49 protein-coding genes are annotated in these 51,564 nt (G+C 42.5%); 13 read left to right on the top strand and 36 right to left on the bottom strand.

The genetic code is table 11. The features are described from left to right. Nucleotides 1-729: 729 nt before the first annotated feature. The 18 genes from rplQ to CWB60_RS08285 form a co-directional block, all read right to left on the bottom strand. Nucleotides 730-1,131: a 50S ribosomal protein L17 gene (rplQ, locus tag CWB60_RS08370; protein WP_004589197.1), complete on the bottom strand. Its 402-nt coding sequence runs from the start codon at nucleotides 1,129-1,131 to the stop codon at nucleotides 730-732. Nucleotides 1,132-1,170: 39 nt separating this feature from the next. Further along, entirely contained in the window at nucleotides 1,171-2,157 is a 987-nt protein-coding gene (locus CWB60_RS08365) for a DNA-directed RNA polymerase subunit alpha (protein WP_004589198.1), read from the bottom strand. Between the two features lie 24 nt (nucleotides 2,158-2,181). Next, nucleotides 2,182-2,802 carry a 30S ribosomal protein S4 gene (gene rpsD / locus CWB60_RS08360; protein ID WP_004589199.1) on the bottom strand — a complete coding sequence of 207 codons (621 nt, stop codon included), beginning with the start codon at nucleotides 2,800-2,802 and terminating at the stop codon, nucleotides 2,182-2,184. Nucleotides 2,803-2,823: 21 nt separating this feature from the next. Further along, nucleotides 2,824-3,210, bottom strand: a complete 387-nt coding sequence (gene rpsK, locus CWB60_RS08355) for a 30S ribosomal protein S11 (protein ID WP_002959471.1) — start codon at nucleotides 3,208-3,210, stop codon at nucleotides 2,824-2,826. A gap of 12 nt (nucleotides 3,211-3,222) precedes the next feature. Beyond that, a complete protein-coding gene (gene rpsM, locus CWB60_RS08350) occupies nucleotides 3,223-3,579 on the bottom strand; it encodes a 30S ribosomal protein S13 (RefSeq protein WP_004589200.1) in 357 nt (118 codons plus the stop codon). A gap of 125 nt (nucleotides 3,580-3,704) precedes the next feature. After that, the gene (gene rpmJ / locus CWB60_RS08345; RefSeq protein WP_002959476.1) at nucleotides 3,705-3,818 is read right to left on the bottom strand and encodes a 50S ribosomal protein L36; all 114 of its coding nucleotides are present in this window, start codon (nucleotides 3,816-3,818) and stop codon (nucleotides 3,705-3,707) included. A 22-nt stretch (nucleotides 3,819-3,840) separates the two neighbouring features. Continuing rightward, nucleotides 3,841-5,169 (bottom strand): preprotein translocase subunit SecY, encoded by a 1,329-nt coding sequence (gene secY / locus CWB60_RS08340; RefSeq protein ID WP_004589201.1) that lies wholly within the window; start codon nucleotides 5,167-5,169, stop codon nucleotides 3,841-3,843. Nucleotides 5,170-5,179: 10 nt separating this feature from the next. Continuing rightward, nucleotides 5,180-5,614, bottom strand: a complete 435-nt coding sequence (gene rplO / locus CWB60_RS08335; RefSeq protein ID WP_004589202.1) for a 50S ribosomal protein L15 — start codon at nucleotides 5,612-5,614, stop codon at nucleotides 5,180-5,182. A 4-nt stretch (nucleotides 5,615-5,618) separates the two neighbouring features. Continuing rightward, a complete protein-coding gene (gene rpmD / locus CWB60_RS08330; protein ID WP_004589203.1) occupies nucleotides 5,619-5,801 on the bottom strand; it encodes a 50S ribosomal protein L30 in 183 nt (60 codons plus the stop codon). Between the two features lie 2 nt (nucleotides 5,802-5,803). Further along, nucleotides 5,804-6,310: a 30S ribosomal protein S5 gene (gene rpsE / locus CWB60_RS08325; RefSeq protein WP_004589204.1), complete on the bottom strand. Its 507-nt coding sequence runs from the start codon at nucleotides 6,308-6,310 to the stop codon at nucleotides 5,804-5,806. Nucleotides 6,311-6,319: 9 nt separating this feature from the next. Beyond that, entirely contained in the window at nucleotides 6,320-6,670 is a 351-nt protein-coding gene (gene rplR, locus CWB60_RS08320) for a 50S ribosomal protein L18 (protein WP_004589205.1), read from the bottom strand. Nucleotides 6,671-6,679: 9 nt separating this feature from the next. Then, nucleotides 6,680-7,213, bottom strand: coding sequence for a 50S ribosomal protein L6 (rplF, locus tag CWB60_RS08315; protein ID WP_004589206.1), 534 nt, complete (start codon nucleotides 7,211-7,213; stop codon nucleotides 6,680-6,682). Nucleotides 7,214-7,226: 13 nt separating this feature from the next. Further along, nucleotides 7,227-7,619: a 30S ribosomal protein S8 gene (gene rpsH / locus CWB60_RS08310; protein ID WP_004589207.1), complete on the bottom strand. Its 393-nt coding sequence runs from the start codon at nucleotides 7,617-7,619 to the stop codon at nucleotides 7,227-7,229. Between the two features lie 21 nt (nucleotides 7,620-7,640). Beyond that, nucleotides 7,641-7,946 carry a 30S ribosomal protein S14 gene (rpsN, locus tag CWB60_RS08305; protein WP_004589208.1) on the bottom strand — a complete coding sequence of 102 codons (306 nt, stop codon included), beginning with the start codon at nucleotides 7,944-7,946 and terminating at the stop codon, nucleotides 7,641-7,643. A 10-nt stretch (nucleotides 7,947-7,956) separates the two neighbouring features. Further along, nucleotides 7,957-8,496, bottom strand: a complete 540-nt coding sequence (gene rplE / locus CWB60_RS08300) for a 50S ribosomal protein L5 (protein WP_004589209.1) — start codon at nucleotides 8,494-8,496, stop codon at nucleotides 7,957-7,959. A 16-nt stretch (nucleotides 8,497-8,512) separates the two neighbouring features. After that, on the bottom strand, nucleotides 8,513-8,827 hold the full coding sequence (rplX, locus tag CWB60_RS08295; RefSeq protein ID WP_004589210.1) for a 50S ribosomal protein L24: 315 nt from the start codon (nucleotides 8,825-8,827) through the stop codon (nucleotides 8,513-8,515). Nucleotides 8,828-8,837: 10 nt separating this feature from the next. After that, nucleotides 8,838-9,206, bottom strand: a complete 369-nt coding sequence (gene rplN / locus CWB60_RS08290) for a 50S ribosomal protein L14 (protein ID WP_004589211.1) — start codon at nucleotides 9,204-9,206, stop codon at nucleotides 8,838-8,840. Between the two features lie 276 nt (nucleotides 9,207-9,482). After that, a complete protein-coding gene (locus tag CWB60_RS08285; protein ID WP_138578619.1) occupies nucleotides 9,483-11,453 on the bottom strand; it encodes an AsmA family protein in 1,971 nt (656 codons plus the stop codon). Nucleotides 11,454-11,764: 311 nt separating this feature from the next. Between CWB60_RS08285 and CWB60_RS08280 the strand changes: the two genes are divergently transcribed. Both CWB60_RS08280 and CWB60_RS08275 read left to right on the top strand, forming a co-directional pair. Beyond that, nucleotides 11,765-12,928 carry a hypothetical protein gene (locus CWB60_RS08280; RefSeq protein ID WP_024033871.1) on the top strand — a complete coding sequence of 388 codons (1,164 nt, stop codon included), beginning with the start codon at nucleotides 11,765-11,767 and terminating at the stop codon, nucleotides 12,926-12,928. Nucleotides 12,929-13,205: 277 nt separating this feature from the next. Continuing rightward, nucleotides 13,206-13,892 (top strand): TorF family putative porin, encoded by a 687-nt coding sequence (locus CWB60_RS08275; protein WP_004589216.1) that lies wholly within the window; start codon nucleotides 13,206-13,208, stop codon nucleotides 13,890-13,892. A 293-nt stretch (nucleotides 13,893-14,185) separates the two neighbouring features. Here CWB60_RS08275 and CWB60_RS08270 read toward each other — a convergent pair whose 3' ends face one another. Both CWB60_RS08270 and CWB60_RS08265 read right to left on the bottom strand, forming a co-directional pair. Then, complete coding sequence (locus CWB60_RS08270; RefSeq protein ID WP_138578621.1) at nucleotides 14,186-17,764, bottom strand: ABC transporter permease/M1 family aminopeptidase; 3,579 nt, start codon at nucleotides 17,762-17,764, stop codon at nucleotides 14,186-14,188. Nucleotides 17,765-17,773: 9 nt separating this feature from the next. Continuing rightward, nucleotides 17,774-18,655: an ABC transporter ATP-binding protein gene (locus tag CWB60_RS08265; RefSeq protein ID WP_029773142.1), complete on the bottom strand. Its 882-nt coding sequence runs from the start codon at nucleotides 18,653-18,655 to the stop codon at nucleotides 17,774-17,776. Nucleotides 18,656-18,840: 185 nt separating this feature from the next. Here CWB60_RS08265 and CWB60_RS08260 point away from each other — a divergent pair, with 185 nt between their 5' ends. Then, the gene (locus CWB60_RS08260; protein ID WP_029773143.1) at nucleotides 18,841-19,518 is read left to right on the top strand and encodes a nitroreductase family protein; all 678 of its coding nucleotides are present in this window, start codon (nucleotides 18,841-18,843) and stop codon (nucleotides 19,516-19,518) included. Between the two features lie 6 nt (nucleotides 19,519-19,524). Here the strand turns inward: CWB60_RS08260 and CWB60_RS08255 are convergent, their stop codons facing one another. Continuing rightward, nucleotides 19,525-19,833 (bottom strand): ArsR/SmtB family transcription factor, encoded by a 309-nt coding sequence (locus CWB60_RS08255; protein ID WP_024033876.1) that lies wholly within the window; start codon nucleotides 19,831-19,833, stop codon nucleotides 19,525-19,527. A gap of 99 nt (nucleotides 19,834-19,932) precedes the next feature. On the opposite strand from CWB60_RS08255, the gene CWB60_RS08250 reads away from it, so the two are divergent. The 3 genes from CWB60_RS08250 (at nucleotide 19,933) to CWB60_RS08240 (ending at nucleotide 22,310) form a co-directional block, all read left to right on the top strand. Next, complete coding sequence (locus CWB60_RS08250) at nucleotides 19,933-20,121, top strand: YgaP family membrane protein (protein WP_138578623.1); 189 nt, start codon at nucleotides 19,933-19,935, stop codon at nucleotides 20,119-20,121. Next, on the top strand, nucleotides 20,121-20,465 hold the full coding sequence (locus CWB60_RS08245; RefSeq protein WP_004589222.1) for a rhodanese-like domain-containing protein: 345 nt from the start codon (nucleotides 20,121-20,123) through the stop codon (nucleotides 20,463-20,465). Before CWB60_RS08250 ends, CWB60_RS08245 begins: the two co-directional genes overlap by 1 nt. A 66-nt stretch (nucleotides 20,466-20,531) precedes the next feature. Continuing rightward, nucleotides 20,532-22,310, top strand: a complete 1,779-nt coding sequence (locus CWB60_RS08240; RefSeq protein ID WP_004589223.1) for an alkaline phosphatase D family protein — start codon at nucleotides 20,532-20,534, stop codon at nucleotides 22,308-22,310. Here the strand turns inward: CWB60_RS08240 and CWB60_RS08235 are convergent. Next, nucleotides 22,307-22,846 carry a PH domain-containing protein gene (locus CWB60_RS08235; RefSeq protein WP_138578625.1) on the bottom strand — a complete coding sequence of 180 codons (540 nt, stop codon included), beginning with the start codon at nucleotides 22,844-22,846 and terminating at the stop codon, nucleotides 22,307-22,309. The two genes, CWB60_RS08240 and CWB60_RS08235, sit on opposite strands and share 4 nt — an antisense overlap. A 248-nt stretch (nucleotides 22,847-23,094) precedes the next feature. Here CWB60_RS08235 and CWB60_RS08230 point away from each other — a divergent pair, with 248 nt between their 5' ends. The 3 genes from CWB60_RS08230 to CWB60_RS08220 all read left to right on the top strand — a co-directional run bounded on the left by CWB60_RS08230 (nucleotide 23,095) and on the right by CWB60_RS08220 (nucleotide 26,307). Continuing rightward, the gene (locus tag CWB60_RS08230; RefSeq protein ID WP_171036136.1) at nucleotides 23,095-24,012 is read left to right on the top strand and encodes a homocysteine S-methyltransferase family protein; all 918 of its coding nucleotides are present in this window, start codon (nucleotides 23,095-23,097) and stop codon (nucleotides 24,010-24,012) included. A gap of 32 nt (nucleotides 24,013-24,044) precedes the next feature. Further along, the gene (locus CWB60_RS08225; RefSeq protein WP_029773146.1) at nucleotides 24,045-25,370 is read left to right on the top strand and encodes a basic amino acid/polyamine antiporter; all 1,326 of its coding nucleotides are present in this window, start codon (nucleotides 24,045-24,047) and stop codon (nucleotides 25,368-25,370) included. A gap of 187 nt (nucleotides 25,371-25,557) precedes the next feature. Then, nucleotides 25,558-26,307 (top strand): MipA/OmpV family protein, encoded by a 750-nt coding sequence (locus CWB60_RS08220; protein ID WP_138578627.1) that lies wholly within the window; start codon nucleotides 25,558-25,560, stop codon nucleotides 26,305-26,307. Between the two features lie 86 nt (nucleotides 26,308-26,393). On the opposite strand, the gene CWB60_RS08215 is transcribed toward CWB60_RS08220, so the two are convergent. The 5 genes from CWB60_RS08215 to CWB60_RS08195 form a co-directional block, all read right to left on the bottom strand. After that, nucleotides 26,394-30,698 (bottom strand): alpha-1,6-glucosidase domain-containing protein, encoded by a 4,305-nt coding sequence (locus CWB60_RS08215; protein ID WP_138578629.1) that lies wholly within the window; start codon nucleotides 30,696-30,698, stop codon nucleotides 26,394-26,396. A 22-nt stretch (nucleotides 30,699-30,720) separates the two neighbouring features. Further along, nucleotides 30,721-33,594, bottom strand: coding sequence for a TonB-dependent receptor (locus tag CWB60_RS08210; RefSeq protein WP_138578631.1), 2,874 nt, complete (start codon nucleotides 33,592-33,594; stop codon nucleotides 30,721-30,723). Nucleotides 33,595-33,761: 167 nt separating this feature from the next. Next, nucleotides 33,762-34,379, bottom strand: a complete 618-nt coding sequence (locus tag CWB60_RS08205; protein ID WP_138578633.1) for a LysE family translocator — start codon at nucleotides 34,377-34,379, stop codon at nucleotides 33,762-33,764. Then, nucleotides 34,380-34,562 carry a hypothetical protein gene (locus CWB60_RS08200; protein WP_008168146.1) on the bottom strand — a complete coding sequence of 61 codons (183 nt, stop codon included), beginning with the start codon at nucleotides 34,560-34,562 and terminating at the stop codon, nucleotides 34,380-34,382. Between the two features lie 180 nt (nucleotides 34,563-34,742). Next, nucleotides 34,743-35,141 carry a DUF3224 domain-containing protein gene (locus CWB60_RS08195; RefSeq protein ID WP_029773150.1) on the bottom strand — a complete coding sequence of 133 codons (399 nt, stop codon included), beginning with the start codon at nucleotides 35,139-35,141 and terminating at the stop codon, nucleotides 34,743-34,745. Nucleotides 35,142-35,232: 91 nt separating this feature from the next. On the opposite strand from CWB60_RS08195, the gene CWB60_RS08190 reads away from it, so the two are divergent. After that, nucleotides 35,233-37,011, top strand: a complete 1,779-nt coding sequence (locus CWB60_RS08190; protein WP_138578635.1) for an ABC transporter transmembrane domain-containing protein — start codon at nucleotides 35,233-35,235, stop codon at nucleotides 37,009-37,011. Here the strand turns inward: CWB60_RS08190 and CWB60_RS08185 are convergent. Continuing rightward, nucleotides 37,008-37,640 carry a YiaD family glycine zipper/OmpA-like lipoprotein gene (locus CWB60_RS08185; protein WP_004587548.1) on the bottom strand — a complete coding sequence of 211 codons (633 nt, stop codon included), beginning with the start codon at nucleotides 37,638-37,640 and terminating at the stop codon, nucleotides 37,008-37,010. The two genes, CWB60_RS08190 and CWB60_RS08185, sit on opposite strands and share 4 nt — an antisense overlap. Nucleotides 37,641-37,855: 215 nt before the next feature. Between CWB60_RS08185 and chrA the strand changes: the two genes are divergently transcribed. Next, a complete protein-coding gene (chrA, locus tag CWB60_RS08180) occupies nucleotides 37,856-39,010 on the top strand; it encodes a chromate efflux transporter (protein ID WP_138578637.1) in 1,155 nt (384 codons plus the stop codon). On the opposite strand, the gene CWB60_RS08175 is transcribed toward chrA, so the two are convergent. From CWB60_RS08175 to speA, 4 genes are all read right to left on the bottom strand, one after another. Beyond that, nucleotides 38,970-40,226 carry a mechanosensitive ion channel family protein gene (locus CWB60_RS08175; protein WP_029773670.1) on the bottom strand — a complete coding sequence of 419 codons (1,257 nt, stop codon included), beginning with the start codon at nucleotides 40,224-40,226 and terminating at the stop codon, nucleotides 38,970-38,972. The genes chrA and CWB60_RS08175 overlap by 41 nt on opposite strands. Next, the gene (yihG, locus tag CWB60_RS08170) at nucleotides 40,223-41,143 is read right to left on the bottom strand and encodes a 1-acylglycerol-3-phosphate O-acyltransferase, YihG family (RefSeq protein ID WP_138578639.1); all 921 of its coding nucleotides are present in this window, start codon (nucleotides 41,141-41,143) and stop codon (nucleotides 40,223-40,225) included. Before yihG (CWB60_RS08170) ends, CWB60_RS08175 begins: the two co-directional genes overlap by 4 nt. A 28-nt stretch (nucleotides 41,144-41,171) precedes the next feature. Beyond that, a complete protein-coding gene (gene yihG, locus CWB60_RS08165) occupies nucleotides 41,172-42,050 on the bottom strand; it encodes a 1-acylglycerol-3-phosphate O-acyltransferase, YihG family (protein ID WP_054983342.1) in 879 nt (292 codons plus the stop codon). 64 nt (nucleotides 42,051-42,114) lie between these two features. Then, nucleotides 42,115-43,995, bottom strand: a complete 1,881-nt coding sequence (gene speA, locus CWB60_RS08160) for a biosynthetic arginine decarboxylase (protein WP_138578641.1) — start codon at nucleotides 43,993-43,995, stop codon at nucleotides 42,115-42,117. 197 nt (nucleotides 43,996-44,192) lie between these two features. Between speA and speE the strand changes: the two genes are divergently transcribed. Continuing rightward, complete coding sequence (gene speE, locus CWB60_RS08155) at nucleotides 44,193-45,056, top strand: polyamine aminopropyltransferase (protein WP_024033887.1); 864 nt, start codon at nucleotides 44,193-44,195, stop codon at nucleotides 45,054-45,056. A gap of 54 nt (nucleotides 45,057-45,110) precedes the next feature. On the opposite strand, the gene CWB60_RS08150 is transcribed toward speE, so the two are convergent. Together CWB60_RS08150 and CWB60_RS08145 are read right to left on the bottom strand one after the other, a co-directional pair. Continuing rightward, nucleotides 45,111-46,337, bottom strand: a complete 1,227-nt coding sequence (locus CWB60_RS08150) for a hypothetical protein (RefSeq protein ID WP_138578643.1) — start codon at nucleotides 46,335-46,337, stop codon at nucleotides 45,111-45,113. Continuing rightward, nucleotides 46,327-46,950 (bottom strand): cupredoxin domain-containing protein, encoded by a 624-nt coding sequence (locus tag CWB60_RS08145; RefSeq protein WP_138578645.1) that lies wholly within the window; start codon nucleotides 46,948-46,950, stop codon nucleotides 46,327-46,329. The genes CWB60_RS08150 and CWB60_RS08145 overlap by 11 nt, the downstream gene beginning before the upstream one ends. 159 nt (nucleotides 46,951-47,109) lie before the next feature. Between CWB60_RS08145 and CWB60_RS08140 the strand changes: the two genes are divergently transcribed. Then, entirely contained in the window at nucleotides 47,110-49,152 is a 2,043-nt protein-coding gene (locus CWB60_RS08140; RefSeq protein WP_138578647.1) for a glycoside hydrolase family 97 protein, read from the top strand. Nucleotides 49,153-49,197: 45 nt separating this feature from the next. Here CWB60_RS08140 and envZ read toward each other — a convergent pair whose 3' ends face one another. Next, the gene (envZ, locus tag CWB60_RS08135) at nucleotides 49,198-50,514 is read right to left on the bottom strand and encodes a two-component system sensor histidine kinase EnvZ (RefSeq protein WP_024033891.1); all 1,317 of its coding nucleotides are present in this window, start codon (nucleotides 50,512-50,514) and stop codon (nucleotides 49,198-49,200) included. Nucleotides 50,515-50,519: 5 nt separating this feature from the next. Further along, a complete protein-coding gene (gene ompR / locus CWB60_RS08130) occupies nucleotides 50,520-51,239 on the bottom strand; it encodes an osmolarity response regulator transcription factor OmpR (protein WP_004587537.1) in 720 nt (239 codons plus the stop codon). Between the last annotated feature and the right edge of the window lie 325 nt (nucleotides 51,240-51,564).

Here is a 51,564-nt window from a genome sequence, read left to right as displayed (position 1 = left end):
GATACTCTAACTTTGGTTGCCTCACTACCTACGTAGCTTGGCTGTTAGAACTCAATCTGTACGAGTGCCCACACAGATGATTGCTTTATATTGTTAAAGAACGTTGCGATTAAAGCGTTAAACTTTATCTCGCTAGGGCTGCGCATCTTACGCTTTCCTATTTTTTTGTCAACACTTAATTTTGTTAAACTTGAAAGTTTCAAAACTAAGTTTTACTCGACTCACTGAGTGGTTTGCTTGCCTCGCTAAGCGTTGCCTGCTCTGCCGTCTCAGTGGGGTCGCATTATAGGGAGATCCGAAAACAGATCAACCCTTTTTTGAAGAAAACTTGAAATAAATGACTATTCGCTGAGTATTTGAGCTAAACGCTCAAAAACCCTACTAAAAGTAGCCTTAAGCCCACTAAATTAGCGAGTTAAAATTAAATATCTCTGTTTGATTGGCTAATTTGCTTTACCACTATCCAAATTACACTGTACATCTACAGTCTGGGCTATGTTTTACAAACCTTATACACTCGACTTATAGGGTTACCGCTTAATTAAGCTTTTTGAGAATGCAGGCTTTATAACTACATTGGTTTAACTAAGTCGGTTTAACAGAATGAAGGTAATAGGTAATAGGTAATAGGTAATAGGTAATTATCAAGTAACTATTTGGAGGGATATCAAATTTTAGGCATTAAAAAGCCGAGCATTAAGCTCGGCTTTTTGGTGTCTCTTTAAAGACTTACTCTGCAGACTGCGCGTCTTCTTGAACTTCTTCGTTAGTCGCTGGGCGACCTACTAGTTCAATATAAGCCATTGGTGCATTATCACCAGCACGGAAGCCACACTTAAGAATACGAGTGTAACCACCTGGACGGTCTGTATTACGAGGACCGATTTCGCTGAACAATTTACCAACTACTTCATTATCACGCGTGCGAGCAAACGCTAAACGGCGATTTGCTACACTGTCAGTCTTAGCCAGTGTGATTAAAGGTTCAATTACACGGCGTAACTCTTTCGCTTTAGGCAAAGTAGTTTTGATGATTTCATGTTTCACCAAAGAACCTGCCATATTGCTGAACATCGCTTTACGATGGCTACTGTTACGGTTTAATTGACGACCACTCTTACGATGGCGCATGACCCTATCCTTCTAACTAAACTAATATAGTGATTTAGATTATTCAGCTAGGCTTGCAGGCGGCCAATTTTCTAGGCGCATGCCTAGAGAAAGACCACGTGAAGCTAGCACGTCTTTTATTTCAGTTAGAGACTTCTTGCCTAGGTTAGGCGTTTTAAGAAGCTCAACTTCAGTGCGCTGAACTAAATCACCGATATATTGAATTTGCTCGGCTTTCAAACAGTTTGCTGAACGTACTGTTAGTTCAAGATCATCAACTGGACGAAGTAGAATAGGATCGAATTCTGGCTTCTCTTCTTTCTCTTCTGGCTCAGTTACATCACGTAAATCTACGAATGCATCTAATTGCTCAGCTAAGATAGTAGACGCACGGCGGATCGCTTCTTCAGGATCTAAGGTGCCGTTTGTTTCCATATCAATGATTAACTTGTCTAAGTCTGTACGTTGCTCAACACGGGCTGATTCAACCGAGTACGCAATACGTTCAACTGGGCTGAATGATGCATCAAGCAGCAATCGACCAATTGGACGCTCATCGTCATCAGAGGATAAACGACTAGATGCCGGCACATAACCACGACCACGCTCAACACGAATACGCATGCTGATCTCGCTGCTATCTGTCGTTAAATGACAAATAACGTGATCTGGATTAGCAATTGTTACATCGCCATCGTGCTGAATATCAGCCGCAGTCACAGGGCCTACACCAGATTTAGTCAGGGTCAGAAAAACTTCATCTTTGCCTTCTAACGTTACTGCTAGACCTTTTAGGTTTAGTAGTATTTCAATGATGTCTTCTTGTACGCCTTCTTTCGCGCTGTACTCATGCAATACACCGTCGATTTCAACTTCAGTTACTGCACATCCAGGCATAGATGATAACAGTATACGGCGTAAGGCATTACCCAGAGTATGGCCAAAGCCACGCTCTAGTGGTTCTAAAACTACTTTAGAACGCGTTGGGTTGATAGCGTCGATATCGACTAACCTTGGTTTTAGAAATTCTGTAACAGAACCCTGCATTTTATCCTCTCTTAACTCTTAACTTTACTTAGAGTAAAGTTCGACGATTAGTTGTTCATTAATGTCCGCAGACAGATCTGAACGCTCAGGTAGGCGCTTGAAGCTACCTTCCAATTTCTTACCGTCAACTTCAACCCAAGTCGGCTTTTCACGTTGCTCAGCCAACTCTAGAGCAGCGATGATACGTGCTTGTGTTTTAGACTTCTCACGGATTACTACAGTATCTTCTGGAGCAATTACGTATGAAGGAATGTTCACAACACGACCATTAACTAAAATCGCTTTGTGGCTTACTAACTGACGTGCTTCAGCGCGTGTGCTAGCAAAACCCATGCGATATACAACATTGTCTAAACGTTGCTCTAAAAGCTGTAACAAGTTTTCACCTGTATTACCTTTAAGGCGAGCAGCTTCTTTGTAGTAATTACGGAATTGCTTTTCTAATACACCGTAGATACGACGTACTTTTTGCTTTTCACGTAATTGTAAACCGTAATCAGATAAGCGACCTTTACGAGCGCCGTGCTGACCAGGTGCAGTCTCAAGTTTACACTTAGAGTCGATAGCTCTTACGCCGCTCTTAAGGAACAGGTCAGTACCTTCACGACGACTCAGCTTGAGCTTAGGGCCCAAATATCTTGCCATGTTATTTCTCCTAACCTATTGTTAAACGCGACGTTTCTTCGGTGGACGACAACCATTGTGTGGTATTGGCGTCACGTCAGTAATGTTGGTGATACGGTAACCAGCAGCATTCAAAGCACGTACAGCAGATTCACGACCTGGACCTGGACCTTTAATGAAAACTTCTAGATTTTTTAAACCGTATTCTTGAGCAGCAGTACCTGCACGCTCTGCAGCAACCTGAGCAGCAAATGGTGTAGATTTACGTGAACCACGGAAACCTGAACCACCGGCAGTAGCCCATGATAGTGCATTACCTTGACGGTCGGTAATTGTTACAATAGTGTTGTTGAAAGACGCATGAACATGAGCCATACCATCAGCAACTTGCTTTTTAACCTTTTTACGACGAATTGGTGTCTTAGCCATAATACTATCCCCTTATCGCTTAATAGGCTTACGAGGACCCTTACGGGTACGCGCGTTAGTCTTTGTTCTTTGACCACGTAGTGGTAAAGAGCGACGGTGACGTAGGCCACGGAAACAACCAAGGTCCATAAGGCGCTTGATATTTAGAGTAACTTCACGACGAAGGTCACCTTCTACAGTGTACTTGCCAACTGCATCACGCAGTACGTCAAGAGTTTCGTCTGAAAGTTCACCGATTTTTGTGGTCTCGGCGATACCAGTCGCTTCTAAGATAGCCTTAGAGCGAGTCTTACCTATGCCATAAATAGCTGTTAAACCAATAACTGCATGTTTATGATCAGGGACGTTAATGCCAGCGATACGGGCCACTAACACATCTCCTATATTTGAATTTGGTAATCAAAAGTTTGAAAAGCCCGTAAGGATACTCAAACGAAGACCAAATCACAACTAAAAACACAGGCCGAGAAATCTCAGCCTGCACGACTGTTTACTTAGCCTTGCCTTTGCTTATGCTTAGGCTCACTGCAAATTACGCGTACTACACCAGCACGTTTAATAACTTTACAGTTACGGCATATTTTCTTAACGGAAGCACGTACTTTCATTGCTCAACTCCGTAAACTGACCTTATCGGCCGTAGCCTTTAAGGTTCGCTTTTTTCAGCACAGAATCATACTGATGTGACATCAGGTGAGTCTGTACTTGTGCCATAAAGTCCATGATTACTACAACGATAATCAAAATTGATGTACCGCCGAAATAGAATGGCGTTTGCCATGCCATAGTCATGAATTCGGGCACCAGACAGATAAAGGTTATATACAAAGCACCTGCCAATGTCAGGCGTGTCATCACTTTATCAATGTATTTAGATGTCTGCTCACCTGGACGAATACCTGGGATAAATGCGCCAGATTTCTTCAGGTTGTCTGCTGTCTCACGCGGGTTAAAAACCAACGCTGTGTAGAAAAAGCAGAAGAAGATGATAGCTGCTGCTAGCACCATCGCATACAAAGGCTGACCTGGAGTCAACGTTGTTGCAATAGCTTGTAGCACATCAGCGACCGGACCTTCACCCTGGCCGAACCAGCTTGCAATTGTACCAGGGAACAGAATTATACTGCTAGCGAAGATTGGTGGAATAACACCCGCCATGTTTACTTTTAGTGGTAAATGCGTGCTTTGAGCAGCAAATACTTGACGACCTTGTTGGCGTTTAGCGTAGTTAACAACGATACGACGTTGTCCACGTTCGAAAAACACTACAAGATAAGTAACAGCGAATACTATAACCGCAACCATCAACAGTACAAAAACATTCAAATCACCTTGGCGCGCCATTTCGGCTGTCGAACCAATAGCAGACGGCAGGTTAGCTACAATACCAACAAATATTAGAACTGAGATACCGTTACCGATACCGCGTTCTGTTATTTGTTCGCCCAACCACATTAGGAACATAGTACCAGTTACTAAACTCACCACTGCGGTGAAATAGAAACCGAGACCCGGGTTAACAACTAACCCTTCCATCATGCCCGGTAAGCTAGTTGCAATACCGATTGATTGGATAGTAGCAAGCACAAGCGTGCCGTAGCGTGTGTACTGGCTAATTTTTTTACGCCCTTGCTCACCTTCTTTCTTAAGCTCTATAAACGGAGGATACATATGCGTTAATAGTTGCGTAATAATCGAAGCCGAGATATACGGCATAATACCCAGTGCTAACACTGAAGCTCGCTCAAGCGCACCACCGCTAAACATGTTGAACATCTCAACAATGGTGCCCTTTTGTTGCTCGAAGAAATCGGCAAGTACAGCGGCGTCAATCCCAGGGATTGGCACAAATGAACCTAGACGGTAAATAATGATAGCACCTAAAACAAATAGTAATCGACGCTTCAATTCCGAAAGTCCACTTTGTGCACTTTGTGTATCTTGACCTGGTTTAGCCATTAGTACTTCCTTAGTCTTCTACCTTGCCTCCGGCAGCTTCAATAGCTTCGCGAGCACCTTTAGAAGCCTTAAGGCCTTTAACGGTAACAGCGCGTGAAACTTCGCCAGATTTAACAACTTTAACGAACAGAACGTTCTTTTTAACTAGACCAGCTGCTTGTAACGCGTTTAGGTCTACCACATCGCCTTCAACTTTAGCGATTTCAAAAAGGTTTACTTCTGCAGATACTAACGATTTGCGTGAAGTGAAACCAAATTTAGGTAGACGACGTTGCATAGGCATTTGACCGCCTTCAAAACCAACGCGTACTTTACCGCCAGAACGTGATTTTTGACCTTTGTGACCACGGCCACCAGTCTTACCAAGACCAGAACCGATACCACGACCAACACGTTTTGGAGCAGTTTTAGAACCTGCAGCAGGTGAAAGTGTATTCAAATGCATGAAATTAACCCTCTACCTTAACCATGTAAGAAACTCGGTTGATCATACCACGTACACATGCTGTGTCTTCTAACTCAACAGTGTGGTTGATACGACGTAAACCAAGACCGCGTAATGTAGCTTTATGCTTCGGTAAACGACCGATAGAGCTCTTTACTTGTGTTACTTTTACAGTTTTATTTGCCATGGTTACCCCAGAATTTCGTCTACGCGCAGACCACGTTTAGCAGCGATTGACTCAGGAGAGTTCATGTTCTCTAGAGCTTGAATCGTTGCACGTACTACGTTGATCGGGTTGGTAGAACCGTAACATTTAGAAAGTACGTTCTGCACACCAGTAACTTCTAGTACTGCACGCATAGCACCACCTGCGATGATACCAGTACCTTCAGATGCTGGTTTCATGAACACTTGTGAGCCAGCATGACGTCCTTTAACAGGATGCTGTAATGTGTTGCCATTTAGGTCTACATTGATCATGTTGCGACGTGCTTTTTCCATTGCTTTTTGAATAGCAGCTGGAACTTCACGAGCTTTACCATAACCAAAACCTACTTTACCTGCGCCATCACCAACTACAGTTAGTGCAGTGAAGCTAAAGATACGACCACCTTTAACTACTTTAGACACACGGTTTACCGCGATTAGCTTTTCAGCTAAATCAGGCTGTTGTTGCTTTGCTTCTACGTTAGCCATTGTCTACTCCTAGAATTGCAAACCGGCTTCACGCGCAGCATCAGCTAGCGCCTTCACACGGCCGTGATATTTAAAGCCACTGCGATCAAAAGCAATCTTTTCGATGCCTTTGTCAGCCGCACGTTCTGCAACCGCTTTACCAACTGCTTGTGCAGCTGAAACGTTGCCTGTGCCTTTAACTGTTTCGCTAATAGCTTTCTCAACAGTAGAAGCAGCAGCCAGTACAGTACCCTCAGCATTAACTACTTGAGCGTAAATGTGACGTGGCGTGCGGTGGATAACAAGACGCGTTGTGCCTTGTTCAATATAATTTCTACGAGTGCGTTTAGCACGACGTAGACGAGCTGTTTTTTTATCCATCGTCTTACCTTACTTCTTCTTAGCCTCTTTACGGCGTACATTCTCATCTGAATAACGAACACCTTTACCTTTATAAGGCTCAGGTTTACGGTATGCACGAATGTTAGCAGCTGTTTGACCAACTAACTGCTTATCTACGCCCTTAACTAGAACTTCTGTTTGGCTTGGAGTTTCAATCGTAATTCCCTCAGGAACTTCGAAATTAACTGGGTGCGAGAAACCAAGTGTTAAGTCTAAAACTTTACCCTTAGCTGCAGCACGGTAACCAACACCTACTAACTGAAGTTTCTTCTCGTAACCTTCATGCGTACCAACAACCATGTTGTTGATTAGAGCGCGAGCAGTACCTGCTTGAGCCCATGCATTAGCTACGCCTTCACGAGGTAAAGTTGTAATAACGTTGTCGTTAACTTGTACTTCAACAGCGTTGTTGATAGTACGAGTAAGTTCACCGTTTTTGCCTTTAACTGTGATGTCCTGGCCTTTTAATGTAACTTCTACACCGGCAGGAACATTGATTGGTGCCTTTGCTATGCGAGACATAGTTCCCCTCCGATTAAGCTACAAAGCCAATGATTTCACCACCAACACCAGCACTACGTGCTGCGCGGTCTGTCATTAGGCCTTTAGAAGTTGATACGATAGCGATACCAAGACCACCCATTACCTTCGGTAATTCGTCACGTTTCTTATAGATACGTAGACCAGGGCGGCTAACACGCTGGATATTTTCAATTACAGCTTTGCCTTCGAAGTATTTCAACTCGATAGAAAGCTCAGGTTTCGCTTCGCTGTTTACAGCGAAATCTGCGATGTAACCTTCGTCTTTTAATACTTTAGCTACTGCTACTTTCAGCTTTGAAGTTGGCATCGTTACAGATACTTTCTTCGCTGATTGACCGTTACGGATACGTGTAAACAAATCCGCGATAGGATCTTGCAAGCTCATAGTCTTACTCCCGTGATACTATTACCAGCTAGCCTTTTTAAGGCCAGGAATTTCACCGCGCATAGCTGCTTCGCGAACTTTAATACGGCTCATGCCGAATTTGCGAAGGAAACCATGTGGGCGGCCCGTAATGTTACAACGATTACGTTGACGTGCAGGGCTAGAATCACGTGGTAAAGCTTGAAGCTTAAGTACCGCGTCCCAACGATCATCTTCAGATGCGTTAACATCGCTGATGATAGCTTTTAGTGCTGCACGCTTTTCAGCGTACTGAGCAACTAGTTTAGTGCGCTTTGCTTCGCGCGCTTTCATAGAATTCTTTGCCATAACCCTACCCTTATTTCTTGAATGGGAAGTTAAACGCTTCTAACAACGCACGGCCTTCCTCATCAGATTTCGCAGAAGTTGTGATTGTGATATCCATACCGCGTACACGGTCTACTTTATCGTAATCAATTTCTGGGAAGATGATTTGTTCACGTACGCCCATGCTGTAGTTACCACGTCCATCAAAAGACTTAGCACTCACACCACGGAAGTCACGGATACGTGGGATAGCGATTGATACCAAACGCTCAAAAAAGTCCCACATACGCTCGCCGCGTAAGGTTACTTTACAGCCTATTGGGTAGCCTTCACGCACTTTGAAGCCAGCAACAGATTTGCGTGCTTTAGTGATTAAAGGTTTCTGACCAGCGATAGCTTCTAGATCCGCAACAGCGTTATCTAAAATCTTCTTGTCAGCTAGGGCTTCGCCCACGCCCATATTTAATGTGATCTTTTCGATCTGAGGGACTTGCATGACAGAGCTGAAACCAAACTTCTCTTGAAGCTCAGCAACTACTTTGTCTTTATATACTTCATGCAGTTTCGCCATCATTCTACTCCAACTATTAGATAGTTTTACCAGTAGATTTAAAGATACGTAATTTCTTACCATCTTCAATCTTGAAACCTACACGATCTGCTTTACTCGTTTCCGAGTTGTAGATCGCAACGTTTGATACGTCGATAGACGCTTCTTTCTCAACAATGCCGCCAGCTTGGTTCAATTGTGGAACCGGCTTTTGGTGTTTCTTGATTAAGTTAATGCCTTCGACAAATACTCGACCAGACTCGGTAACAACTGAAAGCACTTTGCCGCGCTTACCTTTGTCTTTACCTGCTAGTACGATTACTTCGTCATCACGACGGATTTTTGCTGCCATGATAGACTCCTTACAGTACTTCTGGGGCTAGTGAAACAATTTTCATGAACTTATCATTACGAAGTTCACGAGTCACAGGGCCGAAGATACGAGTACCAATTGGCTGCAAGTTATCATTTAAGATAACAGCCGCATTGCTATCGAAACGGATCAGAGAACCGTCCGGACGACGAACGCCTTTTTTGGTACGCACAACTACCGCGTTTTTAACATCACCTTTCTTCACTTTACCGCGAGGAATAGCTTCTTTCACAGAAACTTTAATGATATCGCCAACTGCCGCATAGCGACGGTGTGAACCACCAAGGACTTTTATACACTGCACTTTGCGAGCGCCGCTGTTATCAGCAACTTCCAGCTGAGTTTGCATTTGGATCATGTTAATGACCTCCGGTGTAGTAATTACAACTTGCCTTAAATTTGTTTAAAATCAAGGCACTTCGATTAAATCCCACTCAAAAAACAACAGAGTTGTCTCTTAAGGGCGGGCAATTGTACCAGCATTGGCTAGTGAGTGGTAGGTTATTTTTTAATTAATTTAAGGGAAGGACAGATTAAAACTGAGTAAAAACCGCTATGTAGCTATTTTACAAGTGGTTATAAAACAATCAAGGCGCAAATAGCGCCTTAATTATTTATTAGTGGGGTTTAATAGTTAGCCAAATAAACCTTTTAGTTTATCTTTAACTTTGTCCTTGGCTTTTTCTTTTGCTTTCTCTTTGGCGTCATCCAGCTTTTGCTTTGCTTCATCTTTAAGCGCGTTGCTTACATCTAGCTTAAAGCCAACGTCATGAAATGGGCCTTCTATACGCAGTGGGATTTTAAAGCCTGTACTATCATCTGTAGTGCCTTGCCCTTCAATCGAATCAACAATGCCGGTCACTAAGCGATAATCAACATTGGTTTTAGGCAAATCTACATCGCCCTCACCTGTAATACGAATAAGTGGGCTCATCAGCGATAGGTCGTTATTACGGCCCACGCCATTAGTAAAGTTAAAGCTACCTGTGAGCGCAGAAAAATCTGTTTGCTCTGATTCTTCAAAGCCTGTATCTAACCCTTCACTCACAGCTCCAAGGTTACCCGTAATAAGCTCTTTGCCTTTGCGAACCATTTCAGCCACGTTTGCGCCTTTAACAGCACCATCGGCAAATTCAAAGCCAACCTTACCATTTAATGCATTAATAAAGGTTTTTTGACTTTGCCCAGTTGTGGTTAAATTCCAATTTAATGACCCTTTACCCATGAGCTTATCAAAGCCAGCTGCATCAGTGAGTAACGGTTGTGCGTCTATGTCGGCTAAATCAAAATTTGTGCTTATTTTATACGGCGTTTGCTGCGCATTTATGTTGATAACTCCTTTACCAGTGCCCTCATATGCTTTAAAGCTATCTAAGCTTAATTTAGCAACGCTGTTGTTTAAATCGACTGTAAATTGATTAGCACCTAGCTCAATATCGTTAGCTTTTAAACCGCTTGAGCGAATAACTACATTAGCATTAAGTGCATTTAATGCGCTTAAATCAATTTTAGTATCGTCCCAAACAATCGGCTGCGCGGCTTTAGGTTCTTCGCTTTGCGGCGCTTGCTGCTTAGCGACTGCCTCCGGTAAGTAGGGATTCAAATCAAGCATACCTAGGTCTATATCAGCATTAACCGCTAGTTTATTGCCTAAGTTTACTTCACTTTTTCCTTTAATCTCTAATTCATCTAGGGTAGCAATCAGCTCTTCTAAGTTAAACGTATCATCTATAAGATGCATTTTACCGTTTACACTAAACGCATTAAATGCATTTTCTTTAGCGTTTAAGTCTACCCCTTGCCAAGTTGCTAGCTCCTTAACAGAGTCGCCACTTAGCGCTAACTCGCCTTTTATATCTTTACCTTGGCGAGCAATACTGCCGTTAAAAGTAAGATCGACCAAGCGAGAGTCTACGCTTTGAGTAACCTCAAACGTCGCCCCTTCAATTGCCTTTGCCGGCGTATCAAGTTTTACATCAAGCTCAAAGCGCTCTTGCATATATGTAATGCCGCCTTTGATCTCTAGTGTTTTACGTAGTGAAGGAAGTAAAATAGCCAATTCCAAGTCACTAATTTGTTGTTTAGCGCCTGTTTGCCCATCTAGGTAAGTAAACGTACCACCGTAAATAGCCACTTCACCTAACTCTATATCAAAGTTCTCTGGTAGTTTAACAGCCTCACCTGATTGAGTTTGCTCTTGCGGCTGCTCTGCTACAGCATCAAACAACTGCCAGTTAGCTTTACCGTTTTTATCAGTTTCTAATAAAATATTGGGCTCGTTAATAACAAACTTATCAAGTTTGAATTCGCCGCCAAATAACGATAACCATGGTATATGCACAGCTAATTGCTCCATACTTGCCATGTCGTCGCGCGAGCCTGTCTGCATGTTTGCAAAGTTTACATCGTTAAGCTCTAACTTTAATGCAGGAAATACACTAAGCGTTTTATCACCTTTAATAGTAAGTGTGCGCCCTGTTGTTTTTTCAACCTGTTCAGATACTTTATTAAAAATAGTATCGGTTGGGATTAAAAACGGAGCGGCAATAATTAACGCAATACAAAGTAAGAGTATTACACCAACAATTTTGAGTAAGGTCTTCATGATCATCCTTTCAAACGTGCAAATAATGTTCTTATCATAGCGAGTGTTAGCTTTAAAATCATTGTCGTTGTGACAAAAAAGCACTTTATTGTAATTTATTTAATTTGAAATGAATTTATGCTTAAAAGTAAACGTTGCGAAATTGGTGACTAAAAGTAAAGCTCATCAAGTTTAAATCTAACCAAGTATTAAACCCTACAACATTGCATCCCTTGAATTGTTAGGTATGATGCACGGCCCTGTTGCTATTGGCGTATTTGCGCTAAAATAAAGCAGCTAAAAAATGTATCTACTCGGAGACTCTACAAGGCATGAAAAAACTGCTAATTTCACCGTCAAAAATGGCGCTAGGCGAACAAGAAAGTCAAATTTACCAAAACATCTTGAAGCAAGCTTCAGAACTAAGCCTAAACCTAATGGCCGTGAAAGTAGAAAACCACCCAGAGGATTTTTTAGGCTGGTGTTACGAGCTACTAAGTGCAAGTAAAGACCGTATAAATTACGATTTACTAGAGCCACAACAACTGCCAGTTTTAAAAAAGCTGCACGACCAGCTAACCTCAGCAATTAGCTTTTTACAGCTTAAAACACTACGTGTAGCACCTTGGCCTGTTATTAGTATGTTTGTAGAGCAACATAAAAAACTTATTGCACTGGACGAACAGCTTCGCCTTACCACGTATTTGCACAGCATTCGTGAGCAAGCACTAAAAGATATGATCCCAGAGGATTTACTGGCATTTAGTGGTAAACACACTGCCACGCTCGACCCAAGCACCTATAACTTTGATGTTGAATGGTTCGCATCAACAAAAAGTGCAAAGGGTTTTCATCAAATGCTAGCCGACTTGCCTGGCGCGTTTGACGATGCACTTGCTAACATCCCGCTTGAAGGTGATGTGAGCGAAGCTGATTACCAACAGTTTGTTGTTGCTTATTTACTTGCCTTTAACGGTAGCGATGAAAAGCCAACCCTTGCTCCTGCTACACGTTTATTAGCAATGCGCCGCCCCGATGTGTTTACGCCGATTAGTAATAGCCGTCTTGATGCATTATGCGCAGCTTTAGGTATTACAAAATTAAACAATCGCGACTTTGAGCGCTACTGGCAAGATATAGTACAAAGCATTCATGCTATGTCGTGGTTTAAAATGGCTAATGGCAGCAATGAACTAGAAGAGCAACTAGTTAGTATAAAAGCGTTATTACCGTGCTTTTTTTACTATGCAGATGCCAGCACGGCCGACAACTCAAATTATATTAAGTTATTAAATAAACCTAAACGCAGCACAACAAGTGCCGGAAAACCACAGCGTAGAGGTAAAGAGTCAGCCGAAATACTTGTAGACCGTGCACTTGCAGCCGATGACATTCCCGAGCATATTCGTAGCAAACGCGACTCTATTATTAGCGAAGTACAAAAAGGCCGCGGAGTAAACGAAACAATTAGTCTTATGCGCACTATATTTGGCTAAATTTACCTAACCTAGCTGTATTTTTCTGGTGCAGTTAGGTTAACTTATGCACCAGCAGTGTGCGTTTTTTTATTAACCTCCTCAATCATTCCCTCTTCTAAAACTTCTCAACATATTGTTTTATAAAAGTAAAAAACCAGTTTTATAGAAATTATTTTAAGCTGGCACATACAGTGCAATTGCATTCCCAGTTAAACAATAAAACACCGCCAGTCAAAGGGTTGCCAATAAGAGAATAAAAACCTAGGCGATAAAAATCATATAACGGGAAATGGACATGCTAAAACTAAAAAAAACCATCGCAATTAGCGCAATAGCTTTATTAGGTGCTACATCTTTAACATCAACAGCCGTACATGCAGAAGTAACAGCAAACGCAGCGGCTACGTCTAACTACTTATGGCGTGGTCAAGAGCAAACTGGGGGCGATGCTGCTATTTCTGGCGGTATTGATTACGCTGACGAGTCAGGCTTTTATGTAGGTACTTGGGCATCAAATGCTTCATGGGCCGATGAAATGACTTACGAGCTTGATGTTTACGCGGGTTTTGGTGGCGATATTAACGACACATTTAGCTACGATGTAGGTTACATTTATTACGCTTACCCAGATGCAGCTTCTGAGGCAGATGCTGATTTCTCTGAAATTTACGGTAGCATCAGCGCAGAAGGTTTCACCTTTGGCGCTGCAATCCTTGCCACTTCAGCGGCAGATGGCGATGGCACCGACTTTGGCGATTCATTATACCTAAATGCCGATTACAGCTTTGCTGTTGGCAGCAATGGTACTGAGGTTGCGCTGCACTTAGGTCACTACTCTGGTGACTTTATAGGTGATGATAATATTATTGATTACGGTATCTCTGTATCAAAAGATGGTTTTACTTTTGGCGTATCTGACACCGACATGGATGAGTCAGATGTTAAAGTTTACGTAGGCTACGCTGTAGACTTTACGCTTTAAAACAAAATGTGTTACTTGCTGCAACACTAAGGGCCTTTTGGCCCTTTTCTCGTTTAGGGCACCTAAATACTCACAGCGCCTTTTAAATTTTAGCGACTAAAGCACCTTACTATAAAACACACTTCGGTTAATCGCCGAGCTCCTCGCTGCTATTACCTCTTTTTACCAATATGCTAATTCGCTTTATTAAGCTTTAATCCGCATTGCTATTAGCAATTCGCTAAAACAAAAAAGGCCGCATTAAAGGCGGCCTTTCAGTTAATTACTAATCGTTAATCGTTAATCGTTAATCGTTAAAACTTAGCTAGGTTGTTTTTACTGTCTTTATCTACAAGCTTAATGTACGGGTCTACCCCCGCGTACAATGGCTTTTCTTTTACTTTTAGCTCAATAGTATTAGTACCAGAGACTATTTGATGCTTTTGCGAGTAAATCACAAAGTCTTCAGCGAGAAGGTTTTCAGGATCATCGCTAAATAATGCAATATCAATTAGCTCATCGAGTGGCTGCTCGGTTTCTTCACCTTGTCCATCGGCATGCTGCTTAATTGCTTCAACGCTCAGTGTTACTGTGTATAAACCTTCGCTATCAACATCATCTGTAACCGACACTGCTTTCATTTCAAGCTCATAAAGCGTTATGTATTTAAACTGATCATCAATAAAACGTTGTTCAGCTTGTGTTGTATCTCGCTTTAAATAACTAAGTAAATCAAGTGTGGTTGGGTATGGCGTTGCCTGGTATTTAAACTCATTCAAAAATGCTTTAAGTGCGGCATTTAAGCGCTCTTCACCTAATCGGTCATACAAAGCCATCATCGTAACTGAGCCTTTATTGTAATGAAGATATTGTTGCGACTGTGTTTTATATAGTGGCATTTCTTCAAAGGCTTCGCCTGTGCGGCCCATTAAGTATTTATCTAACTCGTACTTTAAGAATTTACGAAGCTTCTCGGCGCCAAAGCGTTTTTTTAGCACCATAAGCGCACTGTATTGGGAGAGCGATTCAGAAATAACGGCGCTGCCTTCTACATTAGCCCCGGATACTTGATGCCCCCACCATTGGTGTGCAACTTCATGTGCGGTTACATAGTAAGGTAGGTCAACTTTACTCTCATCTCTTAAGTCTGTAATAAAGCCAATACTTTCTGAGTAAGGTACCGTATTGGCAAAACTTTGCGCAAATGAGCGATACTTAGGAAACTCAATAATACGTAACTGCTTATGCTGATATGGCCCAAAGGCTTGCGTGTAGTAATCTATTGAGTCTTGTACCGACTCAATCATACGGTCAACATTCCATGCATGATCTTTGTGGTAGTACACCTCAATATTTACACCGTTGTGCTCAACCTTTTTACTTTCAAGCTCTGCCGAAAGCACAGAATAAAAGTTTAAAATAGGCGCATCCATTTCATAAACAAAAGTACGTCGTCCGTCTTTTACACTCTCACTTTTTAAATAACCGGGTGTAATAGCAAATTGTGACTCATCGGTGGTTACTGTTGCCTTGTAGTTTATAAAGCCATTAGCAGGCCCAAACTCATTTTGCGTATAATAGCGGCTGTCTTCTAGTTTATGTGCACGTTCAAGCTCGGGTAAATCGTGCTTACGGCGCTCATACTTATCCGCAATTTGAAAATACTTTTGATAACCAAAATTTGGTAATAATTCTCCATTATTTACAAATGTACCATTGTGCACGAGTTGAGTATCAGAGCCTCTATCAACAAAGCCGTCGTGTTCACGAGTAACAGAAAGCTCACCTTCGCGTACTTCATTAGGCATTAGCGGTTGTTCAAACTCAAACCATACCATGCCAAAATCGGTTAAACGCTCAACTATTTTTCCGCCCGCCATTTTTACATCCCAGCTTTTAGATTGGCTAGGCTCGTTAATTAACACACGGGTTATTGGCTCGTTTGCGGTATTGGTAAACTTAATTTTAGCCACGGCATTTAAAGCACGTTTTTTAGGATAAATATCAATGTGTAAATCAACATCAGTTATTATAGGCAGTGGCAAGTCTTTGTATTGTGAGAACTCTTGCTCATACCTTACTTGTAGCGCTTCGTTATCATCACTTGTTACAAACTCATTGATTACACGGGTGTTGTAATAAATGTTATAACCCGCGCCCACAAATACCAATAAACTTATAACGGCTGCAATCTGGCCTTTTAAAGACATGTTGTAACGCACTAAAGATAAACGCGTACGCAATGTTTGCGATGGACCACGATGCCATAAAGCAAACCCTACAATAGCTAAAAACACACTCAATGCACCCCAATATACGGTATACCAATGCGCGCCTTGTAAAAAATGCCCGTAACCGTTTATGTCTGAATACGGTACGCTGCTACTTTGTGAAAAATGATACATATGATGCTCAAACCCGTAAGCACCCATTACCATTTGAGCAATGTAATACAGAATAAATAAACCCATACCTATGTATTTATTAGGGCTAATTATTTGTAAAAAGAACGCCAAAATAGCCATCATAATTAAAGGCAATAATGTAAGGTAACCCAACCTAAATAAGTACTGGCCAAGCTCTAAGTTAAATTGCCCCTTAAATAGTTGCACCGCAATGGTAAACATCATACCTACTAAATAAAGGCCACAAACCGCAGTGATTAGCGCAATAATTTTAGATACCCAAAACACACTGTTATGCACCGGGTAGCTGTCAACAATATCGCCCATACCACTGTGGCGTTCTCGCCAAACCAGCTCTGCGCTGTAATAAGCAATAATAATAAACATAAATATAGCGGAGGCGTTTTGAATAATGCCCACCATGTTTTGTGTGAGCGGCCAATCTGTTGTGCCATATGCGCCAATAGGCGCAAAAAGTGGTGCGAGTAACGTAATAATACTGACACCCGCTAAAATCATAAAAGGAGCACTTAATATAACCTGCTTAAGCTCAAATAAGCTGCGCATTACTAATTGCGATTGCGTATTGACCCCTTTTGACTTGTAATTTTTAGCGCTGCTAATAAGTGCTGCTTGTTTATTTTTTACAAACGTAGAGACAGCAAATTGCTTTTTCTGTTTTTTAGTGACTACGCGATTAGCTAACTTTCCGAGGCCAAAAAACATCGCTAAACTTATTGCTACCCATAAAATACGGTTAATTAAAAAATCGCCCGAAAGCGTCAACACTTCAGTATTTTTATCACTTACAGTCCAGTAACGGGTTAAGTCAATTAACGACCCAGTGCCAAATGGGTCTGCGTAAACAACAATATTTCTAAACGCTAAATCGTCAAAATAGATACTCGCCAATTGGTAGCTTATATAGATCACCACGGCCGTTACATATACCGCCATTATGGTTTTAAAATAAACCGCCACACTATTAAAAATAGCACTGAGCACCAATAAGCTTGGCACCGCTAAATATAAAAAAGGCGCAGCGTAATATATAAACTTATTAGGGCCTACTAGCTCACTATCAAGCCAGCCAACCAACAAGCCAAACTGAGACCCCAAAAATACGCCTAGTGGCACGCTTAAAAACACGATAAGTACAACTAAGTAAGAACCAAAAAAACGCCCTGATTGATAAGCAAGCGGGTTAACGGGCTTACTAAACACCAGCTCATCCATTTTGGTCTCGCTGTTGCGAATCGCTGAGCTTGCAACAAAGTTAACCACTAAAAACATAGCAAGCGTACAAAAGGTAACCGTTAAAACCATAATGGTATAAGGCGAGTTCATATGAACATTAGCCCCACCTAGCGGAAACTTACTACTGGAGCTTATAAAAAACGCCATAAAAAAGAATATTAATGAGGTCACATAAAACGAAGGCTGGCGCACAAAATAGCGCAGCTCAAACGCGAGCATATTAAAAAACATAGCGCCCCCTTATGCTACTTGGCTGTTACGATGATTAAGCAACGTAGAAAAATACACATCTTCTAGGTTTGCACTGCTGAGCTCAAAACCTTCAGGGGCTTCATTGGCTAATACATGTAATATGGTTTGCCCAGCAAATAAGCGTTTTGAAATAACAGGCAGTTGCGGCTCAAGCTCTAGTGCTTCTTCTTGGCTCATGGCTTTGCGCCAAATTTGGCCTTGGAGTTTATCGGTAAGGGCAATGGGGTTACCCTCTAATAATATTTTTCCGCCTGCCAGTACGGCCATGTTTGGGCAAAGCTCTGCCACATCTTCAACAATGTGGGTCGATAATATAACGACTTTTTGCTCGCCTAAGCTTACTAGCAAGTTATGAAAACGATTTCGCTCTTCAGGATCTAACCCTGCTGTTGGTTCATCAACAATTAGTAAATCAGGGTCACCTAGTAAGGCTTGTGCAATACCAAAACGCTGGCGCATACCGCCCGAAAAGCCACTTACCGCTTTTGAGCGATGTTGATATAAATTAGTATGTGCAAGCAAGCCTTCTACCGACTCTTTACGCTCGCCTTTGTTATGAATGCCCTTTAAAACAGCCATGTGGTCCAGCAAGTCGTAAGCACTAACTCGTGGGTATACACCAAAATCTTGCGGTAGGTAACCTAAACGTTGGCGCAAAGCCTGTGGGTCTTTAAAAACATCAATACCATCAAAAGTAATTGAACCCGAATCGGCAGATTGCAACGTAGAAATAGTACGCATTAGTGATGATTTACCGGCCCCATTTGGCCCAAGCAGCCCAAACATTCCTTTTCCTATAGATAAATCAACACCTTGTAGTGCATGTACGCCATTATCGTAGGTTTTAGATAACCCTGTTATTGATAGCATTTTTACTTCCTTGAATTTTAATAGTTTTTTTATTGCGCTTTTTATATCACATTAAAAAAAGGAACATAAGTTACGCAGTGGTTAATTTTGTAACAATAAATAAACACGATAGGTAATAATACTTGCCTCGCATTTATTCAGTCGGTATAAAAACCACACACACACTTTATAAGAAGCGTAAAGCCATGCAAAAACATCAAAGCCAACCACTAAACGACTTTATAGAATACCCTCACGATGAAATGCTAAAACGCGCAACCGAATTTTTACAAACCAGCCAGCGCCGCCATAGTATTCGCAGCTTTAGCGACCGACCTGTGCCTAAAAATATAATTGAAGCCTGTATAAAAGCAGCAGGTACCGCGCCAAGTGGAGCGAATCATCAACCGTGGCATTTTGTGGCTATAAACAGTAGCGATGTAAAAAAACAAATAAGAGAGGCCGCCGAAAAACTAGAGCGCTCTTTTTATGAAGGCAGAGCAGGAGAAGAGTGGCTTGATGCGCTAAAACCATTAGGTACCGACGCCAATAAACCCTATTTAGAACATGCGCCTTGGCTTATTGCAGTGTTTAGTCAAAAAAAAGGCGGTGTGAATACGGATGATAAAAACACCAATTATTATGTGCACGAATCAGTAGGGCTGGCTACTGGGTTTTTAATACAAGCCCTGCACCGCTGTGGCTTAGCTACGCTTACCCATACACCTAAACCAATGAGTTTTTTAACCGACATTTGTAAGCGCGACAAAGACAACGAACGTCCTTACATGTTACTTATTGCGGGCTACCCAAGTGACGATGCAACTGTACCTGCCCATGCACTTGATAAAAAGTCGCTTGATGAGATTGCCACTTTTATTTAAAGCAAATTACTCAGCCGTACTTTGCTTACAAAACCATTCGTAAAGTAACGTAATAATCGACTCAACTTTTGGGTCGATTAACGAATAATAAATTGTATGTCCCTCACGGCGAGTTGCCACTAGCTGGGCTTTACGTAAACTCGCCAAATGCTGAGACAAAGCAGACTGCGCCAACGGAACATTTTGATTTAACTCACCCACACTTTGTTCACCTTGCAATAAACTACATAAAATCATTAAACGGTTTTTATTTGCCATTAATTTTAAAAATTGCTCTGCCTGCTGAGCGTTTTCTGCAAGTTGTTCAATATTCATTGTGATACTTAATTATTTTGTGTGTTTTAATTATAGACTTTTACATTAGTAAGTTCTAATATAATTAACATTAGAAAAAACTAATATTAAGGTCAATTCATGAAAATAAGTGACGCCATACTCTTAATTGGCGGAAGTGCCGTTACAATTTCTGTGCTATTAAGCTACTTTGTTGATAGTAACTTTCAATTTTTAACGTTATTTATTGGTATTAACTTAGTGCAATCCGCCTACACTAAATGGTGCCCATTAATGACTTTTTTGCGCAAAAGAGGATTTACAGGCTAATGCTTACTTCAATTCCTGATTTACTAAAAATTATCACACCTAACCAACGCCGTATTGATGCAGCGCAAGCAAAGCAAGAGCTAGAACAAAATAAAGGTTTACTTATTGATGTACGCGAACCCGCTGAGCATGCCAATGTAGCTGCGGTAGGGGCAATAAATATTCCACGCGGATTACTCGAAATGAAGCTAATGGAAATAGAAAAAGACGCTGCACGCCCTATTTACTTACATTGTGCCAGCGGTGCCCGCGCCACCTTAGGTGCAGAAGCGCTAACCCGCGTAGGCTACGAAAACGTTACCGTTATTACGTGTAATGCAACGCAAGTAAGTGAAGTTTTTTAATTGCTTCACAAAAAAGTAACCTAAATTGCCTACACTTTGCTTTTTACACTTTACAGGTACAAAGCAATGGCATTTACACGGAGAAGTTTTTTAAAAGCATCGGCAGCAGGATTTGGCGCTGCCGTATTATCACTTGGTTTAACAGGCTGTCGTTTTGACGATGATGACGACACTCCCGTTAGCTTTGACCACGGCGTTGCCAGCGGCGACCCGCTAAGCGATAGCTTAATTATCTGGACCCGTGTAACCCCACTCGATGTAACAACTAAATCGTTAAAAGTACAATGGCAAGCCGCCACCGACCAAAGCTTTACAAATATTGTTCACGATGGTGAAACACATATCAGTGACACCACCGACTTTACTCTTAAAGTTGATTTACAAGGGCTTGATGCCAACACCGTTTATTACTATCGCTTTAATGCACACGGAAAAACCTCCCCTATCGGACAAGGAAAAACGCTTCCTGTCGGTGCGGTTGATCAGGTGAAATTAGCCGTTGTATCGTGCGCAAATTACCCTGCCGGGTATTTTCATGTGTATGGCGAAATTGCTAAGCAAAGCGATTTAGATGCGGTACTGCACTTAGGTGATTACATATACGAATACAGCAATACGGGTTATGCAACCGAAGACGCCGCACAGTTAGACCGACTGCTACCATTAGATAACAGCAGCGAAATTATCGCACTGACCGATTATAGAAAACGCTATGCAAATTATCGCCTCGATGCCGACTTACAAGCAGCCCATAGCCACTGTGCATTTATAACAGTGTGGGACGACCACGAAATCACCAACGACACATGGCGCGAAGGCGCAGAAAACCATAACGAAGGTGAAGGCGAATTTAGCCAACGTAAACTCAATGCACTACAAGCCTACTTTGAGTGGATGCCAATTCGTAATGTAGCCGACAAAGAACGTATTTACCGACGCTTTGAGTTTGGTAATTTAGTCTCTTTATACATGCTAGATACTCGTGTATTAGCGCGTGATGAGCAGCTTAACTATAGTGATTTTGATCTTACCTCCCCTGCCGGGCAAAGCGCATTTGCTGCAGCAATAGGCGCAACTGACCGTGCATTATTAGGCAGCGAACAACTTACCTGGCTTAGTGATGCCATCACGACCTCAAGCACACAGTGGCAAGTGTTAGGGCAACAAGTACTAATGACAAAAATGCACTTACCAGTAGAGGTCATGTTACTACTTGCTAGCTTACAAAGTGCTCAGGCAAACGGAGGCGATCCAAGTGAATTGCTCGCACAGGCCAATGTATTATTTGCAGAGCTGGCGCAAATTAAAGGCCGTGTATTAGCGGGCGACCCAAGTGTAACCGAGGCAGAGCTTGCGCGTGTTCAAACCACCATACCGTATAACCTTGATGCCTGGGATGGCTACGCCTACGAGCGAGAAGTATTATTAGGTACCGCTATTGCAGCACAAAAAAACTTAGTAGTTTTAGCCGGAGATACTCATAACGGCTGGGCGGGACAGCTTAAAACTGATGCCAGTAACCCTATTGCAGCCTCACAAAATGCTGGGGTGGAATTTGCAACGGCATCGGTTTCATCACCAGGGCTTGAAGAATATTTAGCGCTAAACACACAAGATGCGCAAACCGTAGCGCAAATAGAGCAAGTAATTGCCTTATTAGTTGATGACCTTGCTTATAATAATTTAGTGGAGCGCGGCTATTTAACCGTTACATTTACACCTGCAAAAGCCAGTGCTAAGTGGAATTATATAAGCACAATTAAAGCGCGCGAATATCAGGTTGTTGAAAGCCGTACCAAAGAGCTAAGTATGCTGGCAGGTCAGGCTCAATTACAAAACGCTTAACGCTTCGCCTCTAAAGCTGCCAAACGCGTATCTATGCGCTCTACTACCTCAACTAAGCGAGCAAGTAATGCTTGGTTGAGGTGTTCTTCAGCAAGCTCCTGTGTTTTAGGGGCTTGCGCAGCTAAGTTATCTTTTTGCTCAAGTATGGCTTCTCTAAACTCACTGGCATTTTCAACACCAAGTAATGACACTAATGCGCCATGACCCGACTGCCCTGCGGTTTCAAAGCTTAACCGGTATAACCCAAAAAAGCGCATAAGCGGCCCTTGGTTGAGCCCCACATCGGTTATTTTTTCAAGTGGTATAGATTTTTCTTCTTTAAATAAAATGCCGCGTTTAACAACCAGCTTTTGCGTGAGTAATTGCGCCGACATAGCAGCCAATATTTTACCTGCCACCAGCCATACAACAAATAACACCACAGGTATAAGTGGAATGGTCACTAGTGCAACGGCACTAAAAAAGCATGCCATGGTCATCCAGTATTGCTTCACTTTGGGATCAAAACTGGCACTTTTTAAAATAGGGTTGCTCATTGGTTTATCCTTAATCTACTCAAACACAGCGTTTTACTGCTAGTAAAATACACTGCTTGTTTAAGTTACGTGATCAATTACTTCAATGCAATTTAACGAGGTTGTTAAGCAATGATAACGCTTAGTTAATACGCCCATTATTTTAATTTATAGGGTTGTTTAACCTAATTGTGTGCTTTATATTCTGGCAATAGCTTTATAGACGTCTAAACATCCAAAGTGAAATTATCTCATACAAAGGGAACATAATGACAACTCATACTCTAACTTTACTCGATGGCGGCATGAGCAGAGAGCTCACTCGTATTGGTGCGCCATTTCAGCAACCTGAGTGGTCAGCATTGGCAGTAATAGAAGCCCCTGACAAAGTAACGCAGGCTCATAGTAACTTTATACAAAGTGGTGCCACTGTTATTACCACAAATAGCTATGCATTAGTGTCTTTTCATATTGGCGAAGAACGCTTTAACCAATCTGCTAAATCACTGGCTGCAACCGCCGGACTAGCGGCTAAAAAAGCGGTCGAGCAACACAATAAAGGCACAAAAATAGCGGCAAGTTTACCTCCTATGTTTGGCTCATATCGCCCAGATTTATACCAAGCAGAGCAACTAACACGCATTGCCACGCCTCTAATAGAAGGCCTAGCACCTTATGCCGACCTGTGGTTAATAGAAACCCAAAGCCTCATTCAAGAAGCGCTCGATATTAAAGCACTAATCAGTAAAGTAAGTGATAATCAAAAACCTGTGTGGGTTGCCTTTACCCTTGACGATGAAAATCCCAACGAGCAAGCCAAGCTGCGCTCGGGCGAGTCGGTGCAAGATGCGGTCACTGCAATGCTAAAAGAAAATGTAAAAGGCATTTTATTTAATTGCTGCCAGCCTGAGGTAATAGAGCAAGCTTTAGTTCTAACCCAAAAGGAACTAAAAGCACAAAAAGCAGAGCATGTTCAAGTGGGTGCTTACGCTAATGCATTTGCGCCACAAACTAAAGAAGCCACAGCTAACGAAGGGTTAGATGAGGTTCGCAAAGACTTAACCCCGCTTTCTTACTTGCAATGGGCTAAGCAATGGCAACAACAAGGTGCCAGCATAATTGGTGGCTGCTGCGGTATAGGCCCTGAACACATTGCAACGTTAAATCAGCACTTTGCCTCTTTATAACGCTAATTATTAGCTTACATGTAAGTAGTAAAATGAAAGAAAATAAAATTGGATTAGTCGCACTTACCGCGCTGGTATTTAGTGCAATGGTAGGGGCTGGGATATTTAGTCTGCCACAAAATATGGCCGAAGTGGCTGGTGTAAATGCTGTTTTAGTAGGCTGGCTTATCACCGGTGTAGGTATTTTATTACTTGCAGGGTGTTTTTTACAATTATCTCGCGCTAAGCCAGAGCTCGACGGCGGCATTTATATTTATGCTAGAGAAGGCTTTGGCGAACTAGCGGGCTTTTTATCTGCATGGGGCTATTGGCTTTGCGCCACCATTGGGGTGGTGGGTTATTTAGTCGTGGCTTTTGCTGCTTTAGGCGCATTTGTAGATACGCCAACATTCACTCTATTTGGCCAGGGTAATACCCTTATGGCGTTTATTTGCGAATCTATTATTTTATGGGCTGTGCATTTAATTATTGTTAAGGGCATTAAACAGGCCTCTTTCATCAACCTGCTTGGCACTATCGCTAAAGTGATCCCGCTGTTGCTATTTATCGGCTTTGCTTATGCTTATTTTGACCCTAACGTATTTAAGGCAAATCAAAGCCATGTGAGTGTGCAAACAGACTTTATTGATCAAGTAAAAAATACCATGCTTATTACTTTATGGGTATTTACCGGTATTGAAGGGGCTGCTGTGCTCTCTGCTCGTGCCAAAAACCGTAAAGATATTGGCCTAGCCACGGTGATAGGCGTTGTTGCAGCGCTTATTTTATATATTGCTATTACCATGCTGTCATTTGGGATAATGAACCAAAGCACTATTGCCCAACTTAGTAACCCTTCAATGGCGGGCATTATGGCCATGATGAGTGGCACTACAGGCAAAGTTATTATAAGTGCGGGGCTTATTGTGTCGGTACTGGCTTCTTACTTAAGTTGGATTATTTACGCCGCCGAAGTGCCTAACAGCGCGGCTAAATACGGCGCATTTCCTAACGTTTTTAAAAAGCAAAATCATAACGGAACCTCTATAGCGTCATTAACTTTAACCAGCCTTACAGTGCAACTTTGCTTAGTGCTTATTTTATTTACTGGCGAGAGTTATAACACCTTAGTGCTTGTATCAACGTCTATGATATTGGTGCCGTACTTTTTAGTTGCCGCCTATATGGTAAAAGTCGCCTTTGCACAAAAGCTCTCGGTACCCATTAAACTAATGGGGTTAGGCGCAAGTGTGTATGGTTTATGGCTTGTTTATGCTGCGGGGCTGAACACATTAGCACTTTCACTTATTTTATATATTCCAGGCACGTTATTATTTATGTATAGCCGTAAACAATTTAAATTAAATCAACACGCTTAAAGCACCCATACTCAGGTTTTATCTTTATTAAAAGCCTGAGTATTAATCCACTTACATTCAGATAAACTTTCATACACTCTCTTACAAACGCCAATCAAAAATATAGCTACACTAAAGCCTAATAGCGTTGCGGCACACTTTACTTATCGCAAACAATTTTCACTTTTTACTTAACACCAAGGCTCCTATGAACACTTATATACAAAACTCACTACGGTTATTAGTTGGCACACTTGCACTTGGCAGTATTACTGCTCAAGCTGAGTCGCAGTTTTCATTAGGGGGTGGTGTCATTTCTACCAGCTCACCTTATGCAGGTACCGACAGTGAAACGCTATTTTTACCTATCATTACTTACGAAGGCGAAAGGCTTAGTTTTAAAGGTTTGTCGCTTGATTATAAATTAGTGGAGCAGCAAGGTTTTAACTGGTCATTAGTTTTAGAGCCAGGTGATAACTTTGATACCTCAGATTCAGACCTTGCAGCCATAAAAGCCTTAGACGATAGAAAGCTATCACTCTACGCAGGCACGCAGGTTAGCTACACTGCAAGCTTTGGTAAAATAAGCGCCAGTGCTACTCATGATGTAATAGGCCACGGCGATGGCGCTAAATTTAAAACCAATTACAGTTACCCTATTAAGTTATCTAAACAACTAATGCTCGTTCCTTCTGTGGGTGTTGAGCTAAATAGCAGTGATGTATCTAACTATTATTATGGTGTAGCACAGGGCGAATCTACCACCTATGCGCCTTACGAACTTAGTTCTACGGTTAACTACAATGCGGGTTTATTTTTAATGTATTACATTAATAAAAACTGGAACGTAAATGCCATGGTTAACTATAAGCAGCTCGATTCTGATATTGAAGACTCACCCATTATTGATACCGATAACACCACGACTGTGATGATGTCGGTTAACTATCGTTTTTAATCCCCCCTTTGTTAGGTATTAATTAGGCATTAAAAAAGCCGAGCATACAGGGCTATGCTCGGCTTAGGTTTGGGAAAATATAACTGCTACTGCTTGTTGATAAGTATGCTTACATTTTCTCTATCTGGGCCTATTACATTAAACGTGTAGGTACCTTGTTCGGTAATATTCAGTGTTATGTTGGCACCTACCGCTTCAAGTGGTGTTAGTTCATCAATTACCACTACCGGCGTATCGCCTGCTCCACCGTAATCCACTGTGCTCCAATCTTCAGACGCTACTTTAAATTCGTAGTCGCCCACTTCTAATTCAATAGAAGCAGAGTAAATTGCATCACCCTCGTACATAAGTGGGTTATCAGTACTCCAGTCATTTAAGCTACCGCGAATAAACACCGGTGTTTGTGCAAACATTTCACCGTTGAGCACTTTTAGCGATACGTTATTTAAATCACTGGCGTCAAATATAAATTGGTATTTACCTTGCTCGGCAATGTCTATGGTCATATTTGCCCCCGCAACCGACAACTGCTCAGCGGTGCCAACCATTACACTGGCATCACCCTCAGCCGAGCCATAATCAACCGTGCTCCAATCTTCTGACGCTACTTTAAATTCATAGCTTGCAGCGCTCAGTGTTTTAGTAAAGGTGTAAATGCCTTTACCTTTATAACTTAGCTCATCGGTTACTCCCCAATCATTAAGCGTACCGCGCACATAAATAGCAGTGCCTACAAATGGCTCTTCGTTGTATAAAGTAAGCGTTGGATTTTCTGGGTTTGAAGCATCAAGCGAAAATACATAGGTTGCATCAATGGCAGCGCTGAAGGTCATGTTTGCACCTGAGCGCGTTAATGGCTCACTTTGATTTTCAACTACCTCTTTATCAGCGTCAGTAAGCGCACCAAAATCAACCGTAGACCAATCTTCTGAGGCAATTTTAAATTCGTAATCGCCAGCGCTTAGTGCAATTGCTATACGGTATTCTCCCTCGCCAATATATTCAAATGCATCGCGTGTGCCCCAGTCGTTTAAAGTTCCGCGCACAAACACAGCGGTGCTGCCATAAGGTACTACATCAGGCGCGCCTACGGTTGCATTTGCACTTAAACCAACACCTTGGCTCTCACCTTGGTTTTTAGTAAAAACAGCTAGTGTGTAAGGCGGTACAGTAAATGTGCCTTCGTTATCGCCTTGGGCAAAATTGGCGCTGGCCATGCTTGCATCAACACTGTTTTTTAATACGTCGTGTAATTCAAAACCCGCTGCGGTGGCAATAGTATGGCTAAGAGTTTGCTCGGTTGCGTTAATCACCACTACAAGCGCGTCAAATGCTGGGTCTAAGTCTGTTAGCCCTTCGCCATCATCAATGCTCATTACTATTAAGCCATGTTGCTGCGCTTTACCTACGTTATGAAAACCCACTCGCTCAATGACATCTTGCTCTGTGGTTAATCTAAATAGTGGGCTGCTGCTACGTATTTGTAAAAACTCGTTAAATACATCACCTGCATAGGCTATGTCTTGCGGCATTGCCTGTGCATCTGGATTAGCAGAAATAGGCATAATTTCAGACCATTTTTCTTGGTTCTTCTCTGCGTTTGGTAAACCAATGTTCCAGTTATTATTCTCTTTGGTTAAATCAACAGCATTAAACCAATCACCGGCATTATAGCTATCACGATCCATTGACTTAGAACGCAGTAAATCAGCGCCCAATTGCATAAAAGGAATGCCTTGGCTCATAAGTGGAATAGACAATGCCATGTTGTGCGCGCGCACACGTTGCTCAATACTCATGCTTGATGCATGTTTGTATTGCAACTGATCCCACAGTGTTTCGTTATCGTGTTTTGATACGTAATGAATGCTATCCGCTGGGTCTAGTGCATACGCCGTTGGCTGAGTATTCCAAGTAAAGCTATTGCCCTTAGATGAATTACCTTTAAAGTCTTTTAAAATGTAATTTTGTAAGTTGCCCGCCAGCGATAACCGTAACGTATCTTGTTCAGCTAGGTTGCCATCTGTCGGGTTATTGCTAAACATTGCACCACCACGCACGGCTTCACGAATACGGTCGTTAAATGTACCCACCTCTGAGCCTGCCATATCAGCCTGTTTAGCTTGTGTGAATAAACGATTGTTAGCTACTTCACCAAAATCCCAGCCTTCACCGTAAAAATAGTTATCTGGGTCAACTGCTTGCACGGCTTCACGCGCAGCTAATATTGATGATTTTGGCATATGCCCCATTACATCAAATCTAAAACTGTCGTAGCCAAATTCACGCGCTAAAATAACCAATGAATCAGTAACAAACTTATCCATCATTACATGCTCTGTAGCTGTATTTTCACAACACGTTGAGCGCTCTATTTCACCACTTACTTCGTTATAACGGTGGTAATAACCCGGTACTAGCTTATCAAATACCGACTTGTCCCAAATACCCGATGATGTTGTGTGGTTATAAACCACATCCAGTACAACACGAAGTCCTACTTCTTGCAGTGATTGCACCATAGCACGGGTTTCTTTAACGCGGGCAATGCCCTCTGGGCTTGAGGCATACGAGCCTTCAGGCGCTATAAAGTAATGCGGATCGTAACCCCAGTTAAAGCCGTCTAAATCACGCATCGCACTGGCTAATGCTTGTGCATCGTCTGAGCCTGGTAGGTAACTTTGCATAATATCGACAATCGTGCTGTTTTTATCTTCGATTTTACATGCATCAGCTTCATCGTTAATACGTTCACATAATTTACCTAAGGTGTCTGTAATTTCCACACGCTGTGAGGCATCCTCTTCAATGGTGCCAATATCAGTCACTGGCAGTAAATGAAAATGTGTTAAGCCTTTATCTGCTAATTGCTTAAGGTGCTGCATTGGCACGCTTTCAAGTTCAGTGAATGCAAGGTATTTACCGCGGTTTGCTTCGCTTACTGACTGATCACGCACACTAAAATCACGTACGTGGCCTTCATAAATAACCGCATCTTCTGGGTTAGTAATAGTAGGCACGATACGTTCATCCCAGCCTTCTGGCTTAGTGTCATCATCGGCTAAATTAATCAGCTGGCTGTATAAACCATTGGTAGATACATTGAGTGAGTAAGGGTCTGTACTCCAAAGCGACTCTATTTGCTGAGTCAGTGGGTGGTAAACATCAAAATTAAAGCGGTAGTAGTGGCGGTCGTATTGCATATCTAAACTTGCTTGCCAAATACCCGTCTGTGTATTTAATGTCATTGGTATAGAGTGCACTTGTGTTTTTGCATCATCGAACACGTTTAGCACCATGTTATTAGCGGTGGGTGCCCACACAGTTACATCAATCGCGTTATTGCCATAAGTTACGCCAAGTACAGCTTCGTTAGCGTCATCTTCGCCTTGTGTGTAAAGGGCATCGAGTGCTTTAGCGGTTTGCACATAGCTTGCTTCTAGCAGCTTACCTTCACTATCGTAACCGGCAATAACAAGCTGCGATTTTATAAGTGCTTTAGCCGTGTTTGTATCCCAACTTCCTTCGTAAGCGTTCCAAGTAGTTAAATGCGGTACTTTTGCCGCTTGCTCATCAGTTAAACTGCTTGATTGCAGCGTAACAGTATCGCCGTTTAAACCAGTATCTATATCCACTTCCAGCTGAGCCGTAGCTGATGAATGCAACTTAATTAGGCTTGTAAGCTCGTTACTTGGTTTATACAAAATAGTATTTAAATCAATCCAATGCGCTGAAGCACCTGTTATAGCAACTGCGCGTTCGCCCAAACTTAAAATAGGGTATTCAAACACCGAAGGCTCACCATGAATGGTAAAGTTCATACGTTGAAAGGTTTCATCGTCTTGCATCAGCGGCATGGTTAAATCCACATCACCAAACGCTTTACCCGTGCCTTCTGTACCAATATGAATAATAAAATTGGCACATTCGTTATAACCCTCTTTAAGGTTAATTATCCAGTACGCACCGTAGTTAGGGTCAATACCATCGTATTCATGGCCGTTAGCCCAATCGCTGGTATCAAATGGCGGTGCATAAGCATCGCATACTTCGTTATTCCACGAATGTAATCGGTAGCCTTCGTAGTTATCATCGGCTAGGCGATTGTAAAATAAAACCGCCTCTCCTTCCCCTGCAAATACCACAGGGTCTGGCAGGGTTGGGTCGGCACCAACCACACAGCTTTCGTTATTTTCATCAGGTATTGTCGGTGCAGGGCACGATATAGGTTCAGGATCGACACATTGTGTCCCCGCTTCATTAGGCACTTGTGGCACATTACAGGTAAGTAATGGTTCACCAGATTCAACATCATCTGTTCCACCACACGCTGCTAATAGCATTAACGCTAACGTTATTAGCAAATATTTAGGCATAGTTATAATTTTCATTTTTAAACGCTCCGTTTGCTAATTAATGACTGTATGTAAAACCAAGGTAGAACTGACGACCAAAGTACTGAGTCGTCCCTGTTCGTTGCTCTGAGCCAAAGTAACTTTGGGTTGGTTCATCGGTTAAGTTATTAACTTGCAAAAGCATTGTTAGCGAGTCGCTAAAGCGATAAGAGGTTTGAAAGTCGACTACGGTTTCGGCATCAAAATTAACTACTTGCTCGTTAATGGCAACCTGCTCCGATACAAATTCATCGCGGTAACGCACATTAAGGCGGGTTTCAAAATCATCCATTGAGTAAAACACCGTGGCATTAAGCACGTTATTAGAGAGCCCAGGTAAAGATTGCGCTAATGTATCGCCCCCTAAACTGGTAATCGATTCAATTTCACTTTCGGTGTATGAGTAACTTGCGTTAGCGCCTAAGCCATTAAATGGCGAAGGTAAAAAGGTAAACACTTGCGTATACGCAAGCTCTAGCCCTCTAATGTAGCCACCTTCACCGTTATTAACTGCCGTGGTGTAAATACCGTTAGTTGTGGCAACTTGCTCGCTACTGACAGGGTCTTCTATAAAGTCAGGGACATTAAAGCCATTGCCTTTAAAGTCGAAGTTTTCGATTGATAAGATTTCAACAAACGAGTCTATATTTTTATAAAATAACGCCGCAGCGACAGTGCCGTTACCTTCTTCAAAATAATATTCGTAAGATAAGTCGTACTGGTCAGCATAGAAGGGTTTTAAAAATGGGTTGTTATTACTTGAACCGTTAATAACACCATCATCACTTACGTTTGCGCTGGCATCGCCCGCTAAGCGGTTAATTGGCGCACGCGACATTACTTTAGCCGCAGCAAAGCGTACAAGTGAATTGTCGTTAAGTTGCAGGTTTAAATTTAATGATGGTAAGTAGTCGGTGTATTTAGTGCCTAATACATTAGGTGCGTATAAATTATTTACAATGCCGTTCTCATCAACAATATTTTGTGCACCTAAGCGCGCATCGCCTGCTACGTTTTCTAGTACGGTTGCCGATTGGTCGGTTTCAACGCGGCGCACACCCACATTACCCGATAAGTCGAGCCCGGCAATTTGCGTGTTAATGTTTACCATAACGTACGCAGCTAACACATCTTCAAACACCGAGCCGCTTTGCAGCACTGACCACGAATAGTTAGTTGTGTAACCTTGCGCGTCGTCTACGCCATCGGCGTTGCCCCATGTTTGAACAGGCTCTGGCGTGCCATCTGGAAACCATGCGTTAAGTGCTTTGTCTAAATCAATGGCTAAATACGACGGGAAGTAACTAAACTCGCCCTGCCAGTCAACCACTGACGCCATATCGTCGGTTAAACGCAAAGGGGGTTGCGTTGCTGAAAACGCCCCGTCGTTACCGTACTCAAATACCGAGCGTTTACGGCTGTACTCTCTATCTGAGTAGCGCGCCCCAAACTCTACTGAGCTAAATATGTCGCTTTCTAGCTCGTATTTAAAGTCGAGCCTAAATGCAGTTACTTCATCTTCTGTTTGATCTGGGTAAATACCATATTTGCTGACCATTACACGGTCTATATCACTAAAGGCGGCCGCCTGATTAAACCCAACGTCAGGTAAATTTAAGCCATTTAATTGATAGTTAATTGCTACGTTGTTATCAAATACTGGCGTTTCTGCATTGGCATCTTCTGCTACTAAGCTCCACAGTAAGCCATTTCTAAAATTACTTTTTGCGCGAGAAAGCGACACATCGGCATTTACGTTTAGTCTATCGGTTACCTGCCAATCGGCATTAACGCCAAAGCTGTCTACTTCGTCAAAGTCTTGGTTATCGTCGTTCACTATTTCAACACGGGTATAGCTTTGCGAAGTACGGTTAACCGCGGCGCCTATTACGGCATTACCATCGAGCTTAGCGTTAGCATATGCAGCTGTTGGCCCGCCTAATTTAACCCTCAGGCCGCGAGCAAACGACTCTTTATCAAAGCGCGATAAAAACGCATCACCTTTTAATGTAAAGTTATCTACCGGCGCCCACTCTATAGCTGCTAAGTAACCATTACGGGTTTCTTCGCCGCCTAAATGCTGTAGCTCAAAACCTTCGCTAATGTATTCGTTTTCTGGGTTAGCTAAAGGGCCATTGGTATCGTTAGCTGCGCCATCAACGTCTTTTGTGTCGTTGTACGCAAGGCCAATAAACTGCGTTGCTACACTTGGCTGAAACAAACGCGCATAGCCCAGCGCTACGCCTAATGTGTCGTCTAGGTATTTGCCTTGATACGAAAAACTAATTCGGTCGCCAAATTCAGTGGCATCCGATACCTCTGAGGCGCGGTCGTTATACATACCGCGCACATTAGCTACAAATTTATGCGTTTGATCATTATTAAGTGGACTGGCGGTTTCAAGCTCTACCGTACCGGCCACGCCACCTTCAATAAGCGATGCCTTTGGCGATTTGTATACCGCCGCAGAGCTAATTAATTCTGACGGATATTGGTCAAACTCAATACTGCGGCTGCCACTTGTAGATACTTGCTCGCGGCCATTAAGTGTTGAAAATACAAACCCGCCCGACAGCCCGCGTATATTAATTTGCGCCGCTTGCCCACCCGTTCGCACCGCTGAAATACCAGGTAATCGTGTAAGTGCATCGGCCATTGAAATATCAGGCAGTGCCCCTAAATCATCGGCAGAAATTTGTTCTGACACCGTATCGCTAAAACGCTTTTGATTTAAAGATTGAATTAAACTGCGACTAAAGCCTCGCACTTCAATAATTTCTAAATCTTCAGCTTGTGTGTAGGGTGATTGATTTGTTGAGTCTTCGTTTGCAGCCAATGCACTATTAGCGGCAAATAAAGCCAGCATAAGTGCACTTAGTTTAAACTTGTCCATGTGTGTGAACCTTTGAGTTATTGTTGTCAGGTGTTGCTGTGTTGTTTAAAACACAACCAACAAATTGTAACTAAAAGGTAAAATTAATGTGATGAATACGTATGCAGTGCATGAGGGTTAGGCTGCAGGGGGCATATAGGCACGCGCCCCTGTATTGGGAACGCGATTTAAAGGCTTAGCACCACTTTTATCGCAAGGGCGATAAATATGACTCCCAGTATTTTATCAAGCCACGGACTTTGCTTGGTAAAGCCAAAGCGATTTTTTGAAACCTCTGTCAGCAACGCCACCAGCAAATACCAGCCGGTATCAATTACAAACACGGTTAAACACATAATTATGCCCACGCTTAAAGTAAGTAGCTGAGGGTCAATAAACTGCGAGAACAAGGCTAAAAAGAAAATAGCGAGCTTGGGGTTCAAAAAGGCAATAGCAAAGCCATCTTGTAAAGCTTGACCAGCACTTACTTCACTTTTTTGTACTTCAAGTTCGTTATTGCTGGGTTTTGCTAGCAATATTTTTATACCTAAATACGCCAAATAGGCTGCGCCTAAATACACCAGTATTTGATAAACAGTCGGAAACTGCATCATTAAAGCGCCTAGCCCTAATAACGATGCACCTGCGTATAACCCCACACCAGTACCATGGCTGAGCGCGGCAAGCATTCCGTTTTTCATACTGCCGTTAAGTGAGTGCTTTAAAACCACCGCTAAACTTGGCCCTGGCGACATTGCCCCCATCATACAAATAGCCGCTAGGCTTAACCATACTGTAAATGTCATTTAAAGCTCGTCAATTTCAATAAGTAATGTATAACCGTGCACTTGGCCATAAAAACCTGTCAATGGCACTGCGTTTATTACTTTCCAGCCATCTTGATTTAATTCCTGTATGCGGTCATTCAATGCAGCTATATCTACGCCACCCAAAAAACGGGTCTTTCTAAATTCGATTACTTTTTGCATTTTAATCCTTGTGTATCTTATACCAATTCGCTTATTTAAGTGATCTTTTTTGAGGACGGAAAAACGTGTTGATAGCTAGGCAAAAAATTCGCTATTTAGTTGTTCTAAATTAGAATTTTTTAACGCAGGTAGCGACACGTTTAGGCCCGCAAAATGATTAAGTAATATTGCGGATTGGTATTATAAGGTGTATTCAAAATCATAGTAGTGAATCCCTTGCTCAATACGTATTTTCATACTGCCCGTTAACCCTTCTAGCTCATGAGTGCCTGAATCGGGAATTACATTTAAAATTAGGCTGTCTTGGCCTTTATCCATAGTACCAAAATGCTGTAATACAAAGCTGCCTTGTTTACCTTCAAGCTCGCCTATTACTTGCTCTATGGCAACATAACCGGCACTGCCTTGTGTAGGAGTCATGGCGCTTAGCATTTCGCCTTGGCTGGTGGCATTTAAGCTACCTTTAAATGTTTTATCTATCGACATACGCCCTAAATTAACGCCGTTTTGGCCGCTTGCGTAGCCTTCTATTGGGGCCAAATTTACATTAAATTCTCCACTTACGGTTGCAGTAGTCATAACGTTTCCTTATTGATGCTAATGTTTAAAAGTATTGATTTTTATTATCTTAGTGCCATATCTATACCTTAACCTTTAAAAAGAATCCACTATGTCAAAAACAAGCCCTAAGCCCGAAAAAGCCGCTTTTAGTAGTTTATTACCTATTTTTGCGTTTATTAAACCGTATAAATGGATGGTAGTGGCCGCACTTGGCGCCCTTTTAGTCACCGCTGGTGTTAACTTATCATTAGGCCAAGGGGTTAAGTTTGTCATAGATCATGGCTTTATTGCTGGCTCCCAAGCGCAGCTACAACAAGCTGTATTAGTGCTTATTGGTTTAATTAGTTTATTGGCCGTGGGCACCTTTAGCCGCTTTTATTTAATGTCGTGGATTGGCGAACGAGTCAGTAACGATATTCGCAAAGCGGTGTTTAATCGCATTGTTACCTTGCACCCAAGTTACTTTGAAGAAAACCGCAGTGGCGAGCTTATGTCGCGCTTAACAACCGACACCACCTTGCTGCAATCGATTATTGGCTCTTCCTTTTCTATGGCGCTGCGCAGTGCATTAATGTTAGTGGGTGGCTTGGTAATGCTATTAGTGACTAACTTAAAGCTTACGCTCGTAGTGGTTGCGTGTGTGCCGCTAGTATTAGTGCCGATGATGGTATTTGGCAAAAAGGTTCGCAAACTTGCAAGTTCTAGCCAAGATGCAATAGCCGATATAAGCACCTATGCCGGCGAGATCATTCAAAATATTAAAGTAGTACAAAGCTATAGCCACGAACAGCGTGAACAACACGCCTTTGCACTTGAAACAGAAAAAGCCTTTAACGTTGCCAAAAGCCGTATTAAACAGCGCTCTTTTTTAATTGCTGCGGTAATATTTTTAACCTTTAGTGCGATTAGCGTAATGCTCTGGGTAGGCGGTAGTGATGTACTGGCAGGCACCATGACAGGTGGCGAGCTAGGTGCATTTGTGTTTTACGCCATTATGGTGGCCATGTCGGTGGCTACCGTAGCCGAGGTTTACGGCGAGCTACAACGAGCTGCTGGGGCGGCAGCGCGCCTACTTGAATTACTGGCCGTTAAAAGTGAAATAGAAAACCCTGTCACTCCACAAGACGAAAAGCTATTAATAAAGACTGACAGCCCCGCCATTGCACTTGAAAATATTAGCTTTAACTACCCATCTCGCCCCGATGTAAGCGCACTTAACAAAATAAGTTTAACAATAGAGCAAGGTAAAACAGTGGCTATTGTAGGCCCCTCTGGCGCAGGTAAAACGACGTTATTTGAATTACTACAGCGCTTTTACGACCCTGCTCACGGCGCGATTAAATTTCATGATGTAAATATTAAAGACATATCGCTTACCACCCTGAGGAACAAAATGGGCATGGTGGCACAAAACCCTATTTTATTTAGCTCAGATGTAATGCATAACATTCGTTACGGCAACCCAAACGCCACTGACGAGCAAGTATATGCCGCGGCAAAACATGCCCACGCCGATGAATTTATTCAGCAATTACCACAAGGTTATAACAGCTTTTTAGGTGAGCAAGGCGTAAGGCTATCGGGTGGTCAAAAGCAGCGTATTGTATTGGCACGCGCTATTTTAAAAGACCCTGAAATACTGCTTTTAGATGAAGCTACCAGTGCACTCGATGCGCAAAGTGAGCACCACGTACAAGCCGCGCTTGAGCATTTAATGCAAAATAGAACAACGTTGATTATTGCCCATAGACTGGCAACGGTTAAACATGCCGATGTGATTGTAGTAATGGAAAATGGGGAAATAAAAGCAACAGGGAGCCACCAGCAATTGCTAGCAAGCTCCCCTTTGTATCAGCGTCTTTGTGAATTGCAATTCAACAAAAACTAACCTTCTGTGTTTGGCACTATTTGAATTTCTACACGGCGGTTTTGAGCTCGGCCGTTAGCGCTATCGTTAGTGGCTATTGGGCGGGTTTCGCCGTAGCCTGTAGTGCTAATACGTGCAGCCATAATTTGCTGGTTCACTAAGTAATTTTTAACGCTTTGCGCGCGCTCACGCGACAGGTTCATATTGTAGCTGTCTTTACCTGTGCTATCTGTGTGACCTTCCACGCTTAGGTAGGTTTTTTCGTATTTGTTCATCACTTTAGCAATGGCGTTTAGAGTATCGTTAAAACCTGATGAAATATAAGATTGGTCTGTCGCAAAGGTAATATTAGATGGCATAACTAAACGTAAGTTATCGCCCTCACGTACAACTTCAACCCCTGAGCCTGCTAGCTCATCACGAAACGCTTCTTCTTGCTTATCCATGTAATCACCTACAGCAGCACCCGCTAGTGCGCCAATAGCTGCACCAATAAAGATACGCTTGTCTTTATGATTACCCGTTGCTTTACCTAATACGCCACCTGCGGCTGCACCAATTGCGGCGCCCTTGCCTGTATTGTTCATTTCGCAACCACTTAGTAATACAGCTACTACGGTTACGCTTAAAAGTGATTTAGTTAAAGTCATGTGATGTCCTATTCATTTAGAATTATAAAGCGAGTATGCAAATACATGTATGAACAAACTATGAAGAGCATGTTAAAAGCAGTTCGCTTTATACCAATCCACTTAATTAAGTGGATTGGTATTATTCGTAGATTACGAATTAATGTATGCAATTAATAAAAGTGTCATACTCCTTTGTGACAATTTAATGAACTTTTAAAAAGGATATGAGCTCAATGTTAGTCGCTATTTTTAGACAGTTTTTTTTACTTGGCTGCATGAGTTTTGGTGGCCCTGCTGCCCATTTAGGCTATTTTAAACGCCACTTTGTAGACACATTAAACTGGTTAAGCGATACCCGCTACGCGCAGCTCATTAGTTTAAGCCAAGCGCTGCCCGGGCCTGGTTCAAGCCAAGTGGGCTTTGCAATTGGTGTTGAGCGGGCGGGGGTTATTGGTGGCATTACCGCATTTATCGCTTTTACCTTACCGTCTTTTTTAATCATGTTGTTATTAGCGGTAAGCGCGCATCAGTTTGATGCTATTTACTTTGCTATTATTGCGGGCTTAAAACTGTTTGCAGTTGTTATTGTGGCCGATGCAACACTCACTATGGCAAAAAGCTTTTGTACCAGCGCTGCGCTCAAGCTTATCGCAGTAATGAGTACCTTGGCTTTATTGCTATTTCCTTTACTTGGCACGCAAATAGCTATTTTAGTGAGTGCCGCTGCTATAGGCGCAATTTGGCCTCTGTTACAACTCAACACCCAGATTGATCCTAAAGCAGATACTAAAAGCGCGTTTAAGTGGCTCCCTTTAGGCTTATTTGTATTACTACTCGCGATTAGCTTTATACCTTTAGGTGATGACCTTGCTTTGTTTGCTCCTTTTTACCAAGCGGGCGCTATGGTATTTGGGGGCGGACACGTGGTATTGCCTGTATTGCAAGCTGGCGTACCAGCGCTAAGTAACGATCAATTTTTAAGTGCGTATGCCAGTGCTCAAGCTATCCCTGGCCCCATGTTTACAATAGCTACTTACTTAGGCGCGCAACTCTCTTCAGAGCAACCCTTAATAGGGGCCATAGCTGCAACCCTACTTATTTTTACACCGGGTTTTTTATTAATGCTGGCGTTTCAAAAAAGCTGGTTAAACCTGGCAAGTAAACCTCGCTTTGCAAGCTCTATTGCTGCGCTTAACGCTGCCGTAGTTGGCTTTTTAGCGGCGGCTTTGTACTCACCTATTTGGACATCAGCCGTTCACAACCTATGGCAGGTTGCACTGGTTATTGCCGCTTTTGCATGGCTAAGAATGAAAAAGCCACCTATTTGGTGGCTATTAGCTTTATTTATTAGTGTGGGCCTTGTTCAGCACTATTTGCCATTACTTTAAAGGTTGGCTTATCAGTTTGCTGTGCATTTGGCGGGCTTAATTGCCCGCTAACACTTTGATACGCTCTAAGACCAAATACTGGCAACACTGCCAATAAGTGATCCATAATTTCGGCTTGTAAATGCTCGTAAGATATCCAGCGTTTGTCTTCACTAAAGCAATAAAACTCAATCGGTAATCCGTGGTTCATTGGTTGTAGCTCACGCACCATAAGCGTCAGTGAGGTATTTATTCTGTTATGCTGCTTTAAATAGCCCTCGGCGTAGCGGCGAAACAAGCCTAAGTTAGAGACCGGATCAGGCAACGAGGCAACACGTATATATTCATGCAGTGGTATAGCTGCATCTATTTGTTTTCTAAATTCGTCACTTACTAAGCATATGCTGTGCATATCAATATTAAGCGAGCGCTTAATACGTCGGCCGCCAGACTCTTGCATTCCTCGCCAGTTTTTGAACGACCCTGCTACCAGCATATAAGTAGGAATAGTCGTAATGGTGTTATCCCAGTTACGCACTTTTACGGTGTTTAGCCCTAAGTCTATTACTTCACCGTCGGCGCCGTAGTTTTCTACTTGAATCCAATCCCCGTAAGTAACTAATCGGTTTGCCGCAATTTGAATACTGGCTACAAAGCCTAAAATAGTGTCTTTAAAAACCAATAAAGTAACAGCGGCTATCGCACCAAAACCCGACAAAATATAGGTAGGCGATTTTTCAAGCACAATGCTGACTATTAAAATTGCACACACAATAAAGGTGATCAGCTTAACAACTTGTAATAAGCCCTGAATTGGCACTTCGCGGGCAAAATCTAGCTGGTTATAAATAGCGCCGGCAATGCTTACAATGCTGCTAAAAATAAAGCCTACATGAATAATTAATATACCTTGGCCAATGGTTTTTAGTATTTCGGCACTGAGCTCATTAACAGGGTAAACGCTGTCGAAGGTTGCTAAAAAAAGCACGCTACATAACATACCGGCTATGCGCTTATTAAGTTTTGTGAGCAACGGAGAAAGTAACCCTATGCGCTCTGGAGATAACTTAGTCACCACTTTTTGAATGCCTGGCAGCATTAATCGGCGTGTAAATAAATACACCACTAACAACGAAAATACACCAATAGAGGCTGCAGTAATTGCACTTAAAAAATCTGCGTCGGGTACTTTTTCAAACCAAGGAGCGATTAGCTCCTGCAGGTGGGTATTGGTCATAGTGTTTCTATTTCCTTACAAATGGGTGGCTCAGGTAAATCGTGTTGGGCATAAATGCTGGCAAGTTGCGCGTCTTTAGCAACCCATAGCTCATTAACGTACTTTTGAAAGTGGCTTCTAAATGCTTTGTCGTGTTGGTAACTACCTAACATTTGCTGGTTTATAGCAACCACGTCAATAGAAACATAAATTGAATCAAGCTCGCCCTTTAAAATATTACGACAAACATGGCTTGTGCTGCCGCTGTACACCACACTGGTATTTAGCATAGCGTCAAATTGCTCGCCAAGTACCTCAAGTGCAAAGGCAATGCCGCCCGCTTTGGGCTTGAGTAAATGTTTAAACGGGCTTTGCTGGCTTGCATGCTTTGCGTGCGTGTAGCGGGTGCCTTCAACAAAATTAATTATGGTGGTGGGATTATTCCTAAAATTACGACAGCTTTGCTTGGTACGCTCAACATCTAGCCCTTTAAGCTTGGGGTTTTTAGCAAGCTGCGCTTTAGTTACGCGCTTCATAAAAGGCATGCCCATAGCCCATGCGCCAGAGCCAATAAATGGCACATACTTTAATTCGTCTTTTAAAAAAAACTTTGGCGCAGGTAAAACATTAATTGAGCTAAGTACTACAATATCTAACCAGCTCATGTGGTTACAAATTAGTAAGTACCAACTTTTTGAATTTACATCGCCGTTTATGTTTACTTTTATGTTGGCACAACCCAGCCACAAGCCAAACCGATTGCCATTACACCAGCCTCGGTACACGCTATGCAGTATGGTGTTAATTATAGAAAAAGGCAGGACAAGCTTTATTAACCCTAGCAGTAATACTAAGGTGCCAAAAATGATTACATTTGAAAAAATCACGCAGCCTACAATTAAGCCGCTGAGCCAATTTGGTAACCACTTTTTTAGCATAATTGTAAGCCCATTTTTTATTAACTTATTATTTATGGTTTTGTTCGAGCTGCAAAAGCGTGTGCTCTTTTTCTTCCCATAAACGGTTTAATTCACTTTGAAAGCCGACTCTAAACTCAGAGTCGCCAGTGTAATCACCAATCAACTCCTCGCTTACTGGGCGAATGTCTACATGCACATTAATTTGCTTCACTTTGCCGCCGGCAAAGTCCATAAACGTAGGGATGCCATCGGGGTAATGAATGGTCACATTAACCACTTTAGAGATTTGCTCACCCATGGCTTGCATTACAAATGCGATCCCGCCTGCTTTTGGCTTTAATAAATGCGGAAAAGGGCTATTTTGGCGAGCATGTTTTTGCGTTGTAAAACGTGTACCTTCTACAAAATTAACAATGCTTACTGGCATTTCTTTAAATTTTTCGCAGGCTTTGCGGGTTGTTTCTATGTCTTTGCCACGTAGCTTTGGGTTCTTTTTTAGCTGTGCTTTACTGGTACGGGTCATAAATGGAAAGTCGAGCGCCCACCAGCACACACCTAAAATTGGCACGTAAATAAGCTCTTTTTTTAAAAAAAAGTTTAAAAAAGGTATTTTACGATTAAATACACGTTGCAGTACTAATATATCTACCCAGCTTTGGTGATTAGCAATCACTAAGTACCAGTCTTTTAATTTGGTTTCTTCAAGGCCGGTAACGTTAATTTTTGTTGGCGTGAATAAGCGTTGGTTAATGCTATTAACCGTCACCCAAATAGTGGCACACTGTTTAGCAACCCAGCTTAAAAGCTTTTGCATAGGCTTGATAGGGATTAATTTTAATAGCCCACAAACAAAAATAGGCACAAACCAAATAAGTGTGTTTATTGTATAAAGCATAATACTTAATACACTGCGGATTACTGACATTTATTTACTTTCCTTTAAACAATGCGCGCCAAACAGCGACGCTTTTAATTCTGAGAGTGTACGGTTAATCTTCGAAGTAAGTATAACCTTCAAGCCCGGCATTAAGCTCGGCTAAATACCCTGCTTTACACTGCTCAGACACTGCTAGCTTGTTGACCAATAATTCAAAGTTTTGTGCCAAAATGGCGCTATCATAGTCAACAAACTTTAATACATCCTTAACGCTATCACCTTTAATAGCATTGGTTAATACATAACCGTCGTCGTTAAGCTCTACATGCACTGAGTCGGTGTCGCCAAATAAGTTATGTAAATCACCTAAAATTTCTTGGTAAGCCCCTACCATAAACATGGCTATATGGTATTGCTCGCCATGTTGGTACTCAGGTATAGGTAAACTGGTTTCTATGCCCGCGCCTTCTACGTACTCACGAATTTGCCCATCTGAGTCACAGGTAATATCTTGAATAATAGCGCGCTGGGTAAGCGGTTTATCTAAATTCTCGATTGGCATAACCGGAAACAACTGCTCAATGCCCCATACATCAGGTAACGACTGAAACAGTGAAAAGTTAACAAATAGCTTATCGGCTAGCTTTTCGTGTAAATCGTCAAGTACCTCACGGTGCGCACGCGCGTTATTGCTAAGTGATGCGCGTACTCGGTGCAAAATAGTAAAGTATAATTGTTCTATTTTCGCCCACTCTAGCATGCTTACTAACCCATGCACGTATTGGTCGTGCGCTTCGCTAAATAAGTGCATCGCATCGTGGTAAATCTCTAGCGCCATACGTGGGTTTAAACGCTGTAAACACTGCCACATTTCATCAAGCACTAACGCACTGTTTTTAAGTGGCGGTTCTGGATTTGGATGATTTGGCGCTTTTTCTACGTCTATCACATCGGTAATTAACACCGCGTGGTGCGCTGTTAAAGCACGCCCTGATTCGGTGATAATGGCTGGGTGCGTAAGTTGATGTTGGTCGCACACCTCAGCAAAAGCATTAACCACATTACGTGCGTATTCTTCAACGGTGTAGTTCATCGAGCAAGCACTGCGTGAGCCTGAGCCTTCGTAGTCAACCCCTAAGCCACCGCCTACATCAACGGTATTAAGCGGCACTCCTAGCTGGGTAAGTTCAGCAAAGTGGCGCGCGCATTCTCGCAGTGCGCGGTGTATGTCGCGTATGTTGGCAATTTGAGAGCCAATATGAAAATGCACCATTTGCATTAAATGTAATTTATTATGCTTTTTAAGCACCTCAACAGCACTAAGCACTTGGCCTGCAGTTAAGCCAAATTTGCCTTTTTCGCCCCCGGTATTTTGCCACTTACCTTTGCCTACTGAGTTTAAGCGAATACGTATACCAATGGCAGGCTCTATGCCTAGGTTATCTATTTCTTCAAGTAAGGTTGTCAGCTCTGAGAGTTTTTCGACGACTATTTTAACGCTGTGTCCCATGGCTTGACCAATACAGGCTAAACGTAAAAATTCACTGTCTTTATAGCCATTGCACACAATAGTAATGGGTTTATCGGCGACCCCTAAAATTGCCATAAGCTCAGGCTTTGAACCGGCCTCTAGGCCAACTAAACCACTTGGGTGCGCCAATAGTTTACTGACCACCGAGCGTTGCTGATTAACTTTTATAGGGTATACACACGTGTACTTGCCTTGGTACTCGCGGCTGCTGCACGCTAAGGTAAATGCATGGGTGAGTGTATCTACTCTATTTTTTAAAATATCGGTAAAGCGCACCAACACCGGCAATGTTAAACCTTGCTGCTTAAATTGCTCTGTGAGCTGCGTTAAAGAAATCGCATTTTTAGATTGGTCACCATCTGGGTAGGCAACCAGCTCGCCTTGTGCGTTAATATCAAAATAGCCATCGCTCCAATGAGCAACATTATATGTAGCGCGTGCTGTTTCTAAACCCCAAGTCATGGCAACTCTTCTTTAATCAATTAGCTATAAAGGCGCATTTTAATACGTCACTACCCCCTACGCTAACAAAAATTGAACTTTAACTCGATACTGGCTAACTTTATTGGCAAAGCAGTTAAAATTTCATTGAGCAAAACGCGAAGCACTGGCAGAATTGCCCCTTTTTCATACTCAACTTAAAAAGTGTAAAAGCAACTATGGCAAATTTAGATCAAAGTAAGTGGTTTACAGAAATTAGCGACCGCGATGGCAGCGCATTTTCATTACGTATTAACAAAAAGTTGGATGAAAAACAGTCTCCTTTTCAAAAGGTAGAAATGTTCGAAACCACAGACTTTGGTAATTTAATGATCATCGATGGCTGTACTATGGTAACTACCCGCGAAAACTTTTTTTACCATGAGATGATTAGCCACCCTGCACTTTTAGCGCACCCAAACCCTAAAAACGTGGTAATTATTGGCGGCGGCGATTGCGGTACATTACGTGAAGTTTTAAAACACCCAAGTGTAGAAACCGTAACGCAAATAGATATAGACGAAGTAGTCACGCAAATGTCGTTAAAATACTTCCCAGAGCTTTGTGAGTCTAACAACGATGCACGCGCAACTGTTATGTTTGATGATGGTATAAAATACATGCGTGACGCTGCGGGCGAGTCTATTGATGTTGTTATTGTTGATGGTACAGACCCAGTAGGCCCAGGCGAGGGATTATTTAACCACGCGTTTTACACTAGCTGCTTAAATGCATTACGCCCTGGTGGTATTTTAGTGCAGCAAAGCGAATCGCCATTAATGCATATGCCACTGCTAGTAGAAATGCGCGAGGCCATGCTAAGTGTTGGCTTTAACGACTTACAAACACTGCCATTTCCACAGCCAATTTACCCAAGCGGTTTATGGTCAGTAACGCTTGCTCGTAAATCACAAGCATTTAATGGCTTTAGAGAAGCCGATGCTGAGCAAGTTGCACAACAAAGCGAATACTACAACAGCGGTATTCATCACGGCGCACTTGCTACACCAAACTTTATGAAACGCGCATTTGATAAAAAATAATTCACACTTTTTTTGAAACTAAAAGGGAGCTTTAAAAGCTCCCTTTTTTGTACTTTAAAAGCGCCATTGAGCGTTAGCCATAAGCTGCTGCTGCGATATTCGCTGAGCAAACCCACTACCCGGCCTATTTTGTACAAAGCTATGCAGCGCCGAGCCTTCAACACCTATTTGTAGCGTATCGGTTAATTGGTAACGCCACGTAGCTGTTAAGCCTTCGCCATAGCTGGCGTTAGGGTCAAATGCGGTGGTGTCATCGTCATCTACTTTAAAATAATCATACCTAAGCGATAACCTATGCTTACCCGCTTTATGGCTGAGCATTAAATAATGGCTATAAAAACGGTTATAAATAAGCTTATTAGCCCCCATTTCGGTTTTACCATCGAGTAGCTGGGCAATCAAACGGGTTTTACCTGTAAATTTATATAACCACGCTAAGCTGCTAAAGCGAGTATGCCAAGCATACTGCCCTGTTGTGCGATTAAAAATGCTGGGATCGGCGTTATTATCGTAATAATAAAACCTAAACTGCGAGCGTTTTAAATAATCCCAATGCACACCGGCATAGTAGCCAAAGCGGCCATCTACTTCTTCAAAAGGCAGTACTTGGTTAGCTTGCCAACGTAATTCGTCACTATTTAATGCCGCAATAGGTGCAAATTGTACACTTTCGTTAAAAGTTGTTTGCCTGTCGTGCAGCGCAAACCCGCGCCAAGATAGCAGCGTCCCTGTTGGGTCGTTCCCTTTATAAATAGCAGCGCTCACACTAAAGCTATGCTTAGAATTAAAACGTTTACCTGGGCGCTTAATGCTAAGCTCACCACCTATGGTGCGAAGCTCTTCGCCAAGCCAGCTGTTTATGGCCGAATTAGTATAATTGTAAGGCGAGGTCCAGCCTATATCGGGGTTTTCTAGCGACATACTAGGGTAAAACCCACCAAGCTTTACATGCCATTTATAACGGCTGTTTACTAACGGCTGATACTGTAAATACGCTTGACTTAAACCTAATGTGGTTTCCGGCTCTTGATTAGCATTTACAACGGCATGTGCGCTCCAGGCACTACTTAAATCGGCCTTAAAGTCTATAATTCCTTGCGATAACAAAATGCTATCACTGCTATCTCCATGGCGATATAAACCAATACCGCCATCTTGAAAGCTTTGTGTATCGTCGCTTGCAACCGCACGTACCTGAATAAGCCCTTTAACCTGCGAAAAAGCCGGTAGGCTCATAAAAAGTAAGCCAAGTAATACTGTATTTTTGCGCTTAATAGTCATCAAATTCATCCGTAGCAAAGTCTATTTGCTCGGCTATGGCCTGCTTTACGGTGTAGTGTATAGGTGACTCGCTTACATTAACGCTGTGGGTTTCTACGTTGCTTATATCGCTAAAGCCAGAATGCCATACACTCATGCTGTATTGCCCATTAGGGGCAGTTAAATTAACCCTACCGTTGTCGTCGGTAATTGCAAAAACGGTGCTATCAACCACCACAATATAACCCAGCATCCAGTCATGAATATTACAGCCAAGCTCAACCACCCCTGTTTGATCAAACGTTATGGGCGCTTTAGGCTGCTCTTTGTAAAGTTTCAGCTCAAAGGTTTTAGCTTTAGAAAACGAATAGACGTGGTGCATGATAGAGTCGGCATTAGGAAACTCTACCTTTGCATTTTGCGGAACAACTAACGTACGCGGCGTAAACTCGCGGTTTTGTTGGCTCATTGCGTAGGTTTTACTTGCTTGATTGCCGGCCTGAATTGATGCCCCGCTTAGCCACACCACCGCATTTGCTAAAAGCTGATTATTGGCATTTTTTATAGTTATTGTTGTTGCTGCTACGCAAGTACTCATACTTAGCAGTAACACACTTAGTAAGGGTTTTATCATGGGGCTAATCGCTATTATCAATTTGTTTACATTATAGACCGATTAAACCGTTAAATTCTTTCTATTTTTTAAAACATTGAATACGTATGTAGACAGTCGTATTAACAACTCACTGCCATTATCCTTAAAGGTCACCACCGACTCATCGAAGGACACACAATGAGAACATCCGCACTTTTACTACTGGCGTTTGCTGGCAATAGCTTTGCACAAACCGCTGTAGTTGAATCACCAAACTCACAAATAAAAGTGACTATTTCAGATGAAAATAGCACACCCAGCTACGCTATTAGCTTTAAAAACAAACCAGCTATAAACGCATCGCGCCTGGGTTTTGAATTTAAAACCCAAGCCGCATTTAGAGATGGTTTTAAAATTACCCATGTTAAGCAGCAAAGCGTAAATACCCAGTGGCAACAACCTTGGGGCGAGCGACAAACGGTTACTGATAAACACAACGAAGTTGCGGTTACGTTTACAAAAAACGAGCCTAATGGTGCAACCTACACAGTGCGCTTTAGAGCTTTTGATAGTGGCGTTGGGTTTAGATACGAAGTACCAAAACAAGCAGGCTTTGAGCAAACACACATTACCAAAGAGCTCACCGAATTTGCCATTAACAATAACAACAATGCCACCGCCTGGTGGATACCCGCCCGCGGCTGGAACCGATACGAATACGTTTACAACACCACCGCATTAAATGACGTCCCCCTTGCACACACGCCGTTTACCTTAAAAACCAATGACGGTACCCATATAAGCATTCATGAAGCAGCCTTAGTTGATTACGCAGGCATGGTGCTTAATCAACGCCGCCCAGGCACTTTTAATGCCGATTTAACACCGTGGTCAGACGGCATTGCCGTTAAAAAACAAGGTGCGTTTAATACCCCTTGGCGCACCATTCAAATTGCCGACAGTGCGGTCGGCTTAGTCAATTCAGACATAATATTAAATTTAAACGAGCCTAATAAACTAGGCGATGTGTCGTGGGTAAAACCTGGCAAATACGTGGGTATTTGGTGGGGCATGCATATAAACACACAAACCTGGGGCAGCGGCGAAAAACACGGTGCCACTACACAAACCACTAAGTACTACATGGATTTTGCCGCAGAATATGGCTTTGATGGTGTACTAGTAGAAGGCTGGAACATAGGCTGGGACGGAGACTGGTTTTTTAATGGCGATGTATTTAGTTTTACACAACCCTACGACGACTTTGATATAGCGGCCCTTACTCAATACGGCAAACAAAAAGGCGTGCAGTTAATTGGCCACCACGAAACATCGGGTAATGTAAGTAACTACCGTGACCAAATGGAGGATGCCTTTGCCCTTTACGAAAAATCAAACGTAAGCCAAGTTAAAACGGGCTATGTAGCGGATGGCGGTAACATAAAACGCATAGACGAAAACGGCATTGCCCGTCATGAGTGGCACGACGGCCAATTTATGGTTAACGAGTACCTTTACAACGTAAAGCTGGCTGCAAAACATAAAATTAGTATTAACACCCACGAGCCAATAAAAGACACAGGCCTGCGCCGTACCTACCCAAACTGGATTGCCCGCGAAGGGGCACGCGGCCAAGAGTTTAATGCATGGGGCACGCCGCCCAACCCACCAGAGCACATTCCTATGCTGGCGTTTACCCGTATGCTGGCAGGGCCTATGGACTTTACCCCTGGTATTTTTGATATGGGCTTTAATGGCTTAGGCGATGATACAAACCGCCCGCAAACAACACTTGCCAAGCAACTTGCACTTTATGTTGTGCTGTATAGCCCGATTCAAATGGCCGCCGACTTACCTAAAAACTATTTAGCCAAGCCTGATGCATTTCAATTTATTCAAGACGTACCAACCGATTGGCAGCAAAGTATTGCGCTTGATGGCGAAGTGGGCGACTTTATTGTTTTTGCCCGTAAAGAGCGCAAACGCGATAAATACTCAGGAAACGATTGGTACTTAGGCGCCGTAACCGACGAGAAAGCCCGAACTATTGAGGTAAAACTCGACTTTTTAGAAAAGGGTAAAAAGTTTGAAGCGCACATATACCAAGACGGTAAAAACGCTGAATGGAAAAACAATCCGTACGATTTAGATATCGAAAAGCGCGTAGTTAGCGCAAATGACAAGCTAACTTTAAAACTAGCAACAAGTGGTGGTACAGCAATCCGCTTTAAAGCACTCTAAGTTTTAGCACTATTAACGTTATGGAAATAGCCAACTCTGCACAGCTTACTGTGCAGAGTTTTGTATTTTTATAGGTAAATAAATTTGTGCACTTAGGCCGCCTTCTGGGCGGTTTTCTAGCTTAACTTTACCATCGTGCATATCAATAATACGCTTAATAATGGCAAGGCCTAAACCACTCCCCTCACTACCACGCGCGGTATCACCTTGTTTAAAAGGCTCAAACACCGATTCTAGTTCGCTTTCTGGTATACCGGGGCCGTTATCGTTTACCGCTATCACAACGTATTTTTTGTTTGAATTAAAGTAGCTTAATACTTCTATATCGCCGTCTGAATAGCGCAGCGCATTTTCAATCATGTTAGTAATTACACGCTTAATAGCCACACTACTTAACGGAACAAGTCCTACGCTGGGGTTGCCTTTAAAGGTAATAACGCGTTGCTGTTTAAGCTCACAATTAACCACTTCAGTCACTAGCGCATTTATATCTTCGCAAGCAAGCTCATCTGTTTTGTGGTGGCGTAAATACTCAATAAATTGATCGATAATGCCGTTCATATCTTCAATATCGTAAATGATGCCTTCGCGAAGGTAGTCATCTTCATCGTTCATCATTTCGGTGGCAAGGCGGATACGAGTAAGCGGAGTGCGTAAATCATGAGAAACACCGGCCATGAGTAAACGGCGATCGTTTTCAAGAGCAGCAATACCGCGCGACATTTGGTTAAATGCACGGGTAACTTCTATTACTTCACTGGAGCCTTCTTCTTCAAGCTTACTACTAAAATCGCCCTTACCCACTTTCACGGCTGCTTGCTGCAACGCCTTTAATGGACGGTTTAAGTGCCGAGCAAATAGCCAGCCGCCTAACACACTTAAAAAACCAATACTTGATAAGTAAAACGTTAAAAATTCAAGGTTGTTTTCTTGATACCCGCTAAGCGGTACTTTTACCCAATAACCTGGTGCTTGCGGCGCTTCTACCCAATAAATCAGCGGGTCGGTTTGACTAATACGCACCCGAGCAGAACCATTTAATTGCTCAGACATACTACGCGACAGCATCGAGTATTCTCGGGTTTGACCCAGCCCTTGGCGCATTGCCTCGCGCTGCGTCATCACTTCTATACCTGTAATTTCAAAAAACTTTTCAGATACTTCGTCGTTTATTTCTACGCCGTCTTCCCAGTCTATAAATACCGTTTTAATTTGCTTTGCGAGCATTAAATTTACTTGCTCTATGGTTGGTTTTACAACGTAAAAGCTCACCGTTACATACGACACTATTTGGTTAATTAGCAGTAAAGCGGCCACTAAAAATACAGTTTGGCCAAACGCACTACGCGGAAAAAATCCCATATAAACTACTTATCACCGTCAGGAACAAATACATAACCCAAACCCCATACAGTTTGAATATAGCGCGGGTTGGCGGCATCTACTTCTATCATGCGGCGCAGTCGCGATACTTGCACATCAATACTGCGCTCAAGCGCACTGTAATCTCGCCCACGGGCAAGGTTCATTAGTTTATCGCGGCTAAGTGGCTCGCGCGGGTGCGATACAAGGGCTTTAAGTACGGCAAATTCACCACTGGTGAGCGAAATGGTTTTATCGCCCTCGCTCATTTCGCGCGTGGCTAAATTAAGCGTAAATTGCCCAAAGGCTATTAAGTTTTCTTCCGCTGCGGGTGCGCCCGGCACTTCTTTGGCGCGGCGGCGTAAAATAGCTTTTATGCGAGCCAGTAATTCGCGCGGGTTAAACGGTTTCGGGATGTAGTCGTCTGCGCCTAGTTCAAGGCCTATAATACGGTCGACCTCATCGCCTTTTGCTGTCAGCATCACAATAGGGATTTCGTTTTCTTTTTGGCGTAGCCGACGGCAAATAGATAAACCATCTTCGCCTGGTAGCATTAGATCAAGCACCATTAAGTGAAAGTTCTCTCGCTCAATAAGTCTATCCATTTGCTCTGAGTTTGCGGCGGTTCTAACAATAAAGCCTTGCTCTACTAAATAACGCTCTAGTAAGCTGCGCAGGCGCATATCGTCATCTACAACTAATACTTTTGTGGTTTCGTGTCCCATTGCGTGTTTCTTATTTTTATTTCCAATTAATAGTTAATATAAATGAAAAACTTAATAATCAAAATCTAATTGCGCGCTTAGATTGTTACTGAACATTTCAAAGTTATAATATTAGGGCGTGTTGACCTTTGCGGATTGAAATTTGTTCAGTCTAGGGGCGATTAAATTGCGGCGCGAGCTTTGTAACCTAGTGGGCTAAGTAAAAACCGAGTAACAAAGAGTTTATCGCCCCTAGGCAGAACCCGAAGGGCAGCGCATGTTTGGCATTTATGCTGCGTTATCGCCTATTTATGGGGAATAACCACACTACATAGGCTCTGCCTAG

Origin of the sequence: Pseudoalteromonas sp. S327, from assembly GCF_005886415.1 — a bacterium.
Classification (GTDB): Bacteria; Pseudomonadota; Gammaproteobacteria; order Enterobacterales; family Alteromonadaceae; genus Pseudoalteromonas; species Pseudoalteromonas atlantica.
Note: the sequence above shows the minus strand (reverse complement) of the source record. Positions and strands in the feature narration are given on the sequence as shown.

Bases quoted from the DNA above. Each gene is read 5' to 3' on its own strand.
- rplQ (WP_004589197.1), bottom strand. From the start codon at position 1,131: ATGCGCCATCGTAAGAGTGGTCGTCAATTAAACCGTAACAGTAGCCAT.
- CWB60_RS08365 (WP_004589198.1), bottom strand. From the start codon at position 2,157: ATGCAGGGTTCTGTTACAGAATTTCTAAAACCAAGGTTAGTCGATATC.
- rpsD (WP_004589199.1), bottom strand. From the start codon at position 2,802: ATGGCAAGATATTTGGGCCCTAAGCTCAAGCTGAGTCGTCGTGAAGGT.
- rpsK (WP_002959471.1), bottom strand. From the start codon at position 3,210: ATGGCTAAGACACCAATTCGTCGTAAAAAGGTTAAAAAGCAAGTTGCT.
- rpmJ (WP_002959476.1), bottom strand. From the start codon at position 3,818: ATGAAAGTACGTGCTTCCGTTAAGAAAATATGCCGTAACTGTAAAGTT.
- secY (WP_004589201.1), bottom strand. From the start codon at position 5,169: ATGGCTAAACCAGGTCAAGATACACAAAGTGCACAAAGTGGACTTTCG.
- rplO (WP_004589202.1), bottom strand. From the start codon at position 5,614: ATGCATTTGAATACACTTTCACCTGCTGCAGGTTCTAAAACTGCTCCA.
- rpmD (WP_004589203.1), bottom strand. From the start codon at position 5,801: ATGGCAAATAAAACTGTAAAAGTAACACAAGTAAAGAGCTCTATCGGT.
- rpsE (WP_004589204.1), bottom strand. From the start codon at position 6,310: ATGGCTAACGTAGAAGCAAAGCAACAACAGCCTGATTTAGCTGAAAAG.
- rplR (WP_004589205.1), bottom strand. From the start codon at position 6,670: ATGGATAAAAAAACAGCTCGTCTACGTCGTGCTAAACGCACTCGTAGA.
- rplF (WP_004589206.1), bottom strand. From the start codon at position 7,213: ATGTCTCGCATAGCAAAGGCACCAATCAATGTTCCTGCCGGTGTAGAA.
- rpsH (WP_004589207.1), bottom strand. From the start codon at position 7,619: ATGAGCTTGCAAGATCCTATCGCGGATTTGTTTACACGTATCCGTAAC.
- rpsN (WP_004589208.1), bottom strand. From the start codon at position 7,946: ATGGCAAAGAATTCTATGAAAGCGCGCGAAGCAAAGCGCACTAAACTA.
- rplE (WP_004589209.1), bottom strand. From the start codon at position 8,496: ATGGCGAAACTGCATGAAGTATATAAAGACAAAGTAGTTGCTGAGCTT.
- rplX (WP_004589210.1), bottom strand. From the start codon at position 8,827: ATGGCAGCAAAAATCCGTCGTGATGACGAAGTAATCGTACTAGCAGGT.
- rplN (WP_004589211.1), bottom strand. From the start codon at position 9,206: ATGATCCAAATGCAAACTCAGCTGGAAGTTGCTGATAACAGCGGCGCT.
- CWB60_RS08285 (WP_138578619.1), bottom strand. From the start codon at position 11,453: ATGAAGACCTTACTCAAAATTGTTGGTGTAATACTCTTACTTTGTATT.
- CWB60_RS08280 (WP_024033871.1), top strand. From the start codon at position 11,765: ATGAAAAAACTGCTAATTTCACCGTCAAAAATGGCGCTAGGCGAACAA.
- CWB60_RS08275 (WP_004589216.1), top strand. From the start codon at position 13,206: ATGCTAAAACTAAAAAAAACCATCGCAATTAGCGCAATAGCTTTATTA.
- CWB60_RS08270 (WP_138578621.1), bottom strand. From the start codon at position 17,764: ATGTTTTTTAATATGCTCGCGTTTGAGCTGCGCTATTTTGTGCGCCAG.
- CWB60_RS08265 (WP_029773142.1), bottom strand. From the start codon at position 18,655: ATGCTATCAATAACAGGGTTATCTAAAACCTACGATAATGGCGTACAT.
- CWB60_RS08260 (WP_029773143.1), top strand. From the start codon at position 18,841: ATGCAAAAACATCAAAGCCAACCACTAAACGACTTTATAGAATACCCT.
- CWB60_RS08255 (WP_024033876.1), bottom strand. From the start codon at position 19,833: ATGAATATTGAACAACTTGCAGAAAACGCTCAGCAGGCAGAGCAATTT.
- CWB60_RS08250 (WP_138578623.1), top strand. From the start codon at position 19,933: ATGAAAATAAGTGACGCCATACTCTTAATTGGCGGAAGTGCCGTTACA.
- CWB60_RS08245 (WP_004589222.1), top strand. From the start codon at position 20,121: ATGCTTACTTCAATTCCTGATTTACTAAAAATTATCACACCTAACCAA.
- CWB60_RS08240 (WP_004589223.1), top strand. From the start codon at position 20,532: ATGGCATTTACACGGAGAAGTTTTTTAAAAGCATCGGCAGCAGGATTT.
- CWB60_RS08235 (WP_138578625.1), bottom strand. From the start codon at position 22,846: ATGAGCAACCCTATTTTAAAAAGTGCCAGTTTTGATCCCAAAGTGAAG.
- CWB60_RS08230 (WP_171036136.1), top strand. From the start codon at position 23,095: ATGACAACTCATACTCTAACTTTACTCGATGGCGGCATGAGCAGAGAG.
- CWB60_RS08225 (WP_029773146.1), top strand. From the start codon at position 24,045: ATGAAAGAAAATAAAATTGGATTAGTCGCACTTACCGCGCTGGTATTT.
- CWB60_RS08220 (WP_138578627.1), top strand. From the start codon at position 25,558: ATGAACACTTATATACAAAACTCACTACGGTTATTAGTTGGCACACTT.
- CWB60_RS08215 (WP_138578629.1), bottom strand. From the start codon at position 30,698: ATGAAAATTATAACTATGCCTAAATATTTGCTAATAACGTTAGCGTTA.
- CWB60_RS08210 (WP_138578631.1), bottom strand. From the start codon at position 33,594: ATGGACAAGTTTAAACTAAGTGCACTTATGCTGGCTTTATTTGCCGCT.
- CWB60_RS08205 (WP_138578633.1), bottom strand. From the start codon at position 34,379: ATGACATTTACAGTATGGTTAAGCCTAGCGGCTATTTGTATGATGGGG.
- CWB60_RS08200 (WP_008168146.1), bottom strand. From the start codon at position 34,562: ATGCAAAAAGTAATCGAATTTAGAAAGACCCGTTTTTTGGGTGGCGTA.
- CWB60_RS08195 (WP_029773150.1), bottom strand. From the start codon at position 35,141: ATGACTACTGCAACCGTAAGTGGAGAATTTAATGTAAATTTGGCCCCA.
- CWB60_RS08190 (WP_138578635.1), top strand. From the start codon at position 35,233: ATGTCAAAAACAAGCCCTAAGCCCGAAAAAGCCGCTTTTAGTAGTTTA.
- CWB60_RS08185 (WP_004587548.1), bottom strand. From the start codon at position 37,640: ATGACTTTAACTAAATCACTTTTAAGCGTAACCGTAGTAGCTGTATTA.
- chrA (WP_138578637.1), top strand. From the start codon at position 37,856: ATGTTAGTCGCTATTTTTAGACAGTTTTTTTTACTTGGCTGCATGAGT.
- CWB60_RS08175 (WP_029773670.1), bottom strand. From the start codon at position 40,226: ATGACCAATACCCACCTGCAGGAGCTAATCGCTCCTTGGTTTGAAAAA.
- yihG (WP_138578639.1), bottom strand. From the start codon at position 41,143: ATGCTAAAAAAGTGGTTACCAAATTGGCTCAGCGGCTTAATTGTAGGC.
- yihG (WP_054983342.1), bottom strand. From the start codon at position 42,050: ATGTCAGTAATCCGCAGTGTATTAAGTATTATGCTTTATACAATAAAC.
- speA (WP_138578641.1), bottom strand. From the start codon at position 43,995: ATGACTTGGGGTTTAGAAACAGCACGCGCTACATATAATGTTGCTCAT.
- speE (WP_024033887.1), top strand. From the start codon at position 44,193: ATGGCAAATTTAGATCAAAGTAAGTGGTTTACAGAAATTAGCGACCGC.
- CWB60_RS08150 (WP_138578643.1), bottom strand. From the start codon at position 46,337: ATGACTATTAAGCGCAAAAATACAGTATTACTTGGCTTACTTTTTATG.
- CWB60_RS08145 (WP_138578645.1), bottom strand. From the start codon at position 46,950: ATGATAAAACCCTTACTAAGTGTGTTACTGCTAAGTATGAGTACTTGC.
- CWB60_RS08140 (WP_138578647.1), top strand. From the start codon at position 47,110: ATGAGAACATCCGCACTTTTACTACTGGCGTTTGCTGGCAATAGCTTT.
- envZ (WP_024033891.1), bottom strand. From the start codon at position 50,514: ATGGGATTTTTTCCGCGTAGTGCGTTTGGCCAAACTGTATTTTTAGTG.
- ompR (WP_004587537.1), bottom strand. From the start codon at position 51,239: ATGGGACACGAAACCACAAAAGTATTAGTTGTAGATGACGATATGCGC.